The sequence below is a fragment of the Cupriavidus sp. GW822-FHT03E04 genome, from assembly GCF_058801495.1.
Map to the genome: position 1 here is coordinate 11558 of NZ_JBXANI010000039.1, position 56546 is coordinate 68103.

Genomic DNA, 56546 nt, shown 5'->3' on the forward strand with positions numbered 1-56546 from the left:
GCAACGGATCGTCGGGTAGCGGCTCTTCGTCCGGCAACAGTGACTCGTCCAGCGGTAGCTCCGGCGGCAACACGAGCGACGGCGCGGGCTCATCGAGTGGTGGTGGCTCGTCGGGTAGTGGTTCATCGTCCGGCAACAGTGGTTCTTCCAGCGGTAGCTCCGGCGGCAACACGAGCGATGGCGCGGGCTCATCGAGCGGTAGTTCGTCGAGCGGCGGCTCCTCGTTGTCGAGCGGCAGTGGCTCTTCCGGCGGTAGCTCCAGCGGTGGCGATACGTCGAGCGGTGCTTCGAGCTCGCCGAGCGGCAGCTCCTCGTCGTCGAGTGGCAGCGGCACGTCCGGCGGTAGCTCCAGTGGTGGTGGTACGTCGAACGGTGGTTCGGGTTCGTCGAGCGGCGGCTCTTCGTCGTCGAGTGGTAGCGGCTCGTCGTTGTCGTCGAATAGCAGCGGTTCGTCCGGCGGTAGCTCCAGCGGTAGCGATACGTCGGGCGGTGGTTCGGGTTCGTCGAGCGGTAGCTCGTCGTCCTCGAGCGGCAGCGGCTCGTCCGGCGGTAGTTCCAGCGGCGGCGACACATCGAACGGTGGTTCGAGCTCCTCGAGCGGCGGCACCTCGTCGTCAGGCAGCAGCGGCTCATCCGGCGGCAACGTCAGCGGTGGTGACGCATCGACCGCCGCCGCAGGTTCGAGGGCGCCTGCCGACGATCCGCATGGCATCACGGTCACGGTGAGCCTGAAGGCAACTGGCAATCCGTCGGACCTCATTGCAGTGTCGGTGCCAAAGGATATGGCCAGGCCAGGCAGTCACTTCCGGTTTGCGTTGCCCGCGCAGGCAATTCCTGGCGCCGCGAATGGTGCCGAGGTGAGGGTGACGCAAATGGACGGAACGGCCTTGCCGGCATGGCTGCGCTTCGCGTCGCCATCGCGCGCGTTCACGGCGACGTCGTTGCCGGCTTCGGCCCTGCCGCTGCAGGCGGTCATGACGGTTGGCGAAATGCGCATCCCGCTCGTCATCACGGAGCGGAACCAGTAATTGACGTCGATGGAGGGGGAGAACAATGCGGGGGCGGGGCGCGCCGAATCCGCATTGCAAACGCAGGCCGTTCGCGCGCTAGCGCTAGCGTCTCGGGAGCACTACGCTAGCGCGTTCTGCTCCATCATGATGCGTGCGGTATTCAGCGCGATCATGCCTTCCTCGTCGGTAGGCAGTACCAGGACCGGCACGCGGCTGTTGTCGCGGCTGATGCGCTGGCGGTTTTCGTTGTTGGCGCCCGCGTCCAGGCTGATGCCGAACAGCTCTGCCAGCCGCGCGCAGATCTTTTCGCGCACGGGCGGCGAGTTGGCGCCGATGCCGGCGGTGAACACCAGCGCATCCAGGCCGCCCAGCGTGGCAGCCAGCTTGCCAATTTCCTGCGCCGCGCGATAGGCGTAGAAATCGATCGCCAGGCGCGCGCGCGGCGCGTCGCTGGCCAGCAGGGCGCGCATGTCGCTGCTGACGCCGGACAGTCCCTTCAGCCCTGACTCCTGGTACAGCATCGTCTCGATATCCTTGGTGCTCATGCCTTGCTGCGACAGCCACAGGATGGCGCCGGCATCGATGGCGCCGCAGCGCGTGCCCATCGGCAGGCCGTCGAGCGCGGTCAGGCCCATGGTGGATTCCACGCTGCGCCCGTCGCGCATGGCGCACAGGCTGGCGCCGTTGCCCAGGTGCGCCACGATCACGCGGCCCTGTGCCAGGTCGGGCGCGATCTGCTGCAGGCGGCGCGCGATGTACTCATAGGACAGGCCGTGAAAGCCGTAACGGCGGATGCCGCGTTCGAAGTATTCGTAAGGCAGCGCCAGCAGTTGCGCCAGCGGGTCGTGCCCGGCGTGAAAGGCGGTGTCGAAGCAGGCGACCTGCAGCAGCGCCGGCGCGGCGGCGCGCACCGCGCGGATCGCCGTGAGGTTGTGCGGCTGGTGCAGCGGCGCCAGCGGGATCAATGCTTCCAGCTTGGCAATGACGTCGTCGTCGATCTTCACGGCGGCGGAGAAATCCGCGCCGCCATGCACCACGCGATGGCCGATCGCCACCGGCGGCGCATCGCGCAGGCCGATGCTGAGCACCAGCCGGATCAGGCGGAAGGCTGCGTCGTGATCGGCCACCTGCGCCACCGGAAAGCGTTCGTCCGCGACGATGCGGCTGTCCGCCATGCTGGCGGTCAGTCGCGGCGACACGCCGATGCCTTCGATCTGCCCGTGCGCGCTGAGCACCGGGTTGATGTCGGCATTGGCGTGCGCGGCCTCGGGCACGGCGTACACCGAGACCTTGACGCTGGAGGAGCCGGCATTGACGACGAGGATGGTGGGATGGGTGGCGCTCACGCTGGCAAGCCTCCTTGTGACGTTGACTGTGACGTTGACTGTGACTGGGACGGCGACTGGGACGGCGACCGAGACGCCGGCGCGTTCAGATCTTGCTGGACGTCTGGCCAGTGCGGCGCGCATGCGCCAGCAGCACGGCAATCGCGCAACTGCCGATGCGCGCGCGCACGCTGTCGGCGCGGCTGGTGAGGATGATGGGCACGCGCGCGCCCAGCACGATGCCGGCGGCTTCGGCGCCGGCCAGGAAGGTGAGCTGCTTGGCCAGCATGTTGCCGGCTTCCAGGTCGGGCACGAGCAGGATATCGGGATCGCCCGCGACCTCGGAGACGATGCCCTTTGTCACCGCGGCTTCATGGCTGATCGCGTTGTCGAACGCGAGCGGGCCGTCGAGGATGCCGCCTTCGATCTGGCCGCGCCGGCTCATCATGCATAGCGCGGCCGCGTCGATGGTGGAGGGGATCTTGTCGGTCACGGTTTCCACCGCTGAGAGGATGGCCACCTTGGGGCACTCGATGCCCAGCACGCGCAGCAGGTCGATCGCGTTGCGGCAGATATCGGCCTTGTCGTTGAGCGTGGGAAAGATATTGACGGCGGCGTCGGTGATGAACAGCGGCTTGTGGTAGCTCGGCACGTCCATCGCAAACACATGCGAAAGGCGCCGCCCCGTGCGCAGGCCGGTGGCGGACGCGGTGACTTCGTGCAGCAGCTCATCGGTGTGCAGGCTGCCCTTCATCAGCAGCTCGGCCTCGCCCGCGCGGATTGCCGCGACGGCGCGCGCGGCGGCGGCATGGCTGTGCGGCACGTCGATCAGCACGCTGTCGCCAAGGTCCAGCGCGTTGGCGTCGGCCACCTGGCGGATGCGCGCTTCGGGCCCGATCAGCAGCGGCACGATCAGGCCCAGGCTGGCCGCCTGCAGCGCGCCGCCGAGCGAAGAAGCATCGCAGGGATGCGCCACCGCGGTGGGAATGGCGGGCAAATCCTGGCAGCGCGCCAGCAGGACAGAGTACTTGTCGGGCGTGTGGGTCATCGGCGTTCCGGTGCGTCGGGGTTGCGGTGCGACCGCGCGGACATGCTGCGTCGCGCAAAAACAAAGGCCAGTATAGGCGATGTTTCCTTCGGCACGATGACATTGGCGTGTACCTTGCGCCAGGTCATCCCGGCCCCGGATCCGCCCATGCAGCGGGTTGTCAAGCACGATGCGGACTGGTAGATTGTGCTGTGCTGCAGGGCAGCAATTCCGTGCGATCGCCTGGAAACGACTGCCTTCGGCGCCACACCGTAGAACGTAGAAGGGGAAGCCGAGTGAACGCACGTGATCCCGCCATCCATGCCGGCAGCGCCGCCGCTGGCATGCCACCGCTCTTGTCCGATGCGTGGTCCTACGCGCATGACGCTTGGCAGCGCGCCATCCTGTTGCTCGACATCCTGCGCGAGCGCGGCAACCAGACCTTCGAGCACGAGCGCGAGGGCATGCCGCCGGTGCTGATCTTCGAGCACGAGGTGGTGATCGACGCGCGCACGCTGGCGCAACCCGCCAACTACGCGCTGCTGCGCATCCTGCCGCCGCCCGGCATCGTCACCGACGACACCAAGCGGCCCTTCGTGGTGATCGATCCGCGCGCCGGGCATGGCCCCGGCATCGGCGGCTTCAAGATCGACAGCGAGATCGGCATCGCGCTGCGCAGCGGCCATCCCTGCTACTTCGTCACCTTTTTCCCGGTGCCTTGCCCGGGCCAGACCATCGAGTGCGTGGCGCGCGCCGAAGCGCTGTTCCTGCTCACCGTGGCCGAGCGTCATCCGCAAGCACAGGGCAAGCCGTTCGTGATCGGCAACTGCCAGGGCGGCTGGGCACTGATGATGCTGGCAGCCGCCGCGCCGGAACTGGTCGGCCCCATCCTGCTGGCCGGTTCGCCGCTGGCCTACTGGTCAGGCGTGCGCGGGCGCAACCCGATGCGCTACAGCGGCGGGCTGCTGGGCGGCTCGTGGCTGTCGTCCTTGACTTCGGATCTCGGCAATGGCCGCTTTGACGGGGCCTGGCTGGTGCAGAATTTCGAGCAGCTCAATCCATCCAATACGTACTGGAAAAAGCTCTACGACGTCTATGCGCAGGTGGATACGGAGCGCGAGCGCTTCCTGGCCTTCGAGCGCTGGTGGGGCGGGCACTTCCTGCTCAACCGTGCCGAGATCGACTGGATCGTGCAGAACCTGTTCGTTGGCAACCACCTCACCGCCGGCGAGGTGCGCAGCGCGGATGGCAGCGTCGCGGTGGACCTGCGCAATGTGCGCTCGCCGATCGTGGTCTTTGCTTCCTGGGGCGACAACATCACGCCGCCGCAGCAGGCGCTGAACTGGATTCCCGATCTCTACGCCAGCGTCGACGAGATCGTCGCCAACGACCAGGTCATCGTCTACTGCCTGCATGAAAAGGTCGGGCACCTCGGCATCTTCGTCTCGGCCGGCGTGGCCAATCGCGAGCACACCGAGCTGTTCTCGGCGCTGGACCTGATCGACGTGCTGCCGCCGGGGCTGTACGAGGCGCGCATCGAAGACATCGCGCCGGGCACCTCGCACCTGGAACTGATCGAAGGCCGCTACCTGATGCGCTTCGAGCGCAGGACCATCGACGACATCCTCACGCTGGACGATGGCCGCGACGACGAGCGTGCGTTCGAGGTGGTGCGCCGCGTGGCCGAAGTCAATCAGCGCCTGTACGACACCTTCGCCTCGCCGGCGGTGCAGGCCGTATCCAACGAGCTGAGCGCCTACGCGATGCGGCAGATGCACCCGGCGCGGCTGGAGCGCTCGCTGGCGTCGGACGCGAATCCGTGGATGGCGTGGATCGCCGCGCTGGCGCCGTCGGTGCGCGAGGCGCGCCAGCCGGTGGCGCCGGACAATCCCTTCGTCACGCTGGAGCGCGCGGTGTCCGACACCATCGTGCGCACGCTCGACGCATGGCGCGACCAGCGCGACGCCTTCCAGGAGCAGCTCTTCGAGGCGTTGTACCAGTCGCCATGGCTGTCCGCGCTGATGGGCTTCTCGCCTGGCGCCGAAAAGCGCGGCCCGCCGCCGCTGAGCGCTGCGCTGCGCCAGGAACTGGCCGCGCGGCGCATCCATGAGGCCGAGGCGGGGATCGAGCAGGGTACGCCGCTCGATGCCTTTATGCGCATCCTTTGCTTTGTGGCGGACGAGAACACCAGCATCGAGGAGCGGCCTTTCAACCTGATGCGGCAGATGGCGCGCGAGCACCTGGAGCAGCAGCCGGACATCGCCACGGTCAAGGCCGCGGTCAGGCGGCAGAGCATGATCGTGGGGCTGGACGCCGGGCGGGCCGTGGCCGCGCTGCCGCTGCTGGTGCCGGACAGCGCGCTGCGCCATCGCATCATGATGGCGATCCATCGCATCGTGACCGTGGTGGGGCCGCTCGAAGGCGCCCGCCTGGCGCGCTACCGCGAGGTGGCGCGCGCGCTGGGCACCGACCATACCGCGCGGCAAACCGCGCAGCCCGCCGCCGCGGCGCCCCTGGCGCCCACACCCGTGGAAACGCCGCGCACGGTGCGCAAAGCCGCTTCGCCGGAAGCCAGCGCACGCGTTCGCAAGGCAGGCACGGCTGTGGCCGGCGCGGCCAAGCCCGGCAAGGTGGCCAAGCCTCTCAAGGCGGTCAAGCCTTCGGCGCGGCGCAACGTCAAGACAGGCACCTAAACCAGGCGGGCGGCGCCATCGGGGCCGCGCATTCATTAAGCGAGGGACATCATGGTGCAAGTACCCAATCCCCCATTGCTGGGCGCGCGCGTGCTGGTGGTCGGCGTGGCCAACGCGGATTCCATCGCGTGGGGCTGCGCGCGGGCCTTCCGCGAGCTTGGCGCCGAGCTCGCGATCACCTATCTCAACGACAAGGCCTACCCGCATGTGGCGCCGCTGGCGGAATCGGTGGGCGCGACGATCCTGATGCCGCTCGACGTGGAGGACGCGGGCCAGGAGCAGGCGCTGTTCGAGCGGATCACCCGGCAATGGGGCCAGCTCGACGTGCTGGTGCACTCGGTGGCCTTCGCGCCCAAGGACGACTTGCAGGGCGGGCTGCTCCATGCATCGGCGGCCGGCTTCGCGCGGGCCATGGACGTGTCCTGCCATTCCTTCGTGCGCTTGGCGCGGCGCGCGGTGCCCCTGATGCGCGCGGGCGGCAGCCTGTTCGCCATGAGCTACGAGGGCGCCAACCGCGTGGTGCCGAACTACAACCTGATGGGCCCGGTCAAGGCGGCGCTGGAGGCCTCCTGCCGCTACCTGGCGCACGAACTCGGCCCGAGCGGCATCCGCGTGCACGCCATTTCGCCGGGGCCGCTCAAGACCCGCGCGGCGTCCGGGCTCAAGGATTTCGAGCAGTTGCTGGCGGATGCCGCGGGCCGCGCCCCGCTGGGCGAGCTGGTCGACATCATGGACGTGGGCTTTGCCACCGCCTACCTGGCGACGCCCTACGCGCGCCGGATTTCCGGCAACACCGTGTACGTGGACGGCGGCGCGCACATCATGGGCTGACTGCCGCCGAGGGCGCGATGCGTGGCCCACGGCCCGCGTCGGGCCGCCTACAATGAGCTAGACAACGCAGGCACGCGCTGAGCGCCACGTGCGCGCTGCCTCATATCGGGAGCAAGACATGAAGGTACTCATCCGGGGCCTGCACCGCGATGTGACCGAACAGATGCTGCGCGACAAGCTGGCGACCTACGCACCGGTGACGTCCGTGGAACTGATGCGCGAGGGCGATCCGAACCACCCTTGGGCCTGGGTCGACCTGGATATCGATGCTTTCAAGGCGTGGCGCCTGCTGCGCCAGCTGGATCGCCAGTACTTCGCCGGCAGCATGATGCGCTGGTATATCCCGGCTCACCAGGGCTGATGCGCTGGCAAGTTGAGGCCGGGCGGCTGCCGCGCGCCGCCGCGCTTTGGCATTAAGATAAGCGGCTTCTGCCACTTTGCTGCGCTGCCACGCGGTAGCGCCATTCCCGCATGCTAGAACTCGACGGCGCGATCTGGTTTCGTTCAGGGTCCCAGGACTGGGGCGGGCGCGAGCGCATCGCCCTGCTGGCCGCGATCGGCGAGCACGGCTCGATCACCGCTGCCGCCAAGGCGGTCGGGCTGAGCTACAAGGGCGCCTGGGATGCCATCGACGCCATGAACAACAGCGCGGGCGAGCCGCTGGTGGTGCGCGCCGCCGGCGGCAAGGGCGGCGGCGGCACCGTGCTGACCGAGCGCGCCGCCAGCCTGATCCGCACCTACCGCGCGCTTGAGCACGAGCACCGGCTCTTTGTCGAACACCTCGCCAGCCTCGGCAACGTCAGCGAGACGGCGCAGGATGACCTTCACCTGATGCGGCGTTTCATGATCAAGACCAGTGCACGCAACAAGCTCTTCGGCAAGGTGGCTGCGATCCGCGGCGGCGCCGTCAATGACGAGGTCACGCTGTCGCTCGCGGGCGGCCAGCATGTGGTCGCCACCATCACCCACGAAAGCGTGGAGACGCTGGGCCTCGCACCCGGCGCCGAAGCCTTCGCGCTGATCAAGGCTTCCTCGGTCCTGCTGGGGCTGCCCGATCCCGGGCTGCGGCTTTCGGCGCGCAACCAGTTGCCTGGCAAGGTGACCCGCGTGCTGCCGGGCGCCGTCAATGCCGAGGTGGCGCTGGAACTGGATGGCGGCGGCACCGTGGTCGCCATTGTCACCAACGACAGCGTGAGCGCGCTGGGGCTTGCCGAGGGCAGCCGCGCGCTGGCGATCTTCAAGGCGTCGAGCGTGATCCTGGGCACCATGGGCTGAGCCTGGCGCGTGCTGGAGATCGTCATCGGCATCACCATGTGGATGATTGCCGCCAAGCTGCTGTTTGCCTGATTTTCTGAATTCCCGAGTTACCGACGACCATGCCAAGCAACATAGAAATCAAGGCGCGTATCGCCAGCGTGGACGCGCTGTTGCCACGGGTCGCGCCGCTGGCCGACCATGGCCCCGAGCTGATCCTGCAGGACGACACCTTCTTTGCCTGCCCCAACGGGCGGCTCAAGTTGCGTGTCTTTCCGTCCGGCGAAGGCCAGTTGATCTTCTACGCGCGCGCCGACCAGGCCGGGCCCAAGGAGAGCCACTACATCCTCTCGCCCACGGCCGCGCCCGATTCCCTGCGCGCCGCACTGGCGGCGGCGTGGGGCGAGAGCGGGCGCGTGCGCAAGGCGCGCACCTTGTTCCTGGTGGGCCGCACGCGCGTGCATCTGGACCGCGTGGAGGGGCTGGGGGATTTCCTGGAGCTGGAGGTGGTGCTGGCCGACGGCGAGCCGGCCCAGGCCGGCATTGCCGAGGCGCATGCGCTGCTTGGCAAGCTGGGCATAACGCGAGGGCAATTAATCGAAACCGCTTACGTCGACCTGCTGCGCGCGGCCGGGGCCTGAGTTGGCCTCACTGAGCCCGCCTCAGACCACGTGCGCCGAGACGGGCGCGTACACCTGCGGATGCCCCTTCACGGGCGCGGCGCCAAAGATGCGGCCTTCGCGCACTTCCAGCACATGGTCGCCGAGGGCCTCCACGTCGTCGGGGTCGTGCGAAATCACCAGCATGGGCACTTCCAGGCTGGCTTGCAGCGCGCGCAGCTCGGCGCGCATGCGTATGCGCAGCGCCGGGTCCAGCGCGGAGAACGGCTCGTCCAGCAGCACGATATCGGGCCGCGCCGCCAGCGCGCGCGCCAGCGCGGCGCGTTGTTTCTGGCCGCCAGAGATCTCGCCGGGATAGTTGCCGGTGATCGCGCCAAGGCCAAACGCATCGATCCAGCGCTGCGCTTCCGGGTGGTGCGTATTGCGGCGCGGGTTGCGCCAGCCCCGCTCCAGCCCGAAGGCGATGTTCTGCGCGACCGTCAGATGCGGGAACAAGGCGTAGTCCTGGAACAGGTAGGCCACGCGCCGCTCCTGCGGACGCACGTTGACATGTGTCTCACTGTCGAACAGGGTGCGGCCGTTGAGCACGATGCGGCCGCTGTCCGGCGTGAGCAATCCGGCGATGGCGCGCAGCGTCAGGCTCTTGCCCGCGCCGGAGGGGCCAAACAGCGCAATGCGCTTGCTTTGCGAATCGAAGGCGATATCCAGCCCGAACCGGCGGTCGGCGGAACCAAGCTGCTTGCGTACGGTGACTTGCATGGTCATGGCGGCCTACCGGTACATTTTGCGGGTGGGCGGCACCAGCCGCCCGGCGGCCACCAGCAGCACCACGCAGGTGAGGGAAGTGACCAGCACCAGCACGTTGGCGGTGTTGTCGTCGCCGGCCTGCACGGCTTCGTAGATGGCGACCGACAGCGTTTGCGTGCGCCCGGGCAGGTTGCCCGCCACCATCAGCGTGGCGCCGAACTCACCCAGCGCGCGGGCAAAGGCCAGCAGCACGCCGGCGATGATGCCGCGCGACGCCTGCGGCAGCGTCACGCGAAAGAAGATGCCGGCCTCGGACGTGCCGAGCACGCGCGCGGCGTCCTCGAGCTGCGAGTCAACCCCTTCGAAGGCGGCGCGGGCCGACTTCAGCACCAGCGGGAAGGCCACGATGGTGGAGGCCAGCACCGCGCCTTGCCAGGTAAAGACCAGTTCGATGCCGAGCCGGCCGAGCCACTCGCCGAACACGCCGCGGCGCCCGACCAGCACCAGCAGGTAGTAGCCGAGCACGGTCGGTGGCAGCACCAGCGGCAGCGTGAGCAGGGCGTCGACCACGTCGCGCGCGGCCGATCGCCAGCGCGACAGTGCAAAGGCCGCGCCCACGCCCAGCACGGCGTTGAGCACAGTGGCCCAGCCCGCGACTTTGAGCGACAGCGACAGCGGGACCCAGACAGCTTCCAGGGAGGTCATCAGCATAAACGCCTGCCGGCGGAGCCAGGCAGGCGGCAAGGTGGATTCAGGTTGGCGGCGCGCCCGGGCGCCGGGGCCGCGGGCAAGGATCAGGGATTATGGCTTGCGGCCTACGGCTACGGATTACGGCTTGAGAAAACCATACTTGGCCAGCACCGCCTGCCCTTCCGGTGACGTCACGTAGCCGAGGAATGCCGCGGCTTGCTCGGGCTGCTTGGAGTGCGAGGTGATGGCGATCGGATACGTGACCGGCTGGCGCGTCGGTACCCGCAGCGCCACTTTGACCTTGTCCGGCATGATCGCCGCATCGGTGGCGAACACGAAGCCGGCATCGACTTCGCCACGGGCCACGTAATCCAGGCTCTGGCGCACGTTTTGCGCCATCACGCCCTTGGCCGAGACCGCATCCCACACGCCCGCTGCTTCCAGCGCGCCCTTGGTATAGCGGCCCACCGGCACCGACGCCGGGTTGCCGAAGGCCACGCGCTTGAACTCGGGGCGGGTCAGGTCCTGCAGCTTGCCCGCTTCCAGCTTGCTGTCAGCCGGCAGGATCAGCGCGAGCTGGTTGGCGGCGAAATCGCGGCGCGACGCGGGCTGCACCACGCGTTCGGCCACGGCCTTGTTCATCGCGTCCTGGTCGGCCGAGGCAAACACATCGGCCGGCGCGCCATTGACGATCTGCTGCATCAGCACGTCGGAGGCGCCGAAGTTGAGGATCACCTTGGTCTGGGGGTGCACGCGTTCGTAGGATTCGGCGAGCGACTTGAAGGCATTGGTCAGGCTGGCCGCGGCGGAGACCACCAGGTCTGCGCCGAAGGCGGCCGGGGCGGACAGCGCCAGGGTGGCGGACAGCAGCAGGCCGGCCGCCAGCGAGGCGGCGCGCGGCTGGCGGGACTGGGCAGGCAACGCAGCGGAAATCGGGAGCATGGACATGGCGGGGCGCGGGTGGCCGGAAGCGGGTTGGATAGCAGGCGAGCCAGGCCGGAATGTGCCCGCCAGATGTGCCCGCCAAATGCGCAATATATGACGGTATATAACGCGGCGTCAATGGCACATTGGGTTAGGACAGGGCATATCGGCGGGCCGTGCGGGTGCGCCTGCTGCCGGCGGCCCGCCGTCACGGTGGTGTAACGCGCGCGTCACTCTGTTGCCATTTGCGCTCGGGACAATGTCCGGCTCCAGGCACAACAAGAAAGAAGGGAGCCACAAATGCACCGCTGTCCGACCGACGTTCTATCCGCGCGCGCCGCACCCGCTTCGTCCCCGATCCTCGCCGTGCCCACCGTGGCCGCGCTGGGCGCCGCCATCGTGGCCACCGTGCTGCTGGCCGCCTGCGGCTCCGATGACAGCCCCGCCAGCCCCGGCACGGGCACGGGTGTCACGCCGCAGGCCGATAGCGTCTCGGCCGGCACCAAGGCCACACTGGCCTTGCTGGAAACCACCGACCTGCACACCAATGTGCGCAGCTACGACTACTTCAAGCTGGCCGAGGACAAATCCTTCGGCTTCGAGCGCGTGGCAACCCTGATCAAGCAGGCGCGCGCCGAGTTTCCCAACACCCTGCTGCTGGACAACGGCGACACGATCCAGGGCACCGCGCTGGCCGATTACCAGGCCCAGGTCAACCCGCTCAAGTGCGGCGAGACCCTGGCCATGTACAAGGTGATGAACGCGGCCAGGTTCGACGGTGGCGGCATCGGCAACCACGAGTTCAACTACGGCCTGGGCTATCTGAACCAGGTCACGGGCAACCGCTTCAACGTGGATGGCCTGCCCGACCCGACCGTGCAGACGCCGTGCGCCGGGCCGGCCTTCCCGCAGGTGCTGGCCAACGTGTACAGCGTGCGCACGCGCGCGCCGCTGTTCCAGCCGTACACCATCATCACCCGCCAGATCACCGCCACCGGGCCCGACGGCAACACCGTCACGGTGCCGGTCAAGGTCGGCATCATCGGTTTCACGCCGCCCGCGATCATGAGTTGGGACAAGCGCTGGCTCGACGGCAAGGTCTACACCGAGGGCGTGAAGGAAACCGCCGAGAAGTTCGTGCCGGAGATGCGCGCCAAGGGTGCCGACCTGGTGGTGGTGATCTCGCACGGCGGGCTCGATGCCTCCGCGTACTCGCCCACCATGGAGAACGGCAGCTGGCACCTGTCCAAGGTGGCCGGCGTGGACGCCATGCTGATCGGCCACTCGCACCAGGTCTTCCCCGATGCCACCAGCACGGTGGCGCAGTTCAACCTGCCGGGCGTGGACAAGGTGCGCGGCACGGTCAACGGCGTGCCTACCGTGATGGCCGACTACTGGGGCCGCCGCCTCGGCGTGATCAAGTTGCAGCTCGCGCATGACGGCAATCGCTGGGTGGTTGACAAGAGCGCTACCACGGTCCAGGCGCGCTCGATCCAGAATGCCGACAAGAGCTATGTGGCGGCCGATGCCAGCGTGGCGGCCGCGGTCGATGCGGAGCACCAGGCCACCATCGCCTACGTGAAGACGCCGATCGGCACCACCGACTACCGCATGAGCACGTACTTCGCCGACGTGGGCGATCCCGGTGCGATCCAGATCGTCAACCAGGCGCAGGCGGCTTACGTGAAGGACTACATCGCCGCCAACCTGCCGGCGCTGGCCGCGCTGCCGGTGCTGTCCGTCTCCGCGCCGTTCAAGAGCGGCTTTGGCGGGGGCAATGACTACACCGACGTGCAGTCCGGCAACCTCGCCATCAACAATGCAGCCGATCTCTACCTCTACCCCAACACCATCTACGCGGTGAAGGTGAGCGGCAATGACGTCAAGGCCTGGCTGGAGACCGCCGCCAAGCGCTTCAACCTGATCGATCCGGCCAAGACCGCCGACCAGCCGCTCATCAGCAGCTTCCCCGGCTATAACTTCGACATGTTCACCTCGCCCGACCTGCAGTACGAGATCGACGTGACGCAGCCGGAGGGCAGCCGCATCAAGAACCTCGCGTACAAGGGCGTGCCGCTCGACGCCAGCCAGCAGTTCATCGTGGCCACCAACAATTACCGCGCCAGCGGCGGCGGCAATTTCCCCGGCCTGGACGGCAGCAAGACGGTCTACGCCTCGCCGGACGCCAGCCGCGATGTGCTGATCGCCTACATCAAGAAGGCCGGCGCCATCACGCGCGCCATCAACGGCGGCGCGCGCAGCTGGCGCTTCACCAAGGTGGCCACGGCCGGCAAGGTGGTGTTTGCTTCCGCGCCAGGCCAGCTGGCGCAGGCGCAAGCCGCAGGCCTGGCCAATATCGCGCTGGAGCAGGCGAGCTACGACACCACCAAGAACCTGTCGCTATACAGCGTCGACCTCAACCAGTAAGGCGGCAATGACCACGGCAATGAGCACGGCAACGAATACGCCAATGAAGGGAACGACGGCGCCGGCATGCGGTGCGCCTGTGCGTCGCCACGGGCGTCAGCGCCGCCTGCATCCGGTCATCGCTGCGGCGCTGGTGGCGGTCGCGGTGGCGGCCGGCTGCGTGGGCGGGGCATCGGCGTGGCGCGAGCATGCCAGCGCGCGCCACGCGCAGCTTGCCCAGTGGCAGACGCGGGCCGGCTCGGCCGGCGACGAAGAGGCGCTCGCGGCGCTGCGCCAGGCGGCGCGGGCGGGGGAGGGCGCGGCCCAGGCCTCGCTTGGCGAAGCGTTGTGGGCAAGCGGGGATGCGGCGGCGCATGCCGAAGGCCGGGACTGGCTGAAGCAGGCCGCCGGGGCGGGCGATGCGCGCGCGCATTTTGTGCTGGGCAAGGCGGCTTTCCTCGGCGAGGCGCAGCGCGCGCCCAACGCTGAGGCGGCCTGGCACCACTTCGAGCTGGCCGCCGCGGCGGGCGATACCGGGGCTGCGTACTACCTCGGCTTGCTGCACCGCGGCGGCTATGGCCGCGCGCCGGACCCGGCCGCGGCCGCGCGCTGGTTCGAGCTGGCCGCCGATGCCGGCGTGCCGCAGGCGATGTTCATGCTGGCCAATGCCTATCGTGAAGGTGCAGGCGTGCCGCGCGACGAGGCCCGCGCGGTAGCGTGGTACGAGGCCGCGGCCGAGCGCGAGCATCCGGAATCGATCCAGGCGCTGGCGATGGCCTATCGGTATGGTGAGTTGGGGTTGAAGCGGGATGAGGGGAGTTTTCGCGCGCATCTGGCGGAGACTGCGCATGCGTTGAAGCATCCGGCTTTGAGTCCTTGATTCAATGAGTCTTTGAGCTGGGGCGGATGGGGCGTTGGAGGCTGTAGCCCGCTGACGCGGGGGTGTCGCTTGTGGGCGGGGTTTTACGGCTTCTAGCTGCTGTCGCGGCTGTACGGTGTTGGCCGTTTTAGAACGTGTGAGATGTCACTTCTCTTTACTCGTAAAGAGAAGTAACCAAGAGAAAGCGATCCTTGCAGGAGGCTGGCGTGGCGTCGTTGGGGATCCCAATGGTTTCGTCGTACGGCCCCGGGTGCTAATGGCCTCGTGCCGTTACCGGTTCAGAGCACCACGACCCAGCCAATGCCCAGGGTTTCGTGGTGGTCCCCCCGGTAGCGGCCACCACGAACTTCAAGCCGTCTGTCGCTCGCGGGGTGACCGGCCACGAAGTTGCAAGCGTCCCGTTTCCGTCGTGGGCGCGGTGGCACCGGATTGATAGGCCGAAAAATCCTTCCACCGCGCCCACCCCACCACGAAACCATCACGGCGTGATATATCGTGAAACTTTGCACCGGTACCGGCAGATGGATGAATGCGCAGGGATGCCGCTACCGAGCAGCCTCACCACGAAACCAGCGCCATCCGCAGGATCGTGGCCACTCAAACCGGTAACGGCACGAGGCCATTAGCACCCGGGGCCTGACGGCGAAACCACCGGGCTGCGCAATCCCAATAAGCCAGCCTCCTGCAAGGATCGCTTTCTCTTGGTTACTTCTCTTTACGAGTAAAGAGAAGTGACATCTCACACGTTCTAAAACAGCCAACACCGTACAGCCGCGCCAGCAGCTAGAAGCCGTAAAACCCCGCCCACAAGCGACACCCCCGCGTCAGCGGGCCACTCCGCTACCAGTTCAATCAATCCTGATATCCGCAGCCTTAACCACCTTCGCCCACTTCACGATCTCGCTGCGCTGGAACTCCGCAAACTCCCCGGGCGACATCCCCGACGGCTCCATGCCCAGCTTCTCCAGCCGCGCCTGCATATCCGGCGTCTTGATGATCGCTGAGATCTCCTTGTACAAGCGGTCCACGATCGGCTTGGGCGTATTTGCCGGCGCAAAGATCGCTTGCCAGGATTCCAGCTCGTAGCCACTGACGCCGGCTTCGGCCATCGTCGGCACATTCGGCATGCTCTTGATGCGCCTGGCGGAAGTCACGGCCAGCGCCCGCAGCTTGCCCGAGTCGATATGCTGGGCGGCCACCACGGTCGTGTCGAACATCATCGGCACCTGCCCCGCCATCACGTCCTGGATCGCCGGGCCGCTGCCCTTGTAGGGAATGTGTGTGATCTTGATGCCGGCCAGGCTCTTGAACAACTCACCGGCCAGGTGCTGCGAGGTGCCGTTGCCGGCGGATGCGAAGGCGAGCGTATCCGGCTTGGCCTTGGCTTCGGCCACGATGTCCTTCACCGTCTTGAACGGGCTGCCGGCGCTGACTACCAGCACATTGGCATTGGTGCCGATCAGCGTGATGGGGGCGAAGGACTTGACCACGTCGTACGGCATCTTCGGGTACAGGCTGGCATTGATCGCGTGCGAGCTGATGGTGCCGCCGAGGATGGTGTAGCCATCTGGCGCGGCCTTGGAGGCGTAGTCGGAGCCGATATTGCCGCCGGCGCCGGGGCGGTTCTCCACCACCACGGTGGTGCCGAGCGCCTGGCCCAGGCGCTGGCCGATCAGGCGCGCCAGGGTGTCGGTGGTGCCCCCGGGCGGGAACGGCACCACGTAGGTGATGGGCTTGCTGGGCCAGCTGGCCTGGGCGGATGCGCTCAGCGGGAGGGCGGCGGCAGCCAGGGTCGCCGCGGCGGCCAGCAGCGCAAGGGCTTGGCGTTTCATGGGGTGGGGTCTCCTCGGTTCTTATTGGGGTGGTGAAGCGATGGCGGGGCGATGGTGGGACGCTAGTTAAGCGCTAGTGGATCTCCGGCTCGCCGTCCTCCGGGGCATCGACCGGTTCCAGGAAATCAAAGTCGCAGCCCTTGTCCGCCTGGCTGACGTGGCGCAGGTAGAGCTTGCCGTAGCCGCGCTCGAACTTGGGCACGGGCGCGACCCAGGCGGCGCGGCGGCGCGCCATCTCGTCGTCGCTGATCAGCAGGTTGAGCTTGCGGGCCGGCACGTCCAGCTCGATCAGGTCGCCGTCGCGCACGAAGGCGAGCGGGCCGCCCACATACGATTCCGGTGCCACGTGCAGCACGCACGCGCCGTAGCTGGTGCCGCTCATGCGTGCATCCGAGATGCGCACCATGTCGCGCACGCCTTGCTTGAGCAGCTTCTGCGGAATCGGCAACTGGCCCCATTCCGGCATGCCGGGTGCGCCTTGCGGGCCGGCGTTCTGCAGCACGATCACGCAGGTGGCATCGATGTCCAGCGCCGGGTCGTCGATGCGGGCGGCCATGTCGTTGTAGTCGCGGAACACCACGGCGCGCCCTGTGTGGCGCAGCAGGTCCTGCTGCGCGGCCGGGGGCTTGATCACGGCGCCGTCCGGGGCGAGGTTGCCGCGCAGCACGGCCAGCCCGTCGCTGGCTACCAGCGGCTTGTCGCGCGGGCGGATCACGTCGTCGTTGAACACGCGGGCGCCTGCCAGGTTCTCTCCCAGCGTGCGGCCATCGACGGTGAGCGTGCCGGTATCGAGCAGGTCGCCCATCTGCGCGAGCATCGCGCGCAGGCCGCCGGCGTAGTAGAAGTCTTCCATCAGGTACTGGCCCGACGGACGGATATTGGCCAGCACCGGCGTGCTGCGTGCCAGTTCGTCGTAGCGATCCAGCGATAGCGCATGGCCGGCGCGGCGCGCCAGTGCGATCAGGTGGACGATGGCGTTGGTGGAGCCGGACAGCGCCAGCGCGGTGCGCACGCCGTTGTCGATGGCGGCAGGCGTGACGATCTCCGATGGCTTCAGGTCCTGCCACACCATCTCGACGATGCGCCGGCCAGACAGCGAGGCCATTTGCGCATGGCGCGAATCCGGCGCGGGGATCGACGAGGCGCCGGACAGGCACATGCCGATGGCCTCCACCACGGCCGTCATGGTCGATGCCGTGCCCATCGTCATGCAATGCCCCGGCGAGCGCGCGATGCCGTCTTCGATGCCCTGCCAGTCCTGCTCGGTGATATTGCCGGCGCGCAGCTCGGCCCAGTACTTCCACGTATCCGAGCCGGAGCCCAGCGTCACGCCGTTCCAGTTGCCGCGCAGCATCGGCCCGGCCGGCACGAAGAGGGTGGGCAGGTCCATCGCCAGCGCACCCATCAGCAGGGCAGGCGTGGTCTTGTCGCAGCCGCCCAGCAGCACGCAGCCATCGGCAGGGTAGGAGCGCAGCAGTTCCTCCGTCTCCATCGCCAGCAAGTTGCGGTAGAGCATGGTGGTGGGCTTCTGGAACGGCTCGGACAGGCTCATTGCCGGCATTTCCACCGGGAATCCGCCCGCCTGCCAGATGCCGCGCTTGACCTCTTCGGCGCGCTGGCGGAAGTGGCTGTGGCAGGGGTTGATGTCGCTCCAGGTGTTGATGATGGCGACAACCGGCTTGCCGGCGTAGTCGGCGCGGCTGTAGCCCATCTGCGCGGTGCGCGAGCGGTGGCCGAAGGCGCGCAGGTCGTTGGCGCCGTACCAGCGGTGGCTGCGCAGTTCCTCGGGCTGCTTGCGGGGCCGGTCTTGCGGCTTCTTGCCGGCGGGGTTCGTGGGCATGGGCTGTCTCCTCTGATCGGTAGCGTCGTGGCGACGTCTGCTTTTCTTGTCTGGCCCCGGCGGGCGGCCGTCCTGCTTCTCCAGCGCCGAAGACAGCAGATGATAGCGCTGTCATTTGTCGCCCACAACGCATGCGTGCTCGGGGTTAACCCGTCGCGCACTCCCGCATCGCGGCCCGCGGCGCGGCGCGGGCGCTATCATGGCGCCCATGCCGGCCCTGCGCCCAGCCGGCTTTTTCCGCTTCCTTCACCACATTCATGGCCTCATCCCGTAAGCCGACCGCTCCTCGCACCGCCCCTCGTTCCGCGCCCACGCCAGCCCCTGCCGGCCGCGCCACCGGCAGCGTCACGCTGGCTGACGTGGCCAAGATCGCGGGCGTCTCGCCGATCACCGTGTCGCGCGTGGTCAACCAGCCCGGGCTGGTCTCGGCGGGCACCGTGGCGCGCGTGCAGGAGGCCATCCAGCGCACCGGCTACGTGCCCAACTTGCTGGCCGGCGGCCTGGCCTCGCGGCGCAGCCGGCTGATCGCGGCCATCGTGCCGACCATCGCCAACTCGATCTTTGCGGACACCATCCAGGCGCTGACCGATCGCTTCTCGCAAGCGGGCTACCAGATGATGCTGGGCCTGTCCGGCTATGCCGCCACGCGCGAGCAGGACCTGCTGGCCGCCATCCTTTCGCGCCGCCCCGACGGCATCGTGCTGACCGGCATCGCGCACACCGCCGACACGCGCCGGCGCCTGCTGGCCGCGCGCGTGCCGGTGGTGGAAACCTGGGACATCACGCCCACGCCGATCGACATGCTGGTGGGTTTCTCTCACGAGAAGGTGGGCCAGACAGTGGCCGAGTTCCTGCATGCGCGCGGCTATCGCAAGCCGGCCATCCTGTCGGCCAGCGACCAGCGCGCTGAGTCGCGCCGCCTGGGCTTTCTCGACGCGTTCGGCCGCCACGGCATCACGGAAGTGCCGAGCAGCATCGTGCCCGCGCCGTCCAGCCTGGGGCTTGGCCGCGAGGGGCTGGCGCGGCTGCTCGACGGCGGCGCGCAGCCGGACGTGGTGTTCTGCAGCTCGGACACGCTGGCGCAGGGCGCGCTCTCGGAAGCCTGCGCGCGCGGGCTGAAGGTGCCGGAGCAGCTCGCGGTGATGGGCTTTGGCGATCTCAACTTTGCCGCACATACCTACCCGGCGTTGTCGACCGTGCGCATCGACGGCCCGGCCATTGGCCGCACCGCTGCCGAGTGCCTGCTGGCCCGCATCGACGGGCGCGAAGTGGGGGAGCGCATCATCGACCTGGGGTTCGATGTCATCCAGCGCGAGAGCGCCTGACTCCCGAGCCTGGGCGCTGCCCTGCGGCGCGGCTCCGGACGCGTTATGATTGCGCTACCATCCAACGTTGCATTTTTCCCCTCGCCTCGCATCCATGTCCCAAGCCACGCTCATCCAGATCGGCCCGCTCGCGCCGCAGATCAATTCCCGCCTGCGCGAGCAGTACCAGGCCGTGCCGCTGTGGGAGCAGCCCGAGCCGCTGGCGTGGCTGCGCGAGCACGCGCAGCAGGCGCGCGTGGCGGTGACATCGGCGCGCCACGGCATTACCGCCGAGGCCATCGCGGCCATGCCCAGGCTCGCAGCCATCGTGAGCTTTGGGGTCGGCTATGACTCGATCGCGCTGGACGCGGCCCGCGCGCGCGGCATCCAGGTCAGCAACACGCCCGACGTGCTCAACGACTGCGTGGCTGACCTCGCTTTCGGCCTGCTGCTCGACGCCGCCCGCGGCATCGCCCATGGCGACCGCTTCGTGCGCGCCGGCAAGTGGGGCAAGGACAACTTCCCGCTGACCACCCGCGTCTCCGGCAAGAAGCTCGGCATCCTGGGCCTGGGTCGCATCGGCGAGAAAGTGGCGCAGCGCGCCACCGGCTTCGGCATGGATATCGCGTACCACAACCGCCGGGCGCGCGCCGGCGCGCCGTGGCGCCACGAGCCTGACCTGAAGGCGCTGGCCGGCTGGGCGGATTTCCTGGCCGTCACCTGCGTGGGCGGCCCCGAGACCGAAGGGCTGGTATCGGCCGACATCATCGAGGCGCTGGGCCCCAAGGGCATCCTGGTCAATGTGTCGCGCGGCAGCGTGGTGGACGAAGACGCGCTGGTGGCGGCCCTGCGCGACGGCCGCCTCGGCGGCGCCGGGCTGGACGTGTTCCGCGCCGAGCCGGAAGTGCCCGAGGCGCTGTTCGCGCTGGACAACGCGGTACTGGCTCCGCACGTGGCCAGCGGCACGCATGAAACCCGCGCGGCCATGGCCGGGCTGGTGTTCGACAACCTCGATGCGTTCCTTGGCACCGGCAAGGTGATCACGCCGGTACTCTGACGCGCTGACAGGCCTCGCCCGCGCACGGCGCCGGTCCTATACTGGATCAGGCGGTGGATCAGGCGCCCGCCGCCCCGGCGGCGCCATCTCACCCTCGCGCGTCAGGAGGCAATGATGGGACGCAAATATATCGATTGCCGCGAGTTTCCGAGCGAGTCGAAGTGCACGGTGGCATTGAGCGCCGACACCGAAGACGAACTGCTCGAAGTCGCGGTCCAGCATGCGGTGCAGGTGCACCAGCACCAGGATGGCCCCGAACTGCGGCAGATGCTCAAGGGCGCATTCAAGGATGGCTCGCCGCCCGCGTGAGCACGGGAACGCAGGAACGCAGGCCGCCGCCTGGCGAGGGCGGCGACCTGCCGTTCAGGTTCAGGTTGACGTTGGGTTTGAAGTGGACGCTGTAGCCATCACGTCAAACACATGCGCTATTCTCACTGGCGTCAACGTCCGCCACCCCGCCACGTCAATGAAAACCATCTATCTCGCCGGCTTCGACGTATTTCGCAAAGACGCCATCGCCTACGGCGAGGCCCTCAAGGCCCGCTGCGCCCATTACGGCTTCCTTGGCCTCTATCCCCTCGACAAAGCCGCCCCGGCCGGCCTTTGCGGCCCCGACACCGCGCGCTGGATCTACGAGGCGAACATCAACCTGCTGCGCCGCGCCGACATGGTGATGGCCAACCTGGACGATTTCCGCGGGCCGGGCGAGCCGGACTCGGGCACGGCATTCGAGGTGGGATTCGCGATCGCGCTGCAAAAGCCGGTATGGGGCTACAGCAGCGACCGCGGCACGTTGCTGGACCGCGTGGCCGTTGCCGCCGATGAAACGCACGGCAAGGGCGAACGGCTCGATGCGCGTGGCTTCGTGGTGGAGGACTTCGGCCTGAGCAAGAACCTGATGCTGGCCTGCTCGGCCAAGCTGGTGGCGGGAGACGCTGAGGCCTGCCTGGCGGCCATGGCCGAGTCGGAGCGGCGGCGCAGTTGCCGGGGCGCGCCGGCGCCGGCGGAGGATTGATTCCGGCGCGGGCGGGACCTGCATCCCGCCGCGCCGCTACTTCTTCGCTATTTCGCCGTGCCTCTGCGCAGTGTTTCCACGCCCGCCGCGATATCGTCCGCGGTGCTTGCCACGATCTGGCGGTAAGCCGCCACCACGCCGTCCACCGCGCCCGGCGCGGCCAGTTCGGCCTGCGTGCGGCCGGCCTTGACCTTGCCGTCGGGCAGGCGGCGCACGGTCCAGTTGATGATGGCGCCAGCGCGCTGGCCCACGTCAGCATCCAGCCGCACCACTTCGGTGGTGATGCGGAACACGGGCTCCACTTCCGACAAGCCTTGCTGGTAGGTGTCGACCGCACCTAGCCTGGCCTGCAGTTGCTGCGACAGCGCGTCGCGCAGCTCGTCCGGCAGCGGCGCGGACCAGCGCGACAGGTCCAGCAGCTTGAGCTCGTTGCCATCCTTGCCGTCACGCACCACCAGCTGTGGCCGGTTGAGGCGTTCAGGCACGCGCACCGGCGCAACCTCGATCCACACCGGCTGCGCCTGCGGCGCCCGCGCTGGCGCGGCGGCCTGTCCTTCGGCGCCGGTAGCCGTAGCGGCAGCGGGTCCCTGGGCCAGCGTGTAGTAGCGCGGATCGGGCGAGGCGCAGCCCGCCAGCAGCGCGGCGCCGAGCGCGAGGGGCAGCAACAGGCGGTGGCGGGTCATCTCTATGCGGGTCATCATCATTTCTCCGGCTTGCCGCGCACCAGCGCTTCAGGGTGGCGTTCCAGGTATTCGGTCAGCGTGCGCAGCGACACCGCGGTGCGCGTGAGCTCCTGCATCATGCGGCGCGTGTCTTGCTGCAGCGGGGCATCCGAGGCGAGCGTGCCGTTGGCCGCGCTCAACGTCTTGCGCGCGTCCTGCAGCGCGGCCAGCACCTGGGGCGCAACGTCGCCGTTGAGCTGGGCGACCAGTTTGTCGGCGCTGGTCATCATGGTGTTGAGCGTGGCTATCGACGTGCGCAGGTCCTGGCCGATCTGCTCGAACGGCACCTTGTCGATCTTGTTGACGATATCGCCCAGCTTGGCCTGCAGCTCGTCGAACGCGCCCGGCGTGGTGGCCAGTTCAGGCATGGCGCCATCCAGGTTGACGTTGGCCGGTGGCGCCTTGGGGAAGAAATCCAGCGCGACATAGAGCTGGCCGGTCAGCAGGTTGCCGGTGCGCAACTGCGCGCGCATGCCGCGCTTGATCAGCGTCTGGACGATATTGCGGGCGCGGTTGACGTCCTCCACGTCACGCGCCCGGAAGCCCATGCGCGAGGGGTACAGTTCCACCACCACGGGCAGGCGGAACGCCTTCTTCTCGACCTGGTACTCGATGCCGATCGAGCGCACCTGACCCACGACCACGCCGCGGAAATCCACCGGCGCGCCGGGCGAGAGCCCGCGCACGGACTGGTCGAAGTTCAGCACGGCGAGAGAAGGCGCAATTTCTTCCGGCTCCTTCATCGCCTCGGTCTGGTCGCTGGCCAGCAGGAACTGGGTGTTCTCGTTAGCGGCATCCGTCGCCTTGGAGTCATCCGGGGCCTGGAAGGCCACGCCGCCGAGCAGCACCGTCACCAGCGATTGGGTGTTGAGCTTGAAGCCACCGGCATCGAGCTTGATGTCCACGCCGCTGGCGTGCCAGAAGCGCGAGTCGGCCGTGACCAGCTTGTCGTAGGGCTTGTTGATGAACACGCGCAGCGACAGGTCGCGCCCGTTGGGCTCCAGCTGGTAAGCCACTACCTGGCCGACCTGTACGCGGCGGTAGTAGACCGGCGAGCCGATGTCGAGCGAGCCGAGATCGGTGGCGCGCAGCAAGAACTGTTTGCCGGAGGCATCGGTGGTGACGGCGGGCGGCACTTCCAGCCCGGTGAAGTCGCGCACGCGCTCCTCCGACTTGCCGGCGTCAACGCCGATATAGGCGCCTGACAGCAAGGTGCTCAGCCCGGAGATGCCACTGGTGGCAAAGCGCGGGCGCACCACCCAGAAGCGTGTGTCCTTGGTGGAGAAGCTCGCCGCATCCTGGGTCAGGTCGATCTTGGCGATCACGTGCGAGTGGTCGCCGGCCAGCCGCACGGACTTGACCAGGCCGATGTCCACGTCCTTGTAGCGTACCGGCGTCTTGCCCGGGACCAGGCCCTCGGCGGTGCGGAACGTAACCGTGATCTCGGGGCCGCGCTCGGTGAGCGTGTGGATCAGCAGCGACAGGCCAACCACCGCCGCCACGATCGGGATCAGCCAGACCAGCGAGGGCAGCCAGCGCGCCCGGCGGCGGCGCTCCGGCGCCGGTGGCTGCGAGGAAGGAGAGGGAGGGGACTGGTCTAGGTCAGGCATCGTTTGTATCCATCGAATCCCACAGCAGGCGCGGGTCGAAACTGAGTGAAGCCAGCATGGTGAGCACCACCACGGAGCCGAACGCCATGGCGCCGGCGCCCGGGATGATGGTGGCCAGTGCCCCGGCCCGCACCAGCGAAGCCAGCAGCGCCACCACGAAAATATCCAGCATCGACCAGCGGCCGATGATTTCCACCAGCCCGTACAGCCTGGTCTGCTGGCGAATTCGCCAGCGCGAGCGGAAATGCACGGACAGCAGCAGCAGCGCGAGGATGATCATCTTCAGCAGGGGCACCACGATGCTGGCGATCAGCACCACGATGGCCAGCATGTTGGAGCCCGACAACCATAGGTAGACCACGCCGGAAAAGATGGTGTCGCGCTGCGTGCCCAGGATGGACTGCGTCACCATGACCGGCAGCAGGTTGGCGGGAATATAAAGGATGAGGGCGGACAGCAGGAACGCCCAGGTGCGCGCGAGGCTGTTCGGCTTGCGGTGATGCAGCGTGGCGCCGCAGCGCGGGCAGGGCTCGCCTTGCATCGCGAGCGGGCTGAGCGCGTCGCAGGCGTGGCAGGAGACCAGGCCCATCGACGTCGCGGTAGGCACCTGCGGCAGCGGCCTGGTTTCGTCGTCGTCGGTCAGCTCCGCCACCACATTGGCGGCCAGGCGGCGCGAGCGCGCCAGCGCGGCGGCGCCCACCGGGGCCTTGGGGGTTGGGGCGCTCATCGGGGCGGCTCCTCGTCCAGGTGCTGCCACAGATCGCGCGGATCGAACGACAGCATCGCGGCCAGCACGATCACCAGCGCGGCGAACGACCACAGCGCCACGCCCGGCAACACTTGCGCCATGGTCGAGAGCTTGACCAGTGTGACCAGCACGCCAATCATGAAGACTTCGATCATGCCCCACGGCCGGGTTTGCTGGATGCCGCGCACGATGCGCTCGAAGCCCGGCGGCATCCGGTGGCGCGCCATCGGCACCAGCAGGTAAAGCATCATCAGCATCTCGGACAAGGGAAACAGGATGGTGGTGGCGAACACCAGCACGGCCACCAGCGTCATGTTGTCCGCGTAGAGCGCCAGCACCGCGCCCCATAGCGTGGTTTCGGTGCGCACGCCCTTGAGATCCATCTCGACGATGGGATAGGCGTTGGACACCAGGAACAGGATCAGCGCGGCAATGACCAGCGGCAGCAGCCGTGCATAGGCCCGCGCGCTATCGCGGTAGAGCTGGCCGCCGCAGCGCAGGCACAGCGCGCGCTCGCCCGGCTCCAGCTCGGCGCGCTGGTAGACCGCATCGCAGTACTCGCAGGCCACCATCCGGGCCAGCTCGGCCTGGGTGGGCGGTGGTGCCAATGGCTGCGGTTCGGGACGGCTGGTTTCGCTCATGCCTTGCCGGAACCCGCCACGTCCTCGGCGGTGGTGATTGGCTTGCCTTGCGCCAGCGCGGGCGGCGGGTCAGCCAGGTGCTGCGAGCCGATGGTCCAGTCGCGCAGCAGCGCGTAGGCCACCGCCAGCAGCGTCGGGCCGATAAACACGCCGAGAAAGCCGAAGGCCAGCGCGCCGCCGAACACGCCCAGCATGACCCAGATCAGCGGCATGTCGGTGCCCTTGCTGATGAGGAGCGGCTTGATGACGTTGTCGGCCATGCTGACCACGCCCACGCCCCACACCACCATGAAGATGGCCCAGCCGAGCGAGCCGGTGTGGTAAAGCCAGAGCGCGGCGGGAATCCACACCAGCGGCGGGCCGACCGGGATCACGGACAGGAAGAAGGTGATGAAGCCGAGTATGGCGGCGCCGGGCACGCCGGCGATCCAGAAGCCGATGCCGGCCAGCAAGGCCTGCACGAAGGCGGTGCCCAGCACGCCGTAGACCACGCCCTTGACGGTGTTGCCGGCCAGCGCCAGCAGGTGGTCGGCGCGCTCGCCGGCAATGCGGCGCATGCCAGCGCGCAGCCACGCCACCGCGAACTCGCCGCCGGTATAGAAGAAGAACGCCAGCACGATCGACAGCGCCAGCTGGCCCAGCCCGGCGCCGATCGACAGCCCGGCGCCCAGTACCACATGGCCCACGGGCGCGATCAGCTTGCGCAGGTTGGCGACCATCTCCGAGTCGGCATGGATCACCTTGTCCCAGGAGCTTTGCAGGTAGTCGCCCACATAGGGCAGGCCGGTCAGCCACCCGGGTAGCGCGGGCGCGCCGTGATCGAAGAACTGGTCGACCAGGCCGGACAGCTCGTCGATGTGCGCGGAGATGCTGGCGCCAGCATAGACAAAGGGGCCGAGCACGATGACCGCGGCCAGCAGCACGCAGATCAGGGCCGCCAGGCTGCGCCGGTTGCCCATCCAGCGCGACAGCACCGTATAGGGGTACCACGAGCTGAAGGCGAGGATGGCGCCCCACAAGAGCGCGGTGGTAAAGGGCGCGAGCACCAGCAGCGAGCCGCCGATCAGCACGATCAGCGCAAAGATGGCGGCGAGTTTTTCAATCAGTTGGCCGGAATTCATCGGGTGCTTCTCCTGGACTGCCGGTGTGACGTGAACGGCGACAATATATAGGAAAACCCGTAGCCCGCCGGAGGCGGGCGGCATCGCGGGGGCTGCAATGTTGCATTGCGGGACGCCGGGCGCGCTATGTGCTGCGCAGGCCTTCCCCGAACGTCTCACGATGCCATACCTCGGTGACATCTTCCAGCAGCGTGAGAAAGCGGTCCAGCGCGGGCAGGCCGTGGTCGCGCCGCACGGTGGCATAAAGGTCGGCGGCCAGCCCCGGTTCGTCCAGCGTGAGGAAGGCGACGTCCTCCCGCGGCGCGCCCGACAGCGAGCGCGGCAGCGCGCTCACCCCCACGCCGGCGCCCACCAGGCTCAGCACCGTCTGCGGATCCACCGACTCGTGCAGCACGCGCGGGTGGAAGCCATTGCGCACGCAGGCGGCCAGCAAGCTGCGGATCACTGGGCTTTGGGTATTAAGCAGCACAAATGGTTCCGCCGCCAGCGCCTTCAGCCGGATCCGGCCGCTTGCCGCCAGTGGATGGCTTGCCGGCAACGCGGCCATCAGTGGCTGCGGATAGACGCGGATCGACCGCAGTTCCTCCCGCCCGGTAGCGCTGGAGGCAAAGCCCACGTCGATCTGGCCACGCACCAGCGCCTCGCCCTGCTGGTCGGGGAGCATCTCGTGCAGGGTCCACTCCACCGCCGGGTTGCGCTCCTGGAACAGCCGCATGGTGCGGGGCAGGGGGCCGTACATCACGGAATTGATGATGCCGATGCGCAGGTAGCCCTCCAGCCCGTCGGCCACGCGCAGCACCATTTTCCGGGTCGAGTCCAGGTCGGCCACGATGTCGCGCGCCCGCGTCAGCAGCGCCTCGCCCGCCCGGGTCAGGCGCGCGCCCAGGCGGCCGCGCTCGAACAGGATGACCCCAAGAGACGCCTCCAGCGACTTGATCTGCTGGCTCAGCGGCGGCTGGGAAATATGCAGGCGCTCGGCGGCACGGCTGAAGTTGCCCTCCTCGGCGACGGCGATGAAATAGCGGAGTTGGCGGATATCCATATGAATATCGTATGGAAAAGATTCTCAAATCATATTTCACATATGGATTTGGCGCAGCTAGTCTTTGCTTCAACACGGCCCGCCAGCCCCCAAAGACAGCAATCAGCAGCGCCAAGCAGTGATATGCAGCGCCAAGCAGTGACAAACGGCGGAGCAAGGAGAAAGAACCATGACCCCCATCAAAGTCAACGGCGCCCTGCGCGCCGTGCAAGCTCCCGGCGACACCCCCTTGCTGTGGGTGCTGCGCGACGAGCTCGATCTCACCGGTACCAAGTACGGCTGCGGCATGGGCCTGTGCGGCGCCTGCACGGTGCATGTGGATGGCGCCCCGGTGCGCGCCTGCCAGACGCCGGTCTCCACCGTGGCCGGCAAGCGGGTCACCACCATCGAGGGTTTGGGCCAGCCCGATGCGCTGCACGCGGTGCAGAAAGCCTGGCAAGCCGAAGACGTGCCGCAATGCGGCTACTGCCAGTCCGGCCAGCTGATGTCGGCCGCCGCGCTGCTGGCCAGCAAGCGCAACCCCACCGACAGCGATATCGACGCCGCCATGGCCGGCAACATCTGCCGCTGCGGTACCTACGACCGCATCCGCCGCGCGATCCATCGCGCCGCCGCCGAACTGCGTGGAGGCAAGCCAGCATGAAGCGCGAGCTCAACCTGATCGATGCCACCCCGGCCAACGGCGGGCGCCGCCGCTTCCTGCAAGCCGGCGCGGCGCTCGCCGGCGGTCTGCTGCTGGAGATCGGCAGCGGCGGCCAGCTCATCCGCAACGCGGCCGCCGCGCCCATCACCGACAGCGCGGCCGGCAACTTCGCCCCCAATGCCTGGGTGCGCGTCACCCCTGACAACCGCGTGCTGCTGGTGGTGCACAAGTACGACAGCGGCACCGGCGTGAAGAATGCGCTGGGCCTGATGCTGGCCGAGGAGCTGGATGCCGACTGGGCCACCGTGCAGGTGATCCAGCCCGACGATCCGCTCGCCAAGGCCTACCTGCATCCGCTGTGGGGCATGCACGCGACCGGCGGCAGCACCAGCGTGCCGCTGGAGTGGAACACGCTGCGCCGCGCGGGCGCCACCGCGCGCGCCATGCTGGTAGCGCAGGCGGCGCGGCGTTGGGCGGTGGAGCCGGCGGCCTGCAAGACGGCCGCAGGCGCTGTGATCCACGTGGCCAGCGGACAGCGCCTCACCTACGGCGAGCTGGCCGAAGGCGCGGCAGGCCTGCCGGTGCCGGCCGAGGTCACGCTCAAGCGGCCAGACGAGTTCGTGCTGATCGGCAAGGAGCGCAGCAGCTACCGCGTGGCCGACAAGCTCACCGGCCGCGCGTGCTACGCCATCGACGTCAAGCTGCCGGACATGCTGACCGCCATCGTGGTGCACGCGCCGGTGGTCAACGCGCGGGTGGTGTCGTTCAACGCCGCCGAGGTCAAGGCGTTGCCCGGCGTGCGCGATGTGTTCGCCACCGAGATCCCGGAAACGATCGCGCATTTCCGCCCCGACGCGCCGGCCGCGCGCCCCATCAACGGCGCCAGCCAGCCCGGCGTGGCCATCGTGGCCGATCATTTCTGGGCCGCGCAGCGCGCGCGCCAGGCGCTCAAGGTGGCGTGGGGTGAAAGCGCAATGAAGGACTTCAGCGCCGAGGCCGCCATCCGCGCCATGGCCGCGCGCGTGGACGAGCCTGGCAAGAAGTCCAAGGTCAAGGGCGATGCCGATGCCGCCTTCCAGGGCGCCGCCAAGGTGGTGGAAGCGGTCTACACCATGCCCTACAAGGCGCATGCGCAGATGGAGCCGCTCAGCATCGTGGCGTGGGTGCGGCCGGACGCGGTGGAGTACTGGGGCGGCGTGCAGGTGCCCTCGCGCTGCGCGCAGGCGGCCGAGACCATTGCCGGCATCTCGCGCGACAAAGTGAAGATCCATCTGACCGAAGCCGGCGGCAGCTTCGGCGCCCGCGAAGGGCTGCACATCATCCTGGAAGCGACCTATATCGCCAAGCGCATGGGCCGCGCCGTCAAGCTGCTCTACAGCCGCGAAGACGACATGCACGCGTTCTATTACCAGAGCGCCAGCGTGCACAAGGCGCGCGCCGCGCTGGACGCGGCCGGCAATGTGCAGGCCTTCAGCCTGCGCGCCGTGGTGCCGTCGATCAAGGAGCCCGACGATCCCGGCTTCCTGGCCAAGGTGCCGGTCGACCCGAGCTGCACCGAGGGCATGCGCGACGATTTCTACTACCAGGTGCCCGCGCTCGACCTCGCCTGGGTGCGCCACGAGCCGGGCTTCCCGGTGTGGTGGTGGCGCGCGGTGAGCTACGTGCCGAATATCTTCGCCATCGAAAGCCTGATCGACGAAGCCGCGCATGCCAGCACGCAGGACCCGGTGGCGTTGCGCAGGAAGCTGCTGCAAGGCAAGCCCGAGCATGTGGCGGTGCTCGACCGCGCCGCCGCGCTGGCGGGCTGGAAAGCCGGCGCGAAGCCGGGCAAGGGCGGCATTGGCCGTGGCCTGGGCGTGGCCACCTACGAAGGCTACAAGAGCTATATCGCCATCGTGGCCGATGTCAGCGTCAGGAACGGCGCCATCACCGTGCACAAGATCACCTGCGTGGTGGACTGCGGGCTTGCCGTCGATCCCAGCTCGGTGCGCCAGCAACTGGCTGGCGGCATCTACTGGGGCGTGTCCACCGCGTTGATGAACGCGGTGCATATCGAGAACGGCGGGGTGAAGCAAAGCAACTTCCACGACTACCCGGTGGTGCGCATGAGCGACGCCCCGGCGCTGGAGATCGTGGTGATGCCGCCCTCCGGCAGGCAGCCCGGCGGCGTTGGCGAGCTGTCCAACCCGCCGGTGGTGCCGGCGATCGGCAACGCCATCTTTGCGGCCACCGGCAAGCGCTTGCGCGCCACGCCATTTGCGCTGGCGTAGGCCAGCCGTCCGACCGGCACGCAAGCACGGAACAACCCGAACCCGACGAAAGGACTCGCAATGACGACAGCGACGAAATGGAAATGCATGGTATGCGGCTTTGAATACGACGAAGCGCTCGGCATGCCCGAACACGGTTTTCCCGCCGGCACGCGCTGGGAGGATATCCCCGACGAATGGCTTTGCCCGGACTGCGGCGTGAGCAAGGCCGAGTTCGAGATGGAAGTGGTGGCCTGAGCCATGACGAACGACGCGAACGACGCCATCATCGCGAAATCGCAGCAAGCGCTGCCGCTGGTCATCCTCGGTACCGGCCTGGCCGGCTACACGCTGGCGCGCGAGTTCCGCAAGCTCGACAGCGCGACGCCGCTGGTCATCGTCACGCGCGATGGCGGCGAGTCGTACTCCAAGCCGATGCTGTCCAATGCGCTGGCCGGCAACAAGGCACCCGTCGCACTGGCCATCGCCAGCGCGCAGCAGATGGCTGCGCAGCTCAACGCGCGCGTGATGACGCATGCCGATGCATCGGACATCGATACCGCCACCGGCACCGTGCTGGTCGACGGGCAACCGCTGCGCTACGGGCAACTGGTGCTGGCGCTCGGCGCGCACGCGCGTGCGCCAGGCTTGCAAGGCGATGGTGCCGATGCCGTGCAGACCGTCAACGATCTTGCCGACTACACGCGCTTTCACGCCTCGCTGCAAGGCAAGAGGCGCGTGGCCATCCTCGGCGCCGGCCTGATCGGCTGCGAGTTCGCCAATGACCTGCACGCGGGTGGCTTCGACGTCGAGCTGGTTGATCCCGCCGCATGGCCGCTCGGCCGGCTGCTGCCGGGCGAGGCGGGCGCTCTGATGGCCGGCGCGCTGCGCGGCCTCGGCGTGCGGCTGCACCTTGGCGAGATGCCGGTCGCGGTGCATCGCCGTGATGGCGGGCTCGCGGTGCAACTGGCCAGCGGCGCGCAGATCGCCGCCGACGTGGTGCTGTCCGCCACCGGGCTGTTGCCGCGCGTGGCGCTGGCGCAGGACGGCGGCATTGCCACCGCGCGCGGCATCGTGGTGGACCGCCTGCTGCGCACCAGCGCACCGGCGGTCTACGCGCTGGGCGACTGCGCCGAGGTCGACGGCCTGGTGCTGCCTTACGTGATGCCGCTGATGCAGGCTGCGCGCGCACTGGCCCGCACGTTGGCCGGCACGCCTACGCCGCTGAGCTACTCCGCCATGCCGGTGGTGGTGAAAACGCCCGTGCTGCCGACCGTGGTGTCGCCCGCGTTGGCCGGCGCGGGCAACTGGGAGATCGAGTCCCAGGCGGTGGCCGCGGAAGCCGGCGCGGGCCTGCGCGCGTTGTTCCGCGATACGCAAGGCGCCCTGACCGGATTCGCGCTGCTGGGCAAGGCCGTGGCCGAGAAGGGCGTGCTTGCCAAACAGATCAGCGACTGGCTGCCGGTGCAAGCCGCACCAGCCGCACCAGCCGCACCACCCGCACCACCCGCACCACCCGCACCAGCCGCACCAGCCGCACCGGCCTGAAACAGGAACACAACGAACGGCACTCCCGCACGCCTGCACAACCCACACTCGACAATACGAGAGGAGACTTCCCAATGCTTGTCACTCAACAACCGGTCCTGCGGCGCTTCTGGTACGCGGTCATTCCCGAGTCCAGGCTCGACCTTGGCCCGCAGCCGTTCACGCTGCTGGGCGAGGACATCGTGATCTGGCGCGGCGCCGATGGCACGCCCGCAGCCGTGCGCGACCGCTGCTGCCACCGCACCGCCAAGCTCTCCAAGGGCTATGTGGATTCGGACGGCCTGCTGTGCTGCGGCTATCACGGCTGGTCCTACGACTGCAGCGGCAAGTGCGTGCGCATTCCGCAGATGCCGCAGAACATGATCCCCGCCAACGCACGCGTGGCGAACTACCACTGCAAGCTGCGCTACGGCTACGTGTGGGTGGCGCTGGAAGACCCGCTGACCGACATCCCGGATATCCCCGAAGGCAACGATCCTTCGCTGCGCCGCATCCCGCAGTTCTACGAGCGCTGGGCATGCAGCGGCCTGCGCTTCATGGAGAACTCGTTCGACAACGCGCATTTCAGCTTCGTGCACAAGAACACCTTCGGCAAGTTCGCCAGCCCGAAGCCAGCAGACATCGAGATCATCGAGAACGCGTGGGGGTTCGAATCGCGCCGCTCGGTGCCGATCATGAACCCGCCCGATAGCTGGCTGCTCACCGGCAGCAAGGAGCCGGAGACCATCCGCCACCTGCACGACAACTGGTACATGCCGTTCTCGCGCCGCTTCGGCTGCACCTATCCGAATGGCCTGGTGCACACCATCGTCAACTGCGCCACGCCCATCGACGACAAGAGCACGATGATGGTCCAGTGGCTATACCGCAACGACACGGAGCAGCAGGCCCCCGCCGAGGAACTGGTCAAGTTCGACCATGCGGTCACGCGCGAGGACAAGGAGATCCTGGAGGCCACGGATTACGACGCGCCCATCGATACCACGCGGCGCATGGAGTTCCACATGCCGTCCGACAAGCCCGGGCTGGTGATGCGCAAGAAGCTGATGGCGCTGCTGCAGGCGCATGGCGAGAAGGAGGTGCACCTGTAATGCTTGCTTGATCTTGCCCCGGCGCCTGCTGGGCGCTAGCCAGGTTCCGGGGCTCTCTTTTTTTTGCGCGCCCGTATTCCCAGAGATGTCGCGTCATCGCACGTAACGGCACAAGAGGAGACAACCCCATGAACACGCAAGATCTGGCCGGCGACAGGCCGGCCGCAGTTGACCAGGTGCCCGCTCCCGGGCCGCTGGTGATGCTGGGCTTCCAGCACGTGCTGGTGATGTATGTCGGTGCCATTGCGGTGCCGATGATCATCGCCAGCGCGCTCAAGCTGCCGAAGGAGGCGGTGGCGGTCCTGATCAATGCCGACCTCTTCACCTGTGGCATCGCCACCATCCTGCAGGCCGCGGGCTTCTGGCGCTTCGGCGTACGCATGCCGGTGATGCAGGGCGTGGCCTTCAGCGCCATCCCGCCGATCCTCGTCATCGCCACCAATCCTGCGCTTGGCTTGCCGGCTGTCATCGGTGCGGTGATGGCGGGCGGCGTCATCACCATGCTGCTGGCGCCGGTGTTCGGCAAGCTGCTGCGCTTTTTTCCGCCCATCGTTGGCGGGTCCATCGTGATGGTGGTGGGGCTGTCGCTGTTTCCGGTCGGCGTGAACTGGGTGGGCGGTGGGCGCGGCGCGCCGGATTTCGGCGCGCCGCACAACCTGGCGCTGGCGGGCTTTGTGTTCGCGCTGATCCTGGTCATCAACAAGTGGCTCAAGGGCTTCTGGTCCAACGTCTCCGTGCTGCTGGCGCTGGCGGCCGGCATGCTGGTGGCGATCCCCTTTGGCATGGTGGACTTCCATGGCGTGGCCGAGGCGCCGATGGTCGACGTGATCCATCCCTTCTATTTCGGCTGGCCGGTGTTCGACGTGGTGGCCACGCTGACGATCGTGGTGGTGATGATCATCATCATGATCGAGTCGATGGGCTTGTTCCTGGCGATCGGCGATGTCGTGAACAAGCCGCTGAGCGCGGGCGAGATGACGGATGGCTTGCGGGCCAACGGGCTGGCCAGCCTGATCGGCGGGGCGCTCAATGGCTTTCCCTACACCATCTACAGCCAGAACATCGGCCTGCTGGTGGTGACGGGCGTCAAGAGCCGCTGGGTCGTGGTGGCGGCGGGCGTGATCCTGTGCGCGCTGGGCTTGTTCCCCAAGCTGGCCACGGTCGTCGCCTCCATCCCTCTGCCGGCGCTGGGCGGGGCAGGGCTGTTCATGTTCGGGGTGGTGACCTCGGCGGGCGTGCGCACGCTGGCGCGGGTGGATTTCGAGGGCACGCGGCACAACGTGTATATCGTTGCCGCCACCCTGGCCATCTCCCTGCTGCCCACGTTCTCGGGCACGCTGTTCAATCAATTGCCGGGCTGGCTGCAGCCCATCATGCACAGCAGCATCCTGCTGGCTTGCGTGATGTCGGTGGCATTGAACCTGTTGTTCAATGGCATGGCGCGTGCCGATGCACACGCCATGCCGGCGGCGGGCGGGTTGCAGGCGAGCCGCTAGCGCCCGCGCGGGTCAGCTTGCCGGCTGCGCATCCGGTTCCACTTTTGCCGGTGGGCCTTGTTCGAGCAGCGCGGCGATCAGGTCCGATTGCGTGACGATGCCCAGCAGCCGCCGCTGGGCATCCACCACCGGCACCTGATGCAGGCCGCCATTGGAAAACGCCCACGCCAGCTCCACCATGGGTTGCTCTGCCCGTGCCGTAGCCGTGCCGGTGTGCATCAGGTCCTTGGCAGTTCCCGCACGGACCTGCCCCTCGGCGCCACTGCGCGCCGCAAGAAGATCCGCCAACCCAAGCATGCCAAGCAGCCGCCGCTGCGCATCCACCACCGGCAGCGCCTGGATCCCATGCTTGAACAACAGGGCGCGCGCCTCCAGGCCACTCTGCCCGGGCTGCAACGTCACCACGTCCCGCGACATGATGTCCACGCATCGCACATCGCCAAAGTGCCGGCGATACGCCCGTAACTGCGCGGCCACCAGGATGTCTTCCAGGTCGTCTTCCTCGATGTCCAGGAACTCGCCGCGCGCCTTGAGCACTTCGTCCAGATCGCTGCGGTTGAACCCCACCCGCTCGCTCGGCAACGGATCGGCGGTGCGGTGCGGGTTGGCGTGTTCGACGGGGCGGTGCGGATAGCGCCGGCGCATCAGGTTGTTGAACAGCAGCGCCACCAGCAGCAGCAACATCGAGTTGACCGCGACCGGCATCACCACGAAGCCAAAGCCAAGCTGGGTCACGGCGTGGCCGCCGAACACCGCGGTGATCGCCACCGCGCCGCTGGGCGGGTGCACGCAGCGCAACTGGAACATGGCGACAATGGCCAGCGCCACGGCCACCGAGGCGGCCAGCCCGGGCTCGGGGATCCAGCGTGCGCAGGCCACGCCGATCAGCGCCGCCACCAGGTTGCCGCCAATGATGGACCAGGGCTGCGCCAGCGGGCTCGCCGGCACGGCGAACAGCAGCACCGCGGAGGCGCCCATCGGGGCGATGAACCAGGGGTTGAAGCCGCCCAGCAGGTGACGGCTGATCCATTCGGTGAGCAGCAGGCCGACCAGCGCGCCCAAGCAGCTCTTGACGCGCTCGCGGCGGCCGGCCGCGATGGGGGTGGGGGCAAACGCGCGCAGCCACGCACGTGCCCGGCCTGGCGGGAAATCGGCTAAGGAGGGGGCCTGGGATGGCGGCATGGGTCTTTTTTCTTTGGGTTGTGCGGGCGAATGCGCGTGAATGCGCGTGAATGCGCGTAATAGCGCACCTGGATCGCCTTGGCATCGTGCTCCGGAAATCCAGCGTGCAAATATATCATGACGTGATACATTTCGTTTTTCGCGCAGCGGGATCGGCCCGCGATCCGCGTCCCGTCCTCCGCCTACTTTCCCGATCCTGGCCATGCACTTCGAAAAACGCGACTACGCCGTCGACCGCCGGCTGCTCCTGCTGGCAGCGCTGGCGCCCCTTATCGGGGCCATCAGCACGGCGGCTGCCGTGCTGTTGCTGAACCTGATCCGGTTCTTCACCAATCTCTTCTTTTATCAGACCCTGTCGCTGGCGGATCGCTCGCCGGCGCAGCATCCGCTGGGGGCATGGGTCATCGTGGTGCCGGCGGTCGGCGGCCTGCTGGTGGGCCTGATGGCGCGTTACGGCAGCGACAAGATCCGTGGCCACGGCATCCCGGAAGCCATCGAGGCCGTGCTGTTCGGCAAGAGCAAGATGTCGCCCCGGGTGGCCGTGCTCAAGCCGCTGTCCTCTGGCATCGTGATTGGCAGCGGTGGGCCGTTTGGCGCGGAGGGGCCGATCATCATGACCGGCGGCTCGATCGCCTCGCTGCTCGCGCAGTACCTGCATCTCACCGCGGCCGAGCGCAAGACGCTGCTGGTGGCGGGTGCCTGCGCCGGCATGACTGCGATCTTCGGCACGCCGGTGGCGGCGGTGCTGCTGGCCGTGGAGCTGTTGCTGTTCGAGCTGCGCCCGCGCAGCCTGCTGCCGGTGGCGCTGGCTTGCGCCGTTGCCGGCTTCCTGCGCACGATGGTGTTCGAGCCTGGCCCCTTGTTTGCGCTGCACACCGCGCCGCCCAGCACCATGGCGCTGGGCTCGTGCGTGGTTGCCGGGCTGCTTTGCGGCGTGCTGGGCGCCGCGCTGACGCTGGCGCTCTATCGCACCGAGGACCAGTTCTCCAAGCTCAAGCTGCACTGGATGTGGTGGCCGGCAATCGGCGGGCTGGTGGTCGGCATTGGCGGGTACTTCGAGCCGCGCGCGCTGGGCGTGGGCTATGACGTGATCGCGGACCTGTTGCACAACCGCATGGCGATCGGCGTGGTGCTGGCCCTGCTGACGGTCAAGGCCATCATCTGGGTGGCAGCGCTGGGGTCCGGCACGTCGGGTGGCGTGCTGGCCCCGCTGCTGATGCTTGGCGCGGGCCTTGGCGTGGCGCTGGCGCCGTGGCTGCCCGGCGCCTCGCCGCAGTTGTGGGCGCTCGTGTGCATGGCGGGTGTGCTGGGCAGCGTGCTTGGCGCGCCGCTGACCGCCATCGTCTTCGCGTTTGGCCTGACGCATGACAGCAATGCTCTGCTGCCGCTGCTGCTGACCGTGGCGATGGCGCATGGCTTCACGGTGCTGACCATGAAGCGCTCGATCATGACCGAGAAGATCGCACGCCGGGGCCTGCATATCTATCGCGAGTATGGCGTGGATCCGCTCGAGCGCCAGCACGTGGCGGATTTGATGACGACGGCTGTGGTGAGCGTGGATGGCGAGCAGCCGGTCCACGTCTTGTGGGCCAGCCACTTTGGCGAGCACGCACCGCATCGCGGCTATCCGGTCGTGTGCGCAGCGCGCGTGGTCGGCATGCTGGAGCGCAACGCGCTGCGCGGGCGGGAAGCTTCGATGGAGGCCGGCCGCGCGCTGATGGCGCCACTGCAGCCGCACCAGGTGCTGCTGCCGGCGCAGACCGCGCGCCTCGCTGCGGGCCGCATGGCGCAGCTCGGTGTCAGCCGGCTGCCGGTGGTGGCCGACCTGGATTCCATGCGGCTGGTGGGCGTGGTCTCGCTGCGCGACCTGCTGCGCCCCAGCGGCCAGGTGCTGCACGAGGAAACCCGGCGGGAACGGCTGCGCGGCACTGCCGCAGCGTAAGCGCGCTCGCGTCGCCTAAAGCTTGTAGCTGGACAGCAGGATGCTGGTTTCCGTGGCGGCAATGCCGTCGATCAGCCGGATGCGGTCCAGCGTGCGGTCGAAGGCTTCCAGCGAATCCGCGCGCAGCTCGGCGATGATGTCCCAGCGCCCGTTGGTGGTGTGCATGGCCTGCACATTGGGCTCGCCGCGCAGTGCCTGCAGCACCGTGCGCGCCTTGTTGCCTTCCACCGCGATGGTCATCCAGGCACGGATGCGGTGCGCCTCGGCTTCGGGCTTCAGCCGCACCGTGTAGCCCACGATCAGGCCTTCCTTTTCCAGCTTGTCGATGCGGTTCTGCACGGTGGCGCGCGAGACGCGCAGCGCCTTGGCCAGGGCGGTGGCGGGCGTACGCGCGTTGTCGCGCAAGAGGGCGAGCAGTTGGCGGTCGGTGTCGTCCATGGTGGGTTCTGGAAGGGGGGCTGGGGAGGGCCTTTACCTGCATTTTCGTTGCGGCTGGCGATTCGCTAATTTTAGCTGGCGTTTTGCAGTATGGCACAGGCAAATTGCGCAACTTGCTGGCTTTTAGTTAGCGGGGCAGTGCACCAGAATGCAGGCATTCCAAGGCATTGACTGACCCCCGTCACCCATCACCCAAAGGAGCCAGCGTGATCCACCAGCCCACCATCTTGCTTGTCGAGCCCACCCATTACGATGTGTCGTACAGCATCAACCCGTGGATGGACCCCGGCCTCTGGGCTAGCAACCCGCGCGGCATGCATCGCAATGCGGTGGCATCCTTCGAATCCCTGCATGCGGCCCTGCAGGCGGCCGGCTTCACGGTGGAAACCGCGCCCGGCGCGCCCGGCCTGCCCGACATGGTGTTCCCCGCCAATGCCGCCGTGGTGCTGGACGGCCACGCCGTGCTGGCGCGCTTTCGCTATCCCCAACGGGCCGGCGAGGAAGCGCCCTTTGCGCGGATCTTCGAGGGCCTGCGCGAACGCGGCCTGATCGACTCTGTCAGCCTGCTGCCCGAAGGCTGCTACCAGGAAGGCGCTGGCGACTGCATCTGGGATGCCGTGCGCGGCCACTTCTGGGCCGGCTTTGGCCCGCGCTCCTCGCGTGCCGCGGCCGATGCCATGGCGAGCCATTTCGGCCGCGAGGTTGTCGCGCTGGAGCTTGCCACGGCGCAGAGCTATCACCTCGACGTGTGCTTCTGCCCGCTGTCCGGCGGCGAGATTCTCTACTACCCGCCCGCCTTTACGCAGGACGCCCTGCGCATCTTGCGCGAGCGCGTGCCGGCCAGCCTGCGCATCGAAGCGAGCGAGGACGACCTGCGCCACTTCAGCGTCAATGCGGTCAACCTGCATGACCAGGTGGTGATGACGCGCACCACGCCGCACCTGCGCGCCGAACTGGGCCAGCGCGGCTACCATCTGCGCGAGGTGGACCTGTCGCCGTACATGCTGTCCGGCGGCGGCGCCTACTGCATGACGCTGCGCCTGGACCGCACCAGCGGGCCGGCCCGGGCGAGCGCCGCGGCCGACGGCGCCGCGGTGGCGGCATGAGCGCGAAGGACGAGCACAAACCAATACCGAGCCAGCAAGGGAGAACACCATGAAGGAGATCGCCATGACCCGCTTTCTGGACGCCGCCGATGTGGCGGCGCTGGTGCGCGCCACGGGCGTCGCCAACGCCATCGCGCAGATGGCGCATCACATTCGCCAGGATTTTGTGCGCTGGGACGCATTCGATAAATCCGCGCGGTTGGCGACGCACTCCGTCGACGGGGTGATCGAGCTGATGCCGGTGAGCGACGCCGTGCAGTATGCGTTCAAGTACGTCAACGGCCATCCGCGCAATGCGCAGAACGCCATGCCGACGGTGATGGCTTTTGGCGTGCTGGCGGAAGTGGCGAGCGGCTTTCCGCTGCTGCTGTGCGACCTCACGTTGGCCACCGCATTGCGCACCGCCGCCACGTCGGCACTCGCCGCGCAGGTGATGGCGCGGCCCGGCGCCGCCACGCTGGCGCTGATCGGCAACGGCGCGCAGGCGGAGTTCCAGGCACTGGCCTTCCATGCCATGGTGGGCATCCGGGAGATCCGTGCCTACGACATCGATCCCGCCGCGACGGCGCGGCTCGCGCGCAACCTGCAAGGCGTGCAGGGGCTGAAGGTGGTGGCGGTGGACTCCGTGCGCGCAGCCGTGCAGGGTGCCGACATCATCAGCACCGTCACCGCCGACAAGACGCGGGCCACCATCCTCACGCCTGACCTGGTTGCGCCCGGTGTGCATATCAATGCGGTAGGCGGCGATTGCCCGGGCAAGACCGAACTGCACCCGCAGATCCTGCGCCAGGCGCGCATTGTGGTCGAGTACGCGCCGCAGACCCGCATCGAAGGCGAGATCCAGCAATTGCCACCGGATACGCCGGTGACGGAGTTGTGGGAGGTTTTATCCGGCCGGGTGGCCGGGCGCACCGAAACGGGGCAGGTGACGGTGTTCGACTCAGTGGGGTTTGCGCTGGAGGATTACTCCGCGCTGCGCTGGCTTCATGCCGCGGCCCACGCGCAGCATCGCGGCAGCCACGTGGAGCTGGTGGCGACGCCGCCGGATCCCCGCAATCTATATGGATGGATGATGGACGCCGGAGTGCCGCAGCCCGTGCGCGAGCCGCTGGCGGCGCTGGCCTGAAGCGGCGGCCCATGCCACAACGCCGCAGTCGTGCGGGTCACGAGACTGCGGCGTTGTGGTGTGCGGTTTATAGCGAGTGCCACGCCCACGGGTAACGGGCAAGGCAAGCCGGGCGGCCGGGTGACGGCCGGGCAGATAGCTGCCGGTGAAACGTCCTGGACAGGGTCTTGGCGATGTGCCGGCCGATCAGCCGGCTGCGCCCCGGGTCATCATCAGCTGCGCGCGCAGGAAGCCTTTGACTTCTTCCAGCGAGGGCGTCTTCAGGAACACCATGATGCCCCATTGCTGCAGCGCATCGGCCACGCCGTCATAGGCCTGGCGGTTGGTGATCACGGCGAAGATGACGTTCTGGCGCGCAAAGAAGTTCTGCAGCTTCTCGATGGTGGCCGACTCGGCGTCAGTGAGTTCTTCCACGTAGTACAACACCACTCGCGGATGCGAGCTGACCGAAGTAATGATGGTATCCACCACGTCCTCCACCACCACGCTTTTCAGGGGCAAGCCCCATTTGCCCAGTTGCGCGTGGATACGTTGGGCTTCCTGGTGGTTTGGGTGAAACACCACCAGGTCGAGTTCATGCACAGACGGAAGTTCCTGCCCCACGCGCGTGGCCAGCAGGCGATGCACGGTTTCCTTATGTATGCGTCGGTGGCCACCGTTGGTTTTCCAGGCCCCGAGTTCGCCGCGTTCCACCATTTTCTGCACCGTGCCCAATGACACATTGAGCAGCTTCGCGGCGGTACGCGTACTGTAGTAAGGCTTTTCAGCCAGTTCTGAATCCAGTTTCATCCGTTCACCCGTTAACTAAATACACCGCACTGCGAGAGAAACAGCAGTGACAGCGCGAGCTTTTCGCGCTGGTTTGGGGCTTGGCAATGCAAGGCAACGCGAGCCATGAAGACGGTTGCATGCTGGCACCATAAGGCCTCTTGCGTAACCTGCCCTCGCATCCGGGGCGGCGGGAGCGACGGTGCTCCCACGGTTGTGCAACGGCATGATCTATGTCACCGGTGCCTGATTCTCCCAACGGAAGAATGCCAGCCTCGAATCATATGCGGTATCGAACATAAGCAACCAGACGGCGCACCAAATATTTCGAAATCGCATTGAACGCTCCCACTTCTGGGCTTAAACGCATATTGCCGCGTTTTGGCAGACACGGGCGAGCGGGAATTTATCGCAAACATTGCATACATCTGAAGTGCTTCCACCGGTCGCTCCGAGCGTCGAAACGTATAGCGCACATGGCCGTGCGGCCGCTTGCCGCAGGAATGACAAATATGGCGTGTGCGGCAATCTCGCTTGCCGTCAGGGATTTCGCCCGCGAGCCACTGCCACCGTTTGCCGGGTCGATGTGACTGGCAGGTTGCTGAACTCACCTTCCGCATCAGCTGCCATACCCGATATCGGGAGGGACTGGCGCACGGGTGCCGGCGCGCCTTCCGGGCATACGGACTCGGGATCTGGCGCGGGCAGCGCCATGGACCTTTCCAGTTCGTGCGTCTTGAGCACGATGAAGTATTCGTAGATCGACTGCAGCATGGCGTAGGTGAGCCCGGCCCGTCCATCGAGAAAGCCGCGCTTGCCCAGGTACAGGATCGCGAACTTGACGAGGGGGCGCATCGGCAAGCGGAAGAACAGTTCCTTCTGGTGCGCGCGGCGCCGGTGGAAATCCGTCGCGAACAGGGCTTCGGCCAGGCTGAACGCTGCCGCGCCGCGCCGGTTCTCGATGATCTGCATCGCTTCCAGCCCGCTGTAATTGTTGTGGCGGGTGATCCAGTGGGTCACGCCTTTGCTGAACGGGTAGTGATCGAGGTAGCCCGTCAGCTCGCCGGCCGGGCCGTCAGGAATCGATACCGGGTTTACCAGACGCTCGTAGCGCATCCGCTCCGGCCGGAACAAACGCAGGTAGAAGGGAGATGTCTGTACATGGCGCAGCCAGGTGCCTAGGAAAAAGTCGCGCCGTTGCACCCGGAACGCGACCTCGTCGCGCGCCGCGCGCACCGCGGCCCGGGCATGCGCCACAAGCTCGGGCGTCATGCGCTCGTCGGCGTCGATGTAGAACACCCAGGGATGGCGAAAGCCGATGTGCTGCAGGCCCCAGTTCTGGTGGCTGGCCCAGTTGTCGAAGACGCGCTGCGTGACATGCGCGCCGAAGCGCTGCGCGATCGCCACCGTGGCGTCGGTGCTCATCGAGTCGTACACGTGGATGTCGTCCGACCAGGCCACGCTTTGCAGGCAGCCCGGCAGGTCCTGCTCCTCGTTGCGGGTCAGGATCAGCACGGAAATGCCCGGCGCTTGCATGGGCTGGCTAGGCTGGGGGCTTGGCATGTCTGACTCTCGTGCTGATGGCGCGGGCCGGGATGCCCCCGTAGACGGTCCATGGCGTGCGCAGGCTTTTGCTCACCACCGCGCGCGGCGCGATCACCGCGCCCTCGGCCAACGTCACGCCGGGCGAGACAAAGGCCTCGGCGCAGATCCACACGTGCGCCGCGAGCACGATGGGATGGGCTACCAGCTGGAAGTTGGCGCTGTTGTAGTCGTGCGTGCCGGTGCACAAGTGCGCGCCCTGCGAGACCACGCAGAAATCGCCGATGACGATCGGCGCCATGTTGTACAGCGTGACGCCATCGGCCACGCCGACATGGCTGCCCACGCGCAGGTTCCACGGCGCCCAGATCTTCACGCCCGGATAGATATGCACATGCGGGCCCAGTTGCGCCCCGAACAACCTCAACAGCGCCGAGCGCCATGCATGCAGCGGGCGCGGGCTTGGCCGGAACAGGCACAACCAGGCCCAGTGCCAGAGCTGGCGCTGAATCCGGTTGCCGAGCGAAAACGAAGCGCCGGTAGTCGGGTCGTTTCCTTGAAGGATCATCGTCGGTCCGCTCCTGCTTGTTAGCGGCATTCTCAATGCGCGGCAAGGCCCGGCAGCCATGGGAGGCGACCACGGTGCGGGCCAGCACCGCGGTCGCCGAACCCGGCCGAAGCCAGGCTTTGTCCCGCACCGGCCGCGCCAGGCACGGCAAGGTGCAAAGCGCGCGGGAAGGGGTGAAACCATAGTGGCGCGGCGTGCGCGCCGCTTCGGTGCGGCACCTCACACAAGGAAAAACGAAGCGGGAAGGAAGCGGGGCGGGGGGAAGCGGGAGGGAAGGGAGAAGGGCGGGGAGGTGGAGCGAAAGGGCTGAGAGGGCGCAGGGGGCGGGGGGGCGCGGCGACCGAAGCCGCAAGGAAAGCCTCAACGCAAGCTGTGCGCAAACCGCAACGCCTGGAATCTCAAAGTCGGTATTTCCTGACCTTATCGAACAAGGTCGTCTTGGCAATGCCCAGCGCCTCGCTCGCGCGGCTGAGGTTCCCCTCATGCCTGCGCATGGCGTCGGCAATCATGGCCCGCTCGAACTGCTCCACGGCCTGCGCCAGCGGCAGCGCTGCCGGCTCGGCGGTGCCTTGCCCGGGATTGCACCCCAGTCCCAGCACATGGCGCTCGGCCAGGTTGCGCAGCTCGCGCACATTGCCCGGCCACGGATAGGCCATCAGCGCAGCGAGCTCCGCCGGCGTGGCAGGCTGCGCCTCGCGCTCGAAGCGCAGCGCCGCCTGCGCGACAAAATGCTCGAACAGCGGCGGCACGTCTTCGCGCCGCTCGCGCAGCGGCGGCAGCTCCAGCGTCACCACGTTGAGCCGGTAATACAGGTCGGCGCGGAACTGGCCGGCCGCCGAGAGCGCCTTCAGGTCTGCCTTGGTGGCCGCGACCACGCGGGTGTTGACCGGCACCGGCGTATTGGAGCCAAGCCGCTCCACCACGCGCTCCTGCAGCACCCGCAGCAGCTTGATCTGCATCTGCATCGGCATGCTCTCGATCTCGTCGAGGAATAGCGTGCCGCCCTCGGCGTGCTCGATCTTGCCGATGCGCCGCCGCGCCGCGCCGGTAAACGAGCCAGCCTCATGGCCGAAGATCTCGCTTTCGAACAGCTGCTCGGGCAGGCCGCCGCAATTGATCGGCACGAAGTGCCGCGCGCGGCGCGAGCTTGCTTCGTGCAGGCAGCGGGCGACCAGTTCCTTGCCGGTGCCGGTCTCGCCGTGGATGAGCACGTTGGCGGCGGTGTCGGCCAGGTCGGCGATCAGCTTGCGCAGCCGTTCGATGGATGGCGAATGGCCGATCAGGCGCGCCTGCAAGGTGTCGCGCCCGGCCAGCTTCCTGCGCAGCTCGGCCACTTCCAGCACCAGCCGGCGCTTTTCCAGCGCGCGCTGCGTGACCTCGACCAGGCGCTCGGGCGAGAACGGTTTTTCCAGGAAGTGGTAGGCGCCGGCCTTCATGGCCTGCACGGCCAGGCTGACGTCGCCGTGGCCCGTGACCATCACCACCGGCAGCGCATCGTCGCGCGAGCGCAGCTCATGCAGCAGCGCCATGCCGTCGATGCCGGGCAGGCGGATGTCGCTCACCACCACGCCGGGGAAATGGCTGCCGACCTCGCGCAGGGCGGCTTCGGCGCTCGCCACGGCACGCGTGGCAATGCCTTCGAGCCGCAGTGCTTGCTCGCAACCCAGGCGCACGTCGGGGTCGTCTTCGACGATCAGCACGGTCAGCGGCGCGGGGTCGATCGCGTCGGGGGAATCGGCGTGGTTCGGGTCAATTGCCATGGCGGCTCTCCGGGTCAAGCCTGGCCAGCGGCAGCACCAGCGTGAAGCACGCGCCGCCGTCGGGGTGATTGCTGGCCTCCAGGCTGCCGCCGACCTCGTCCAGGATGCCGGCCGACAGCGTCAGGCCCAGGCCCAGTCCCTGTCCTGCCGGCTTGGTGGTGAAGAACGGCTCGAACAGCCGCGCGAAGGCTTCCTCGGACAGCCCGGGGCCGTTGTCGCGGATGGTCAGGCGCAGCTTGCTGCCCGCCAGGTGGCTGCGCAGCTCCAGCCGGGGCTCAGGGTTGCCGGCCAGCGCGTCGAGCGCGTTGCCGATCAGGTTGACCAGCACCTGTTCCAGCCGGTTGGGATCGCACGTCACCATCAGGTCCGGCTCGATCTCCCGGACCAGCGCCGGGCGTACCGCCTGCAGGCGTGTATCGAGCAGGAACAGGGCGTTGTCCACCGCATCGTCCAGCGGTGCCAGGCGAGCGGCGGTGCCGCCATTGCCAGGCTTGCGCGCGAATGACTTGAGCGCGCCGGTGATGCGCCCCATGCGCTCCACCAAGCCGATGATGGTGCCGAGGTTGGCCTGTGCGGTGGCGTTGTCGCCGCGCTCGAGGAATTTCTGGGTATTGCCCGAGAGCGTGCGCAGGGCGGCAAGGGGCTGGTTGAGCTCGTGGGCGATGCCGGTGGACATCTGGCCTACCGCGGCCAGCTTGCCGGCCTGCAGCAGGCCATCCTGGGCCTGGCGCAAGGTTGCCTCGGCGCGGATGCGTTCGGCGACTTCCGCCTGCAGATGCTGGTTGGCGGCGGACAGGTCCGCGGTGCGCTCCGCCACCTTGCGCTCCAGTTCGCCGTTGGCGGCCTCCAGCGCGGCGCGCGCGGCCATGCGCTCGCTGGCGATGCGCCGGCGCACGTTCCAGGCCGCCGCCAGCAGCAACAGGAAGGCGGTGAGCACGCCGGCCAGCGCGGCGGTGCTGAGCGCGGCCACGCGGGCCTGCGAGGTATTGGTGAGCAGCGTCAGGTGCCAGTCGGTGCCAACCAGTTCGGCGTTCTGCGCCAGCATGGGCGGGCCGCTGCGCAGGCGGACCAGGGCGTCGCTGTCGGACAGCTTGCGTACCGGCGTGAGCTCCAGCTGCGGGAGCGCGGCGCGGTTGTATTGCAGGTTGCGTTGCAGCCGCTCGCGCAGCTCGGGGGCCAGCGGCTTGAGCGCGCCCAGTTTCAGGGACGGGTCGGAGGCCAGGATCACCACGCCGTTCTCGTCCGTCAGCAGCATCTGGGTATCGGCGCCCTGCCAGCGGTTCTCCAGGGGTTCCAGCCCCACCTTGACGACCGCTACGCCGCTTGGCTTGTGGCGATCGCCCAGCGGCGCCGAGAGGTAGTAGCCGGGCTCGCTGCGGGTGGTGCCCACGCCATAGAAGCGGCCCAGCTGACCGTCCGCGGCGTCGCTGAAGTAGGGGCGAAAGCTCAGGTCTTCGCCCAGGTAGCTGTCGGGGCGCTGCCAATTGCTGGTGGCGAGCACGTGGCCGCGGGCATCGAGTACGAACACCACGCGGGTGCCGGCGCGGGCATTGACCGCGGCCAGGTACTGGTTGGCGGCCTCGACGCGTGCCGGGTCGTTCGGGTGAGCCAGCAGGGTAGCGATCTTGTCGTCCAGTGAGAGCAGGCTGGGCACGTAGTCATAGCGCGCCAGCTCGCTCGACAGGGCCTGCCCGTACAGGCGCAGCTGCACCTGGCCGCGCTCGCCCTGGCGCGCCAGCGCGTTGTCGTAGCTGTACCGGTAGCCCATGGCGCCAGCCAGCCCGATCAGCGTCGCCAGCGCCAGCATGGCCATGAGGGGCACCCATGGGCGCAGGCGTGCGGCACGAGCGGAGGTGTCGTGCGGGGCGCTTTGCGGGGTAGCGTGTGAAGGGAGCGGGCCGGTCATGGGAGCGGGCGGAATGCGCAGGAAGCGAAGGCGAAGGAACTCGGTCGCGGGCAGCGAGCCCGACTGGTTAAGACTGCAGGCGCCAGCAAAAGTGCATCGTGCAAAGGGGTAAGAGTAGGGGGTGGGAGCGCCAATGTGCACATTGTGCGATGGCGCCACCCGCGGCGACCCCGTCTTTTACCACATCGCGGTTTTCCGGCCCCCGGAAACAAAAAAGGCCCGGCCACCTGATCGGTGGCCGGGCCTTGGCGCGCTGGCAGTGTTACTTGCCGGCCAGGACCTGAACGGGTGTCAGGCCGCGGTTGCCGTCGGCAGCGGGGTCATCCGCTTCTTCGGGCACCGGCGCGCCGATGGCGCCTTCGCTTTTGGCGACGACGGTTGTGGCAATGGCGTTGCCAAGCACATTGGTCACGGTACGGCCCATGTCGAGCACGTGGTCGATGCCCAGCACCAGCAGGATGCCCGCCTCGGGCAGGCCAAACATCGGCAGCACCGCGGCCACCACCACCAGCGAGGCACGCGGTACGCCGGCGATGCCCTTGCTGGTGACCAGCAGCACCAGCAGCATGGTGACCTGCTGCGAGAGCGACAGGTGGATGCCGTACACCTGTGCCACGAACAGCGCGGCGAAGGACGTGTACATGATCGAGCCGTCCAGGTTGAACGAGTAGCCCAGCGGCAGCACGAAGCCGGTGATGCGCTCCTTGACGCCAAAGCGGCCGAGCTGCTCGATCACCTTGGGGTAAGCCGATTCGCTGCTGGCGGTGGCGAAACCGATCATCAGCGGTGCGCGCACCATCTTGAGCAGGCGGAACACGTCGCGGCCGAGGAAGAAGTAGCCACCGCCGATCAGCGCCACCCACAGTAGCGCCAGCGACAGGTAGACAGCGCCCAGCAGCTTGGCGTACACGACCAGCACGCCCAGGCCCTCGGCGGTGATCACCGCTGCGACCGCACCGAACACGCCGACCGGCGCGAAGGCCATCACATAGTTGGTGATCTTCAGCATCACGTGCGACAGGCCTTCGATGCCGGCCAGCACGGGTTTGCCGATGCCGTCCTTGAGCGTGCCCAGCGCAAAGCCGAAGAACAGCGAGAACACCACGATCTGCAGGATCTCATTGGTGGCCATGGCTTCGACGAAGCTCTTGGGGAACATGTGCGCGATGAAATCGCGCAGGTTCAGCGCCCCGGTCTTCAGGTTGGAGGCCGCGTCCGCCGCCGGCAGCGCCAGGTTCATGCCTTCGCCCGGGCGCAGCAGGTTGGCCATCAGCAGGCCCAGCAGCAGCGAGGTGATGGACGCGGCGATGAACCATGCCATCGCCTTCATGCCGATGCGGCCAACGGCCTTGCCGTCGCCCATGCTGGCGATGCCGCTGACCAGGGTGGCGAACACCAGCGGCCCGATGATCATCTTGATCATGCGCAGGAACACGTCGGTCAGGATGGACAGGTGGTCGGCGATGGACTTGGCGGCGGCGGGGTCCGGCGCATAGTGGTGCGCGGCCGTGCCGGCCAGCACGCCAAGCAGCATCGCAATGAAAATCAGGGTGGGCAGTCGGTTCAGTTTCATCAGAAGTCGGGCCGATGCGCCCGGCCAATGGCCGGACGGCTGTTTTGCGGGGGGCTGGCAGCCTTCTGGCATGGCGTTGCCGTCGTGGGGACAGCGCCATGCGGCCTCAGCCGGGAAGATCAGTGCCTGTTCAATCCGGAATCATTCCGGATCAATGCGTTGATCCATGCCGAACGGGCACGGGCAGCGTGTGCCCGGCGCCCACCGGTGTGGTGGGCAAGGTCGGCAAGGCGGGGTCGATCATTGTTTCCTCCATTGTTTTGGGTCCGGGCCGGCACGGGGGGAGCCAACCGTCGACCTGTATGGCCGCTTGGGGCCGGCGCATACATTGCACGAGGCGTGCCAGGCCAAAGGCCGTGCCGAAGGCGCCTAAGCTGCTGAAAAACAAGGAGAAATTAATGTGCGCTCGGCGCACGGTTCGGATTTCCGTGCGGATAGGGCAGCAGGGCGTTCGGTTTTCCGAACGAGTGACGGGGCTGAAAGCGGAACTGGCGCCCGTGCGGGCGCCAGCGTGTGATCCAAGGGGCATGGCGCGGCCGGCGCACGCCGCCGCCAGCCACGCACGCCAGGTGACTCAGGCGTTGTCCACGGGTTGGGTCGGGCAACTCTCCAGGAACAATTCCAGCGGCATCGGCCGCCCGATCACATAGCCCTGGGCATAGTCCACGCCAAGCGAGCGCAAGGCCTGCAGCGTTTCCTCGTCCTCCACGGATTCGGCCACGGTCAGCATGCCCAGGCGATGGCCGATATCGTTGATCGAGCTGACGATCTCGCGGTCCACCGCGCTGCCGGCCAGGTGGCGGATAAAGCTCCCGTCGATCTTGAGATAGTCCACCGGAAACTGCTTGAGATAGGAGAACGACGACAAGCCCGCCCCGAAATCGTCGAGCGCCACGGTGCAGCCAGCGCTGCGCATTTCGGTCACCAGGCGATTGGCCGCCGCCATGTTGTTGATCAGCGCGGTCTCGGTGATCTCCAGCTGGATGCGGCTGGCGGGCAGCACGGACTCGTACAGCTCGGCGTGCAGGAACGGCAGCAGGAACGGCTCGCCCAGCGAATTGGCCGACAGGTTGATGGCGACCGTGAGCCTGGGCACCGCAGCCAGGCGCTCGCCGAATTCGTGCAGCACGTGGTGGATCACCCAGCGGTCCACGTGGCCCATCAGGTCATAGCGCTCGGCGGCGGGGATGAACGCGCCCGGCATCACCAGCTTGCCTTGCTCGTCGACCATGCGCACCAGGATCTCGATATGGCGGTCGGCCTGGTTGTGCTCCTGCAGCGCGCGGATCTCCTGGGCGAACAGGCGGAAGCGGTTCGCATCCAGCGCCGAGTGGATGCCGGCGGCAACCTGCAGCTCCTGGTGGTGGCGCTGCGCATCGCTTTCGTCGCGCCGGTACACCGAGACGCGGCTGCGCCCGGCCGCCTTGGCGGCGTAGCAGGCTACGTCGGCGCGGCTCATCAGCTCGCCCATCGGCGGTGTTTCGTGGTCGATGGCGGTAATGCCGATGCTCGCGCCCACATCGTAGACCCGCCCTTCCCACGGGAAACGCTGGCCGCGGATGGCATCGATGATCTTCTGGCACACGCGCTCGGCCTGGTCCACCGTGCAGTCCATGAGCAGCAGCGCGAACTCGTCGCCGCCCAGGCGGGCGAGCAGGTCGTCCGGGCGCACGTGGTAGCGGATCACGTGGCCGAGCTCGCGCAGCAGTACGTCGCCCGCGGCATGCCCGGCCGTGTCGTTGACGATCTTGAAGCGGTCCAGGTCGATAAAGCACAGCGCGTGATGCTGTTGCTGCATGCGCGCAGCCTCGCAGGCCTCGCGCAGCCGCTTCTCGAACCAGATGCGGTTGGGCAGGCCGGTGAGCGCATCGTGCGAGGCCGAATGGGCCAGCTCGCGCTGCAGCGCGCGGGCGCCGGTGATGTCCTGGAACACCAGCACCGCGCCGATGACCTCCCCGGTAGCCGTGCGCACAGGGGCGGCGGAGTCCTGCACGTCATGGCGGTCGCCGGTCAGGCTTTGCAGCACTGCGCCGTCCTGCAGGTAGACCGGGCGCAAGGTCAGCAGGCACTGTTCCACCGGGCTGGGGATCGGCGCGTTGGTATGCTCGTCGACGATGCGGAAGATGGATTCGAGCGGCTGGCCGGCGGCCGCCTGCATGGTCCAGCCGGTGAGCTGCTCGGCGATCGGGTTCATGAAGGTGACGCCCATGGTGGCGTCGGTGCAGATCACCGCATCGCCGATGGAGCGCAGCGTGATATGCAGGCGTTCCTTCTCCTCGAACAGCGCCTCGGTGAGGCGGCGCTGTTCGGTGATGTCCCAGTTGGTGCCGATCATGGACACCGCGGTGTCATCGTCCTGGCGCAGCACCATTGCCATGGCCCGGATGTGGCGCACCGCGCCGTCGGGGCGCTGGATGCGGTATTCGGTATCGAAGGTGCGCGTGCCGCGCACCGCCTCGCGCATCTCGGTGCTTGCCTGCTCGACATCCTCGGGATGCACCATGGCCGTCCAGCGCTTGATGTCCGGCGCGCCCAGGGCAGGATCGACGCCGTGCAGCGCATGCATGCGCGCGTCCCACTCGATCGCGCCGCTGGCGATGTCCCATTCCCAGATGCCTACGCCGCCGGCTTCCACCGCCAGCTGGGTCCGGCGCGACAGCGCCTCGAGCTTTTCCAGCGCGGCCTTGCGCTCGTCGATGTCTTCCACCTGCGAGATGAAATGCAGCGGCTTGCCCGTGTTCTCGTCGTGCACCAGGGAGACGGCCAGCAAGGTCCAGCGATAGTGGCCGTCCTTGTGGCGGAAGCGCTTTTCTATCCGGTACGACTCGATCTCGCCGGCCAGCAGGCGCTCGACCTGGTGCAGGTCGGGGGCGAGATCGTCCGGGTGGGTGATGGTCGGGAAAGGCAGCTCCGCCAGCTCGGCGGCATCATAGCCAAACAGGTCGCAGATGGCGCGGTTGACTTGCAGCCAGCGGCCGTCCAGCCCTACCAGCGCCATGCCGATGGCCGAATGCTCCATGGCCTGGCGAAAGCGCCGCTCGCTGCCGCGCAGCTCGCTGCGGTCACGCCGGTTCTGCTCCAGCAGGAAGGCAATGCAGATCGGGAACACCATGATCAGCGCGGTCGACAGCTGCACCGACTGCAGCAGGAACGGCTCGTTCGCGCCCAGGCCGAGCGACGCGGTGATCAGCCCCAGCGCCACCGTGCCGCAGATGGCCAGCAACGTCAGCAGGGCAGTGGCAAAGGGATTGGTCAGCAGCGCCGCCAGCACCAGCGGCAGCGCCATCACCACGAACGGCTCGTTGCTCTTATATAGCGCCACGCCGCCCACCGCCAGGCTCAGCAGGAGCAGGCCGGCAAAACGGGGCAGCTGCGCGCGGCGGAAGGTATCCGCGAAACGCTCGCGCGTGATCGATACCATCAGCGGCAGCAACATGACGATGCCCATCGAGTCCGCCGTCCACCAGGTCCACCAGACCGCGCCAAAACCGCTGTGGTAGGCGGTGCCGATGGTGGCGGCGCCGATGGTGGCGCCTACCGTCGGCCCCAGCGTGCTGGCCGCGCCCAGCGTCAGCGCGAAGCGCGCCAGCGGGCCCGGACGGGAGAGCGTCGCGCCGCCGGTCATGGCGCGCACCAGCCACGCCGAGAAGGCAATCTCGGCGACGTTGCCCAGCGCCAGCGCCAACGCAATGGCGGGGCTATCGCCCATGGCCGCATTGGCCGCCGCGCCCGCCACCAGCATCCCGGCCAGCTGCCACGGCGCGTCGCTGCGGCGCTGGTGCAGCAAGATGCCGAGGCCGAAAGCGTTGGCCAACCAGAGCATGGCCACGTTTCCGGGGTAGCGCGACACGGCCAGCCCGGCCAGGGCCAGCAGGAAGAAGGCGATGGCGGATAGCGACACACGCTGCCAGCGCGGGTAGGTGGTGGGCAAGGGGCGGACATCCAAATCTGGCGTCATGTGGCGTCAGCCTGAAGCTGCGTTCTCGAAATTGAGGCGATGGGCGGGCGTCGGGCAGGTTGCACGCACGGCCCAGCTTAATGGATCAATATAGCGGCGATACGCCGGAATCACGAGGCGATAAACCCCGCTGTGTTCCCGCTGTTCGGACTAGCGCCGGACGCCGTTTTGCGGTAGGAGAGTGGCCGGCGGCGAGCCGCAACCGGCCCCGGCGGCCGGTCTGCTGCCAAGGCGGACAGGCGCGCTGCCGGTCCAGTCATACAGGCGTTTCAGGCATTGCCCTGCCGAGGAGGGGTATTGGCGCGGATATCGGACCGGCGCGAAACGCGTCCACCTCGCCAGCCATGGCGGCCCTTGGGCGCGCGGTGACGACGCGACGGCAATTACCCCGCGCGTCATCGCGCGTAGCGCTGCGCGCACCGATGATATGGACAGCTTGCTCACGCACACCAAGGAGAAGACCATGTCCGAATCGGATCGCATCGCCGCACCTGCCAACCTCGCCGCCAACTTCACTGCCTCCGATCTTGCCGCCCTGGCGGATCGCTATCTTGCGGCCTGGAACGAAACCGACGCAGCTCGCCGGCGCGCGCTGATCGTCGGCGCCTGGACCGAGTCCGCCAGCTATGTCGACCCGCTCATGCGCGGTGACGGCCACGCCGGGATCGACGCCATGATCGCCGCCGTCCAGGCGCGCTTTCCGGGTTTTCACTTTACGCGCGTGACGCCGGTCGACGCACACGGCGGCAACCTGCGCTTTACCTGGGAACTGGCGCCTGCGGGTGCGGCAGCCGTGGTGGCCGGCACCGACTTCGCGACCGTGGCGGCGGACGGCCGGCTGCAATGCATGACGGGCTTTATCGACCGCGCGCCGCAAGGCATGGCCTGAGGCCGCCCGGGTGCGGTGCACGGTACCGCACGCGACTGCCCTTTTTGCACTATGCTCACAAGGTTGTACGGCGTGCGCACCGCGGCTGGGGCGCACGCTGCTGACCGGCCGCCGCCGGCGCGGCGCGGCGGATCGAACCGCTGCACCATGCCGGGGGCGGACCAGGGCAAACAGACCCAAGGAGCTCCCCCCATGACCACGCTAGATATCAACGGCAAGCCGTTGCAGGTAGACGTTGATCCTTCCACGCCCCTGCTGTGGGCGTTACGCGACAGCCTTGGCATGACCGGCACCAAGTTCGGCTGTGGCATGGCCGCATGTGGCGCGTGCACCGTGCATGTGAACGGCCAGGCCACGCGCAGTTGCGTGACGCCAGTCTCGGCGGCACAAGGCGCGCGCATCACCACCATCGAAGGCGTCACCGGCGACAAGGTTGGCCGCGCGGTGCTCGACGCCTGGATCAAGCACGATGTGGCGCAGTGCGGCTACTGCCAGAACGGCCAGGTGATGAGCGCCGTCGGGCTGTTGCGCAGCAAGAAGCACCCAAGCGATGCCGATATCGACCAGGCCATGGCCGGTAACCTGTGCCGCTGCGGCACCTACCAGCGCATCCGCGCGGCCATCAAGGACGCGGCGCGCGCGCTGGCTTAAGGGGACGACACCATGCGAATCAGATACCTCGAAGCGCTGGCCGGCGGCAATCGCAGGCACGCGGACGCCGGCGGCGTCGCCGCGCTGGACCGCCGCAGTTTTCTCAAGCTGACCGGCTTTGCCGGCGGCGGCCTGGCGCTCGGCATCTTGCCAGCCCAGGCCGCGCTGGCGCAGGAAGGCGCGGCGCCCAAGGCCCCGCCTTCACCGCCGCAGGCGTTCCTGCTGATCGCGCCGGACAACACCGTCACGGTGGCGGTCAACCGGCTCGAATTCGGCCAGGGCGTGCATACGGCGCTGCCCATGGCGCTGGCGGAAGAGCTCGACGTGGACTGGCGCAACGTGCGCGCCACGCTGGCGCCCGCCGGCGATGCGTACAAGGATCCCGCCTTCGGCATGCAGATCACCGGCGGCTCCACCGCGCTCAACCATTCCTTCCAGCAATACCGCGAGCTGGGCGCGCGCGCCCGCGCCATGCTGGTTTCCGCCGCGGCTACCCAGTGGCAGGTCGATCCGGCGAGCTGCCAGGTGGCGCTGGGCGTGGTCACCTCCGGCAGCCATCGCGCCACCTTTGGCGACCTGGCGCAGGCCGCCATGGCGCTGCCGGTGCCGCAGCAGGTAACGCTCAAGAACCCGGCGCAGTTCAAGCTCATCGGCAAGCCCACGCGCCGGCTGGACGCGCGCGGCAAGCTGGAGGGGACCACCGCCTTCGGTATTGACGTGCATCTCAAGAACATGGTGGTGGCCGTGGTGGCACGCCCGCCGCGCTTTGGCGGCAAGGTGAAATCCTTCAACGCCGACAAGGCGCGCGCGATCAAGGGCGTGGCCGACGTGATGCTGGTGCCGGTGGATCGCGGCGGCACCGGCGTGGCGGTGGTGGCCAATGGCTACTGGCCGGCCAAGCAGGCGCGCGACGCGCTGGAGATCGTGTGGGAAGACAGCGGCTCCAGCGTTTCCACCAAGGACCTGTTCGCGCAGTACAGGACGCTGGCCGCGCAACCCGGCACTGTGGCGCTGCAGGCTGACCTGGGCGCCATGTCCGGCGCCGCGCGCACCATCTCGGCGGATTACGAGTTTCCCTATCTTGCGCATGCGCCGATGGAGCCGCTGAACTGCACCTTGCAGGCCGAGGTGTCGGGCAAGGCGGTGCAGAGCGTGAAGGTATGGGTGGGCTCGCAGTTTCAGACCGTGGACCAGGCCGCCATCGGGCGTGTGCTCGGGCTGCCACCGGCCAAGGTCACGCTCAACACCATGATGGCGGGCGGCGGGTTCGGCCGGCGTGCCGTGCCCACCTCCGACTACCTGGTCGAAGCGGCCAACGTGCTGCTGGCCTGGGTCAAGAACGGGCATGACGAACCGCTCAAGGTGATGTGGAGCCGCGAGGACGATATCCGCGGCGGCTACTACCGGCCGCTGCATGTGCACCGCGCGCGCATCGGCACCGATGCGAACGGGCAGGTGCTCGGCTGGCAGCATACCGTGGTCGGGCAGTCCATCCTCTCCGGCACGCCGTTCGAGGCGTTCATGGTCAAGGGCGGCGTGGACTCAACCATGGTCGAAGGCCTGGTGGAGAACGACTACGGCTTCCCGCTGCAACTATCGGTGCATCACCCGCAGGTGGCGGTGCCGGTGCTGTGGTGGCGCTCGGTTGGCAACACGCACACCGCCTTCGTCAAGGAAACGCTGGTCGACGAAGTGGCCGCCAATGCCAGGCAGGATCCGGTGGCGTACCGCCTTGCGCGGCTGGACGCGGGCAAGCACGCGCGCCATCGCGCGGCGCTGCAGCTGGCGGTGGACAAGTCCGGCTACGGCAAGCGCAAGCTGCCCAAGGGCCAGGCCTGGGGCGTGGCGGTGCACGAGTCGTTCGGCACGGTGGTGGCCTATGTGGTGGAGGTGTCGCTGGTGAAAAACGAGCCACATGTGCATCGCGTGACGGCCGGGGTGCATGCCAACCGCGTGGTCAATCCCATGTCGGCCGAGGCACAGGTGCAGGGCGCATGCGTGTTCGGGCTGGCGATGACGCGGCCGGGCTTTGCCATCGAGATCGAAAACGGCGTGGTGAAGAACAGCAACTTCCCCGACTATCCGCCGCCGCGCATCACCGATGCGCCGGTGGTGGACGTGTTCTTCGTGCCATCCGAGGATCCGCCCACCGGCCTGGGCGAGCCGGGCGTGCCAGCCATTGCGCCAGCGGTGGCCAACGCGCTGTTCACGCTCACCGGCAAGCGCCAGCGGCAGTTGCCGTTCGTGTTGGCCTGAGCTGGCCTGAGCCCGGGCGCCGGGCTCAGGGCTCAGGGCTCAGGGCGCGCGGTTGTCGCCAGCCGCGCGCCAGGCCTGCGTGAAGCGCAGCAGGTCGTCGGCCGAGGCATCGGTGATGGCCGCGTAGCGCATGCCGTCCGACTCCCAGATCCCCAGCTGGTAGCCTTGGCGCGCCTCGATCTGCGCTGGTGCCTGGCTGTGGCCGGGGTTGAGGGCTGGCTTGCTGTCCGCCGTGCGCGCTGGCAGCACGAACACATCGATGGGGTGCTGGTTGCGGCGGTAGACCAGTACCGCCACCGGCCGCCCGTGCACGTAGTCGAGCCGTCCCCCGACCAGCGGGAAACCTTGCGGCGCGAGTTCCCGTACCGACGGCGCGTAGTCGATCCGGCCATTGAACCAGGGTTTGACGGTGTGGCGGTCCGACGAGGCGACATCGATCGTGTGCCCCGAGATCAGCGCGCGCACATGGCTGCTTACCACCTCGCCTTCCACCGTCGGCCCGGAGCCATCGCTCA

The 56546-nt window shown here is 67.9% G+C and carries 47 protein-coding genes and 1 pseudogene (1 of these 48 cut by a window edge); 24 read left to right on the forward strand and 24 right to left on the reverse strand.

The window, feature by feature from the left end; translation table 11 throughout:
* Positions 1-760: pseudogene (locus tag AC1RQC_RS36565) on the reverse strand (hypothetical protein); the annotation flags it as partial.
* A 112-nt stretch (positions 761-872) separates the two neighbouring features.
* Between AC1RQC_RS36565 and AC1RQC_RS36570 the strand changes: the two are divergent.
* Positions 873-1028, forward strand: coding sequence for a hypothetical protein (locus tag AC1RQC_RS36570; RefSeq protein WP_492387226.1), 156 nt, complete (start codon positions 873-875; stop codon positions 1026-1028).
* 101 nt (positions 1029-1129) lie between these two features.
* Here AC1RQC_RS36570 and AC1RQC_RS36575 read toward each other — a convergent pair whose 3' ends face one another.
* Both AC1RQC_RS36575 and AC1RQC_RS36580 read right to left on the reverse strand, forming a co-directional pair.
* The gene (locus AC1RQC_RS36575; RefSeq protein WP_492828043.1) at positions 1130-2356 is read right to left on the reverse strand and encodes an acetate/propionate family kinase; all 1227 of its coding nucleotides are present in this window, start codon (positions 2354-2356) and stop codon (positions 1130-1132) included.
* Positions 2357-2441: 85 nt separating this feature from the next.
* The gene (locus AC1RQC_RS36580) at positions 2442-3383 is read right to left on the reverse strand and encodes a phosphate acetyltransferase (RefSeq protein ID WP_492375301.1); all 942 of its coding nucleotides are present in this window, start codon (positions 3381-3383) and stop codon (positions 2442-2444) included.
* A 323-nt stretch (positions 3384-3706) separates the two neighbouring features.
* Between AC1RQC_RS36580 and AC1RQC_RS36585 the strand changes: the two genes are divergently transcribed.
* The 5 genes from AC1RQC_RS36585 to AC1RQC_RS36605 all read left to right on the forward strand — a co-directional run bounded on the left by AC1RQC_RS36585 (position 3707) and on the right by AC1RQC_RS36605 (position 8781).
* A complete protein-coding gene (locus tag AC1RQC_RS36585) occupies positions 3707-6055 on the forward strand; it encodes a DUF3141 domain-containing protein (RefSeq protein ID WP_492375309.1) in 2349 nt (782 codons plus the stop codon).
* A gap of 51 nt (positions 6056-6106) precedes the next feature.
* The gene (gene fabI / locus AC1RQC_RS36590) at positions 6107-6886 is read left to right on the forward strand and encodes an enoyl-ACP reductase FabI (protein ID WP_492375302.1); all 780 of its coding nucleotides are present in this window, start codon (positions 6107-6109) and stop codon (positions 6884-6886) included.
* A 118-nt stretch (positions 6887-7004) separates the two neighbouring features.
* Positions 7005-7247: an RNA recognition motif domain-containing protein gene (locus AC1RQC_RS36595; protein WP_150988598.1), complete on the forward strand. Its 243-nt coding sequence runs from the start codon at positions 7005-7007 to the stop codon at positions 7245-7247.
* Positions 7248-7357: 110 nt separating this feature from the next.
* Positions 7358-8161, forward strand: a complete 804-nt coding sequence (locus tag AC1RQC_RS36600) for a TOBE domain-containing protein (protein ID WP_492375303.1) — start codon at positions 7358-7360, stop codon at positions 8159-8161.
* A 101-nt stretch (positions 8162-8262) separates the two neighbouring features.
* Positions 8263-8781 carry a class IV adenylate cyclase gene (locus AC1RQC_RS36605; RefSeq protein WP_492375304.1) on the forward strand — a complete coding sequence of 173 codons (519 nt, stop codon included), beginning with the start codon at positions 8263-8265 and terminating at the stop codon, positions 8779-8781.
* A gap of 21 nt (positions 8782-8802) precedes the next feature.
* Here AC1RQC_RS36605 and AC1RQC_RS36610 read toward each other — a convergent pair whose 3' ends face one another.
* The 3 genes from AC1RQC_RS36610 to modA form a co-directional block, all read right to left on the reverse strand.
* Positions 8803-9525, reverse strand: a complete 723-nt coding sequence (locus AC1RQC_RS36610) for an ATP-binding cassette domain-containing protein (RefSeq protein ID WP_492375305.1) — start codon at positions 9523-9525, stop codon at positions 8803-8805.
* Positions 9526-9531: 6 nt separating this feature from the next.
* Complete coding sequence (modB, locus tag AC1RQC_RS36615; protein WP_492375310.1) at positions 9532-10203, reverse strand: molybdate ABC transporter permease subunit; 672 nt, start codon at positions 10201-10203, stop codon at positions 9532-9534.
* A 132-nt stretch (positions 10204-10335) separates the two neighbouring features.
* Positions 10336-11139, reverse strand: coding sequence for a molybdate ABC transporter substrate-binding protein (modA, locus tag AC1RQC_RS36620; protein WP_492375311.1), 804 nt, complete (start codon positions 11137-11139; stop codon positions 10336-10338).
* Between the two features lie 282 nt (positions 11140-11421).
* On the opposite strand from modA, the gene AC1RQC_RS36625 reads away from it, so the two are divergent.
* Together AC1RQC_RS36625 and AC1RQC_RS36630 are read left to right on the forward strand one after the other, a co-directional pair.
* Positions 11422-13548: a bifunctional 2',3'-cyclic-nucleotide 2'-phosphodiesterase/3'-nucleotidase gene (locus AC1RQC_RS36625; protein ID WP_492375306.1), complete on the forward strand. Its 2127-nt coding sequence runs from the start codon at positions 11422-11424 to the stop codon at positions 13546-13548.
* A gap of 43 nt (positions 13549-13591) precedes the next feature.
* Positions 13592-14407: a tetratricopeptide repeat protein gene (locus tag AC1RQC_RS36630; RefSeq protein WP_492886365.1), complete on the forward strand. Its 816-nt coding sequence runs from the start codon at positions 13592-13594 to the stop codon at positions 14405-14407.
* 848 nt (positions 14408-15255) lie between these two features.
* On the opposite strand, the gene AC1RQC_RS36635 is transcribed toward AC1RQC_RS36630, so the two are convergent.
* Positions 15256-16239, reverse strand: coding sequence for a tripartite tricarboxylate transporter substrate binding protein (locus AC1RQC_RS36635; protein ID WP_416047749.1), 984 nt, complete (start codon positions 16237-16239; stop codon positions 15256-15258).
* 73 nt (positions 16240-16312) lie between these two features.
* A complete protein-coding gene (gene araD / locus AC1RQC_RS36640) occupies positions 16313-18079 on the reverse strand; it encodes an L-arabinonate dehydratase (protein ID WP_492375835.1) in 1767 nt (588 codons plus the stop codon).
* 257 nt (positions 18080-18336) lie between these two features.
* On the opposite strand from araD, the gene AC1RQC_RS36645 reads away from it, so the two are divergent.
* From AC1RQC_RS36645 to AC1RQC_RS36660, 4 genes are all read left to right on the forward strand, one after another.
* Complete coding sequence (locus AC1RQC_RS36645; RefSeq protein WP_492375834.1) at positions 18337-19404, forward strand: LacI family DNA-binding transcriptional regulator; 1068 nt, start codon at positions 18337-18339, stop codon at positions 19402-19404.
* Between the two features lie 94 nt (positions 19405-19498).
* Positions 19499-20440 (forward strand): 2-hydroxyacid dehydrogenase, encoded by a 942-nt coding sequence (locus tag AC1RQC_RS36650; RefSeq protein WP_492375833.1) that lies wholly within the window; start codon positions 19499-19501, stop codon positions 20438-20440.
* 114 nt (positions 20441-20554) lie between these two features.
* Positions 20555-20749, forward strand: coding sequence for a DUF1059 domain-containing protein (locus tag AC1RQC_RS36655; RefSeq protein WP_006160277.1), 195 nt, complete (start codon positions 20555-20557; stop codon positions 20747-20749).
* A 157-nt stretch (positions 20750-20906) separates the two neighbouring features.
* Positions 20907-21455, forward strand: a complete 549-nt coding sequence (locus tag AC1RQC_RS36660; protein WP_492375832.1) for a nucleoside 2-deoxyribosyltransferase — start codon at positions 20907-20909, stop codon at positions 21453-21455.
* 47 nt (positions 21456-21502) lie between these two features.
* Here the strand turns inward: AC1RQC_RS36660 and AC1RQC_RS36665 are convergent, their stop codons facing one another.
* The 6 genes from AC1RQC_RS36665 to AC1RQC_RS36690 all read right to left on the reverse strand — a co-directional run bounded on the left by AC1RQC_RS36665 (position 21503) and on the right by AC1RQC_RS36690 (position 27339).
* The gene (locus AC1RQC_RS36665) at positions 21503-22156 is read right to left on the reverse strand and encodes a PqiC family protein (protein ID WP_492375831.1); all 654 of its coding nucleotides are present in this window, start codon (positions 22154-22156) and stop codon (positions 21503-21505) included.
* Positions 22156-23787, reverse strand: coding sequence for a PqiB family protein (locus tag AC1RQC_RS36670; protein WP_492828029.1), 1632 nt, complete (start codon positions 23785-23787; stop codon positions 22156-22158). The genes AC1RQC_RS36665 and AC1RQC_RS36670 overlap by 1 nt, the downstream gene beginning before the upstream one ends.
* The gene (locus tag AC1RQC_RS36675; protein WP_492375829.1) at positions 23780-24514 is read right to left on the reverse strand and encodes a paraquat-inducible protein A; all 735 of its coding nucleotides are present in this window, start codon (positions 24512-24514) and stop codon (positions 23780-23782) included. Before AC1RQC_RS36675 ends, AC1RQC_RS36670 begins: the two co-directional genes overlap by 8 nt.
* A complete protein-coding gene (locus AC1RQC_RS36680) occupies positions 24511-25176 on the reverse strand; it encodes a paraquat-inducible protein A (protein ID WP_492375828.1) in 666 nt (221 codons plus the stop codon). Before AC1RQC_RS36680 ends, AC1RQC_RS36675 begins: the two co-directional genes overlap by 4 nt.
* Complete coding sequence (locus AC1RQC_RS36685) at positions 25173-26297, reverse strand: AI-2E family transporter (protein WP_492375827.1); 1125 nt, start codon at positions 26295-26297, stop codon at positions 25173-25175. Before AC1RQC_RS36685 ends, AC1RQC_RS36680 begins: the two co-directional genes overlap by 4 nt.
* A 124-nt stretch (positions 26298-26421) precedes the next feature.
* Positions 26422-27339, reverse strand: coding sequence for a LysR substrate-binding domain-containing protein (locus AC1RQC_RS36690; protein ID WP_492375826.1), 918 nt, complete (start codon positions 27337-27339; stop codon positions 26422-26424).
* 169 nt (positions 27340-27508) lie between these two features.
* On the opposite strand from AC1RQC_RS36690, the gene AC1RQC_RS36695 reads away from it, so the two are divergent.
* The 6 genes from AC1RQC_RS36695 (at position 27509) to AC1RQC_RS36720 (ending at position 34366) form a co-directional block, all read left to right on the forward strand.
* The gene (locus AC1RQC_RS36695; protein WP_150988391.1) at positions 27509-27982 is read left to right on the forward strand and encodes a (2Fe-2S)-binding protein; all 474 of its coding nucleotides are present in this window, start codon (positions 27509-27511) and stop codon (positions 27980-27982) included.
* Entirely contained in the window at positions 27979-30252 is a 2274-nt protein-coding gene (locus tag AC1RQC_RS36700) for a xanthine dehydrogenase family protein molybdopterin-binding subunit (protein ID WP_492886368.1), read from the forward strand. Before AC1RQC_RS36695 ends, AC1RQC_RS36700 begins: the two co-directional genes overlap by 4 nt.
* A gap of 60 nt (positions 30253-30312) precedes the next feature.
* Complete coding sequence (locus AC1RQC_RS36705) at positions 30313-30489, forward strand: rubredoxin (protein WP_043344276.1); 177 nt, start codon at positions 30313-30315, stop codon at positions 30487-30489.
* A 3-nt stretch (positions 30490-30492) separates the two neighbouring features.
* Positions 30493-31779 carry an NAD(P)/FAD-dependent oxidoreductase gene (locus AC1RQC_RS36710; RefSeq protein WP_492886370.1) on the forward strand — a complete coding sequence of 429 codons (1287 nt, stop codon included), beginning with the start codon at positions 30493-30495 and terminating at the stop codon, positions 31777-31779.
* A 74-nt stretch (positions 31780-31853) separates the two neighbouring features.
* Positions 31854-32870: an aromatic ring-hydroxylating dioxygenase subunit alpha gene (locus tag AC1RQC_RS36715; protein ID WP_043344279.1), complete on the forward strand. Its 1017-nt coding sequence runs from the start codon at positions 31854-31856 to the stop codon at positions 32868-32870.
* 128 nt (positions 32871-32998) lie between these two features.
* Complete coding sequence (locus AC1RQC_RS36720; RefSeq protein WP_492886372.1) at positions 32999-34366, forward strand: nucleobase:cation symporter-2 family protein; 1368 nt, start codon at positions 32999-33001, stop codon at positions 34364-34366.
* 12 nt (positions 34367-34378) lie between these two features.
* Here the strand turns inward: AC1RQC_RS36720 and AC1RQC_RS36725 are convergent, their stop codons facing one another.
* Positions 34379-35548: an HPP family protein gene (locus AC1RQC_RS36725; RefSeq protein ID WP_492886374.1), complete on the reverse strand. Its 1170-nt coding sequence runs from the start codon at positions 35546-35548 to the stop codon at positions 34379-34381.
* A 202-nt stretch (positions 35549-35750) separates the two neighbouring features.
* Between AC1RQC_RS36725 and AC1RQC_RS36730 the strand changes: the two genes are divergently transcribed.
* Entirely contained in the window at positions 35751-37490 is a 1740-nt protein-coding gene (locus AC1RQC_RS36730) for a chloride channel protein (protein WP_492886376.1), read from the forward strand.
* A gap of 15 nt (positions 37491-37505) precedes the next feature.
* Here AC1RQC_RS36730 and AC1RQC_RS36735 read toward each other — a convergent pair whose 3' ends face one another.
* Positions 37506-37928, reverse strand: coding sequence for an Lrp/AsnC family transcriptional regulator (locus tag AC1RQC_RS36735; protein ID WP_492375819.1), 423 nt, complete (start codon positions 37926-37928; stop codon positions 37506-37508).
* 206 nt (positions 37929-38134) lie between these two features.
* Here AC1RQC_RS36735 and AC1RQC_RS36740 point away from each other — a divergent pair, with 206 nt between their 5' ends.
* Positions 38135-39034 (forward strand): dimethylarginine dimethylaminohydrolase family protein, encoded by a 900-nt coding sequence (locus AC1RQC_RS36740; RefSeq protein WP_492814669.1) that lies wholly within the window; start codon positions 38135-38137, stop codon positions 39032-39034.
* A gap of 49 nt (positions 39035-39083) precedes the next feature.
* Positions 39084-40160 carry an ornithine cyclodeaminase gene (gene ocd / locus AC1RQC_RS36745; RefSeq protein ID WP_492814667.1) on the forward strand — a complete coding sequence of 359 codons (1077 nt, stop codon included), beginning with the start codon at positions 39084-39086 and terminating at the stop codon, positions 40158-40160.
* A gap of 186 nt (positions 40161-40346) precedes the next feature.
* Here the strand turns inward: ocd and AC1RQC_RS36750 are convergent, their stop codons facing one another.
* The 7 genes from AC1RQC_RS36750 to AC1RQC_RS36780 form a co-directional block, all read right to left on the reverse strand.
* The gene (locus AC1RQC_RS36750) at positions 40347-40949 is read right to left on the reverse strand and encodes a helix-turn-helix domain-containing protein (RefSeq protein WP_006160260.1); all 603 of its coding nucleotides are present in this window, start codon (positions 40947-40949) and stop codon (positions 40347-40349) included.
* Positions 40950-41468: 519 nt separating this feature from the next.
* Positions 41469-42491 (reverse strand): glycosyltransferase family 2 protein, encoded by a 1023-nt coding sequence (locus tag AC1RQC_RS36755; protein ID WP_492814665.1) that lies wholly within the window; start codon positions 42489-42491, stop codon positions 41469-41471.
* The gene (locus AC1RQC_RS36760; RefSeq protein WP_492375815.1) at positions 42472-43038 is read right to left on the reverse strand and encodes an LbetaH domain-containing protein; all 567 of its coding nucleotides are present in this window, start codon (positions 43036-43038) and stop codon (positions 42472-42474) included. The genes AC1RQC_RS36755 and AC1RQC_RS36760 overlap by 20 nt, the downstream gene beginning before the upstream one ends.
* A gap of 398 nt (positions 43039-43436) precedes the next feature.
* Positions 43437-44798 carry a sigma-54-dependent transcriptional regulator gene (locus AC1RQC_RS36765; protein ID WP_253931852.1) on the reverse strand — a complete coding sequence of 454 codons (1362 nt, stop codon included), beginning with the start codon at positions 44796-44798 and terminating at the stop codon, positions 43437-43439.
* Positions 44788-46704 (reverse strand): sensor histidine kinase, encoded by a 1917-nt coding sequence (locus AC1RQC_RS36770; protein ID WP_492376471.1) that lies wholly within the window; start codon positions 46702-46704, stop codon positions 44788-44790. Before AC1RQC_RS36770 ends, AC1RQC_RS36765 begins: the two co-directional genes overlap by 11 nt.
* A 262-nt stretch (positions 46705-46966) precedes the next feature.
* Positions 46967-48277, reverse strand: a complete 1311-nt coding sequence (locus tag AC1RQC_RS36775; RefSeq protein ID WP_492376470.1) for a dicarboxylate/amino acid:cation symporter — start codon at positions 48275-48277, stop codon at positions 46967-46969.
* Positions 48278-48851: 574 nt separating this feature from the next.
* Positions 48852-52235, reverse strand: coding sequence for a diguanylate cyclase (locus AC1RQC_RS36780; protein WP_492886378.1), 3384 nt, complete (start codon positions 52233-52235; stop codon positions 48852-48854).
* A gap of 463 nt (positions 52236-52698) precedes the next feature.
* Between AC1RQC_RS36780 and AC1RQC_RS36785 the strand changes: the two genes are divergently transcribed.
* From AC1RQC_RS36785 to AC1RQC_RS36795, 3 genes are all read left to right on the forward strand, one after another.
* Complete coding sequence (locus tag AC1RQC_RS36785) at positions 52699-53124, forward strand: nuclear transport factor 2 family protein (RefSeq protein ID WP_492376468.1); 426 nt, start codon at positions 52699-52701, stop codon at positions 53122-53124.
* A gap of 192 nt (positions 53125-53316) precedes the next feature.
* A complete protein-coding gene (locus AC1RQC_RS36790) occupies positions 53317-53775 on the forward strand; it encodes a (2Fe-2S)-binding protein (RefSeq protein WP_150988428.1) in 459 nt (152 codons plus the stop codon).
* Positions 53776-53787: 12 nt separating this feature from the next.
* A complete protein-coding gene (locus tag AC1RQC_RS36795) occupies positions 53788-56031 on the forward strand; it encodes a xanthine dehydrogenase family protein molybdopterin-binding subunit (RefSeq protein ID WP_492376467.1) in 2244 nt (747 codons plus the stop codon).
* A gap of 39 nt (positions 56032-56070) precedes the next feature.
* Here the strand turns inward: AC1RQC_RS36795 and AC1RQC_RS36800 are convergent, their stop codons facing one another.
* Positions 56071-56546: the 3' portion of an anti-sigma factor family protein gene (locus tag AC1RQC_RS36800; protein ID WP_492886381.1), read on the reverse strand. The gene runs 382 nt beyond the window's last position; only the last 476 of its 858 coding nucleotides appear in the window; the start codon falls outside the window, past its right edge; it ends in the stop codon at positions 56071-56073.

What these genes read in the sequence shown, in the direction of transcription:
- AC1RQC_RS36770 (WP_492376471.1), bottom strand. Translation starts at nt 46,704, where the DNA reads ATGACCGGCCCGCTCCCTTCACACGCTACCCCGCAAAGCGCCCCGCAC.
- AC1RQC_RS36570 (WP_492387226.1), top strand. Translation starts at nt 873, where the DNA reads ATGGACGGAACGGCCTTGCCGGCATGGCTGCGCTTCGCGTCGCCATCG.
- AC1RQC_RS36580 (WP_492375301.1), bottom strand. Translation starts at nt 3,383, where the DNA reads ATGACCCACACGCCCGACAAGTACTCTGTCCTGCTGGCGCGCTGCCAG.
- AC1RQC_RS36680 (WP_492375828.1), bottom strand. Translation starts at nt 25,176, where the DNA reads ATGAGCGAAACCAGCCGTCCCGAACCGCAGCCATTGGCACCACCGCCC.
- AC1RQC_RS36625 (WP_492375306.1), top strand. Translation starts at nt 11,422, where the DNA reads ATGCACCGCTGTCCGACCGACGTTCTATCCGCGCGCGCCGCACCCGCT.
- AC1RQC_RS36700 (WP_492886368.1), top strand. Translation starts at nt 27,979, where the DNA reads ATGAAGCGCGAGCTCAACCTGATCGATGCCACCCCGGCCAACGGCGGG.
- AC1RQC_RS36785 (WP_492376468.1), top strand. Translation starts at nt 52,699, where the DNA reads ATGTCCGAATCGGATCGCATCGCCGCACCTGCCAACCTCGCCGCCAAC.
- AC1RQC_RS36750 (WP_006160260.1), bottom strand. Translation starts at nt 40,949, where the DNA reads ATGAAACTGGATTCAGAACTGGCTGAAAAGCCTTACTACAGTACGCGT.
- AC1RQC_RS36595 (WP_150988598.1), top strand. Translation starts at nt 7,005, where the DNA reads ATGAAGGTACTCATCCGGGGCCTGCACCGCGATGTGACCGAACAGATG.
- araD (WP_492375835.1), bottom strand. Translation starts at nt 18,079, where the DNA reads ATGCCCACGAACCCCGCCGGCAAGAAGCCGCAAGACCGGCCCCGCAAG.
- AC1RQC_RS36690 (WP_492375826.1), bottom strand. Translation starts at nt 27,339, where the DNA reads ATGGATATCCGCCAACTCCGCTATTTCATCGCCGTCGCCGAGGAGGGC.
- AC1RQC_RS36760 (WP_492375815.1), bottom strand. Translation starts at nt 43,038, where the DNA reads ATGATCCTTCAAGGAAACGACCCGACTACCGGCGCTTCGTTTTCGCTC.
- AC1RQC_RS36655 (WP_006160277.1), top strand. Translation starts at nt 20,555, where the DNA reads ATGGGACGCAAATATATCGATTGCCGCGAGTTTCCGAGCGAGTCGAAG.
- AC1RQC_RS36725 (WP_492886374.1), bottom strand. Translation starts at nt 35,548, where the DNA reads ATGCCGCCATCCCAGGCCCCCTCCTTAGCCGATTTCCCGCCAGGCCGG.
- AC1RQC_RS36685 (WP_492375827.1), bottom strand. Translation starts at nt 26,297, where the DNA reads ATGAATTCCGGCCAACTGATTGAAAAACTCGCCGCCATCTTTGCGCTG.
- AC1RQC_RS36600 (WP_492375303.1), top strand. Translation starts at nt 7,358, where the DNA reads ATGCTAGAACTCGACGGCGCGATCTGGTTTCGTTCAGGGTCCCAGGAC.
- ocd (WP_492814667.1), top strand. Translation starts at nt 39,084, where the DNA reads ATGAAGGAGATCGCCATGACCCGCTTTCTGGACGCCGCCGATGTGGCG.
- AC1RQC_RS36795 (WP_492376467.1), top strand. Translation starts at nt 53,788, where the DNA reads ATGCGAATCAGATACCTCGAAGCGCTGGCCGGCGGCAATCGCAGGCAC.
- AC1RQC_RS36705 (WP_043344276.1), top strand. Translation starts at nt 30,313, where the DNA reads ATGACGACAGCGACGAAATGGAAATGCATGGTATGCGGCTTTGAATAC.
- AC1RQC_RS36665 (WP_492375831.1), bottom strand. Translation starts at nt 22,156, where the DNA reads ATGATGACCCGCATAGAGATGACCCGCCACCGCCTGTTGCTGCCCCTC.
- AC1RQC_RS36710 (WP_492886370.1), top strand. Translation starts at nt 30,493, where the DNA reads ATGACGAACGACGCGAACGACGCCATCATCGCGAAATCGCAGCAAGCG.
- AC1RQC_RS36780 (WP_492886378.1), bottom strand. Translation starts at nt 52,235, where the DNA reads ATGACGCCAGATTTGGATGTCCGCCCCTTGCCCACCACCTACCCGCGC.
- AC1RQC_RS36635 (WP_416047749.1), bottom strand. Translation starts at nt 16,239, where the DNA reads ATGAAACGCCAAGCCCTTGCGCTGCTGGCCGCCGCGGCGACCCTGGCT.
- AC1RQC_RS36675 (WP_492375829.1), bottom strand. Translation starts at nt 24,514, where the DNA reads ATGAGCGCCCCAACCCCCAAGGCCCCGGTGGGCGCCGCCGCGCTGGCG.
- AC1RQC_RS36730 (WP_492886376.1), top strand. Translation starts at nt 35,751, where the DNA reads ATGCACTTCGAAAAACGCGACTACGCCGTCGACCGCCGGCTGCTCCTG.
- AC1RQC_RS36765 (WP_253931852.1), bottom strand. Translation starts at nt 44,798, where the DNA reads ATGGCAATTGACCCGAACCACGCCGATTCCCCCGACGCGATCGACCCC.
- AC1RQC_RS36610 (WP_492375305.1), bottom strand. Translation starts at nt 9,525, where the DNA reads ATGACCATGCAAGTCACCGTACGCAAGCAGCTTGGTTCCGCCGACCGC.
- AC1RQC_RS36720 (WP_492886372.1), top strand. Translation starts at nt 32,999, where the DNA reads ATGAACACGCAAGATCTGGCCGGCGACAGGCCGGCCGCAGTTGACCAG.
- AC1RQC_RS36755 (WP_492814665.1), bottom strand. Translation starts at nt 42,491, where the DNA reads ATGCCAAGCCCCCAGCCTAGCCAGCCCATGCAAGCGCCGGGCATTTCC.
- modA (WP_492375311.1), bottom strand. Translation starts at nt 11,139, where the DNA reads ATGCTCCCGATTTCCGCTGCGTTGCCTGCCCAGTCCCGCCAGCCGCGC.
- AC1RQC_RS36695 (WP_150988391.1), top strand. Translation starts at nt 27,509, where the DNA reads ATGACCCCCATCAAAGTCAACGGCGCCCTGCGCGCCGTGCAAGCTCCC.
- fabI (WP_492375302.1), top strand. Translation starts at nt 6,107, where the DNA reads ATGGTGCAAGTACCCAATCCCCCATTGCTGGGCGCGCGCGTGCTGGTG.
- AC1RQC_RS36790 (WP_150988428.1), top strand. Translation starts at nt 53,317, where the DNA reads ATGACCACGCTAGATATCAACGGCAAGCCGTTGCAGGTAGACGTTGAT.
- AC1RQC_RS36660 (WP_492375832.1), top strand. Translation starts at nt 20,907, where the DNA reads ATGAAAACCATCTATCTCGCCGGCTTCGACGTATTTCGCAAAGACGCC.
- AC1RQC_RS36715 (WP_043344279.1), top strand. Translation starts at nt 31,854, where the DNA reads ATGCTTGTCACTCAACAACCGGTCCTGCGGCGCTTCTGGTACGCGGTC.
- AC1RQC_RS36650 (WP_492375833.1), top strand. Translation starts at nt 19,499, where the DNA reads ATGTCCCAAGCCACGCTCATCCAGATCGGCCCGCTCGCGCCGCAGATC.
- AC1RQC_RS36775 (WP_492376470.1), bottom strand. Translation starts at nt 48,277, where the DNA reads ATGAAACTGAACCGACTGCCCACCCTGATTTTCATTGCGATGCTGCTT.
- AC1RQC_RS36735 (WP_492375819.1), bottom strand. Translation starts at nt 37,928, where the DNA reads ATGGACGACACCGACCGCCAACTGCTCGCCCTCTTGCGCGACAACGCG.
- AC1RQC_RS36630 (WP_492886365.1), top strand. Translation starts at nt 13,592, where the DNA reads ATGAAGGGAACGACGGCGCCGGCATGCGGTGCGCCTGTGCGTCGCCAC.
- AC1RQC_RS36605 (WP_492375304.1), top strand. Translation starts at nt 8,263, where the DNA reads ATGCCAAGCAACATAGAAATCAAGGCGCGTATCGCCAGCGTGGACGCG.
- AC1RQC_RS36585 (WP_492375309.1), top strand. Translation starts at nt 3,707, where the DNA reads ATGCCACCGCTCTTGTCCGATGCGTGGTCCTACGCGCATGACGCTTGG.
- AC1RQC_RS36670 (WP_492828029.1), bottom strand. Translation starts at nt 23,787, where the DNA reads ATGCCTGACCTAGACCAGTCCCCTCCCTCTCCTTCCTCGCAGCCACCG.
- AC1RQC_RS36645 (WP_492375834.1), top strand. Translation starts at nt 18,337, where the DNA reads ATGGCCTCATCCCGTAAGCCGACCGCTCCTCGCACCGCCCCTCGTTCC.